Source organism: Microbacterium martis (assembly GCF_047246685.1).
Lineage (GTDB): Bacteria > Actinomycetota > Actinomycetes > Actinomycetales > Microbacteriaceae > Microbacterium.
In genome coordinates this window covers 335296-391425 of record NZ_JBFOKT010000001.1, presented here as the reverse complement: position 1 = coordinate 391425, position 56130 = coordinate 335296, and the positions used below count along the sequence as shown (strand labels likewise).

Here is a 56130-nt window from a genome sequence, read left to right as displayed (position 1 = left end):
GGAAGCTCCTCCTTGCGCGAGTCGCGCGGATCCGAGTGCGAATGGGTGGTCGACGCCGGCCGGTGCGGGTGAACCCGTATAGAGGATTCTAAGCGAGACGAACCCGAGAACATTCCCGACGGCGGCCCCGCATGCCGCGCGGTCCGTGTAGGAGAATCGCGGATCGCACACTACGCTCAAATGCGTCGTCCATCCGCGCGGTTCACACCCGATGCCGCAGCGGAGCACTCACAGTGGAGGTTGCGTGGGACCCACAACACTCGCCGTGCAGAGGAGGCGCCCCTGGGCGGTCACCCTCCTCGGTATCCTCATGGCGCTGACCGCGTTCCTGTTCCTGCCCCCGGCCTCGGCGTCCGCCGAGACGACGGACGACGGGCAGGAGGTCACCGACTTCTACTTCGCGGGCGTCATCACCTTCGACGACGAGCCCGTCGAGGGTGTCGTGATGGAGATCGAGGGCAACGGCTTCAAGGGCGAGACCGAGACCGACGCCGAGGGCAAGTGGCGGCTCTACGTGCCGGAGAAGGAGAAGTACACCCTCACGGTCGATGAGGACACGCTGCCGGACGGCGTCATCGTCGACGCCGGCCAGCTGCCCCCCGGGACGCAGCCGATCTCGGGCACCACCGCCTCGTTCGAGGTCGAGTTCGGTCTCACCGGCACCAAGATCATGAACCTGTTCCTCGGCGAGGGGCAGCGGATGACGGTGTCGTTCATCGACCAACTCCTCTCCCGGCTCGTGGGAGGGCTGAACTTCGGCCTCCTCCTCGCGCTCGCCTCGATGGGCGCGGCCCTGATCTACGGCACGACCCGCCTGTCGAACTTCGCGCACGCCGAGATGGTGACGTGGGGCGGACTGGTCGCCCTGGTGACGACCAGCTTCTGGCACCTGCCCCTGTGGCTCGGGATCATCGCGGCGGTCATCGGCGGCGGTCTGTTCGGCTGGGCGTTGGATGCCGGGCTGTGGCGACCTCTGCGGCGACGCGGTCTCGGAGTGGTGCAGCTGATGATCGTCAGCATCGGACTCTCGCTCGCGCTGCGCTACCTCTTCCAGTACTTCATCGGCGGTGGCACGCGCCAGCTGCCCGGCGCGAGCCCGACCCCGATCCAGTTCGGCCCCGTCTCCCTCTCGTACATCGACATGATCGCGATGGGCGTGAGCATCGTGGTCATCCTCGGCGTCGCCTACTTCCTCACGCGCACGCGCATCGGCAAGGCGACGCGCGCCATCTCCGACAACCCGCAGCTGGCCGCGGCATCCGGAATCGATGTCGACCGGGTCGTGCGCTACGTCTGGATCCTCTCCGGCACGCTGGCCGCGATCTCGGGCATCATGTGGGCCTACTTCCGACCGGGCGTCAAGTGGGACATGGGCATGCAGATGCTGCTGCTCATCTTCGCCGCCATCACCCTCGGCGGTCTGGGCACGGCGTTCGGCGCGCTCGTCGGCTCCCTCATCGTCGGCATCGCGGTCGAGGTCTCCACGCTGTGGATCCCCTCCGACCTCAAGTACGCGAGCGCTCTCGTCGTGCTCATCGTGATCCTCCTCGTGCGACCGCAGGGTCTGCTCGGACGCAGGGAAAGGCTGGGCTGACCATGGACTTCGGAAGCATCTTCTCGAACACCGCCGCGTACCTCTTCAGCCCGGTCACCCTCGCCTACGCGCTGGCCGCGACCGGACTCGCCGTGCACTTCGGCTATGCGGGACTGCTCAACTTCGGCATGGCCGCGTTCATGGCGATCGGCGGCTACGGCTACGCCATCTCGGTCCTGAGCTTCGGCCTGCCCTGGTTCGTCGGCATGCTGATCGGGCTCGTGGGCGGCGCGCTCTTCGCCGTGCTCCTCGGCATCCCGACCCTGCGCCTGCGCGCCGACTACCTCGCCATCGCGACCATCGCTGCCGGCGAGATCGTGCGCCTGCTGTTCACCACGCAGGTGTTCGACGAGTACACCAACTCGGCCGACGGGCTGGCGCAGTTCAACGGCGGGTTCCGCGACGCGAACCCCTTCCCCACCGGCACCTACGGTTTCGGTCCGTGGACCTACAGCGCCAACGATCTGTGGAACCGCGTCTTCGGCCTGATCGTGCTCGCCGTCGCCGTGCTGCTCGTCTGGGCCCTGATGCGCAGTCCGTGGGGGCGGGTGCTGAAGGGCATCCGGGAAGACGAAGACGCCGTCCGCTCACTCGGCAAGAACGTCTTCGCCTACAAGATGCAGGCGCTCGTCGTCGGTGGGGTGATCGGCGCGGCCGGAGGCATCGTTTTCGTCCTCCCCTCAGCCGTCGTGCCCGGCAGCTACTCGACCTCGCTGACCTTCTTCCTGTGGACGATCCTGCTCCTGGGCGGTGCGGCGACCGTGTTCGGTCCGACGCTCGGCGCGGTGCTCTTCTGGGTGGTGTTCGCCTTCATGGCCAACCTGCTGCCGGCGATGGCGCGGACGGGCATCCTGCCGATGTCCGACAGCCAGGCATCGACGCTCGTGTTCATCTTCGTCGGCATCGCTCTGATGCTGCTCGTGATCTTCCGCCCGCAGGGCATCCTCGGAGACAAGAGGGAGATGACCTTTGTCAAGTGAACCCACCCCCACGGGCAGCATCCGCCGTCCCAAGACCACCGGCCTGACACAGGGAGAGGTGAAGCCGGGCGTCGCCAAGGTCGACCCGATCCTCGTCGTGGACGGCGTGCAGCGGCGCTTCGGCGGCCTCACCGCCGTCGACGTCGATCACCTCGAGATCCCGCGCGGCGCGATCACCGCGCTGATCGGTCCGAACGGCGCCGGGAAGACCACGCTCTTCAACCTGCTGTGCGGCTTCGACAAACCCAACAGCGGCACGTGGTCGTTCGACGGCAAGAACCTCTCGGGAGTGCCGTCCTTCAAGGTCGCGCGCATGGGTCAGGTGCGCACGTTCCAGCTGACGAAGTCGCTGTCGCTGCTCACCGTGCTCGAGAACATGAAGCTCGGCGCGACGGGCCAGCGCGGGGAGGGTTTCTGGACGAGCCTGCTGCCGTTCGTCTGGCGCGCACAGGACACCGAGATCGAGGGGAAGGCGCGCGAGCTGCTGGCGCGGTTCAAGCTCGACGCCAAGGAGAAGGACTTCGCCGCCGCGCTCTCGGGCGGTCAGCGCAAGCTCCTCGAGATGGCGCGCGCGCTCATGAGCGATCCCACCCTGGTGATGCTCGACGAGCCGATGGCCGGCGTCAACCCCGCCCTCACGCAGTCGCTGCTCGACCACATCCTCGATCTGAAGGAGGAGGGCATGACCGTGCTCTTCGTCGAGCACGACATGCACATGGTGCGGCACATCGCCGACTGGGTGGTCGTCATGGCCGAAGGCCGCGTCGTCGCGGAAGGGCCGCCCGAGGAGGTCATGGAGGACCCGGCGGTCGTCGACGCGTATCTGGGCGCGCATCAGGACGTCGATCTGGGCGCGGTCACCGGGCGCATCCCGCTGGTCGAGGACGCCGCGGCCAGACGGCTGCGGGATCAGATCGAATCCGAGGCCGAGGCCGAGCTCGAGAGCACGGATCACGCCGACACCGATCGGAAGGACGACGCATGAGCGCGGACACCACAGCGGGAGCGGCCGGCGCAGCTGCCGACGACGTCGTCGTGCAGATGACCGACGTGCATGCCGGGTATCTTCCCGGCGTGAACATCCTCAACGGCGCGAACCTCGTGGCACGCCAGGGCGAGCTCATCGGCATCATCGGCCCGAACGGCGCCGGCAAGTCGACGCTGCTCAAGGCGATCTTCGGCATGGTGAACGTGCGCGGCGGCGACATCACCGTGAACGGCGAGAGCATCGTCGGCCTGAAGGCCGACAAGCTCGTCCAGCGGGGCGTGGCGTTCGTGCCCCAGACGAACAACGTGTTCCCGTCGCTCTCCATCGAGGAGAACCTGCAGATGGGGCTCTATCAGAACCCGAAGATCTATGCCGAGCGCCTCGAGTTCGTGACCGGCATCTTCGCCGAGCTCGGCAAGCGGCTCAAGCAGCGTGCCGGATCGCTCTCCGGCGGCGAGCGGCAGATGGTGGCGATGTCGCGAGCGCTCATGATGGACCCGTCGGTGCTGCTCCTCGACGAGCCGTCCGCCGGGCTCTCGCCCGTCCGTCAGGACGACGCGTTCATCCGCGTCTCCGATATCAACAAAGCCGGCGTGACCACGATCATGGTCGAGCAGAACGCCCGGCGCTGCCTGCAGATCTGCGACCGCGGCTACGTGCTCGATCAGGGGCGCGATGCCTACGAGGGCACCGGCCGCGACCTGCTCAACGACCCCAAGGTGATCGGCCTCTACCTCGGCACGCTCGGCACCGACGCCGCCTGACAGATCACGAGAAGAAGGCCCCGGATGCAGCATCCGGGGCCTTCTTCCTGTGATCCGACGATCAGTTGGTGCGGGAGATCAGGTTGTCGGCGCCGTACTCGTACGTGCCGATCGAGGCGCCCTGCGGGTCGCCGTTCTCGTCGAACGTGACCTCGCCGGAGTAGCCGTCGTAGTCGGCCGTGCCGCCGTCGTTGATGATCTTGGCGCAGTCGGCGAAGCTGGTGCACTTCTCACCGTCTCCGCTGCCGCCCGAGACCTCGGCCATCTTCGCCGCGATGTCGGCGCCCTCGGTGGAGCCGGCCGCGAGCGAGGCCAGTGCCACGAGCACGACGGCGTCGTACGCCTCGGCTGCGTAGGTGAAGTCGTTCACCTCGGGGTTGCCCTCACCGGTCCAGAACTCCTGGAGGCGGTCGGTGAAGTCGTCCTCGAGCGCCGGTCCCGGCTTCGTGCCCTTCGCGCCCTCGAGCGAGAAGGGGAAGTTGGTGTCGGGCGAGGAGCCGTAGTCAGACAGGTTGCCGTCGACCAGGTACCACTTGTCGGGCGAGATCCCGGCGTTCACCAGCAGCGGCGCGATGGTCTTGAACTGGTCGAACGAGACGATCGCGACGGCATCGGGGTTGGCGGCCTTGATGGTCTCGACCTGAGCGTCGAACTGACCGTCGCCGACGTTGTACGACGCATCCGCGACGACCTCGCCGCCGGCGCCCTCGAACGTCGCCTTGATGTTCTCGAAGAGACCGGTGCCGTAGGCGTCGTTCTGGTAGATGACGCCGAGCGTCTTGTGACCGTCCTCGGCGATCAGGTTGCCGAGCACCTCGCCCTGCAGCAGGTCGCTGGGAGCAGTGCGGAAGTACAGGCCGTTGTCGTCCCAGTCGGTGAAGTCGGGACCGGTGTTCGACGCCGAGATCTGCAGGATGCCGGCGCTGACGTTGCCGTCGAGGATCAGGCGGGAGACGCCCGAGGCCGCTGCACCGACGATGGCGGTGACGCCGGCGCCCTGCAGCTTGGTGATCGAGGTCTCGTAGGCCTTGGTGTCGGTGTCGCCCTCGTCCTCCGCGGTGAGGTCGATGGTGATGCCGGCGGCGGCGTCGTTGACCTCCTTGACGGCGAGGCCCACACCCGACTCCATGGGCGGGCCCAGGAACGACAGCGAACCGGTCTGCGGAAGCAGCGAGCCGAGCTTCAGCGTGAGGTCGGCGGCGGGCTTGTCGCCACCACCCGACGGCTCCTCGGAAGGCGTGCTGCTGCAGCCCGCGATGACGATGGCGGATGCGCTGATCAGCGCGATCCCTGCGAAGACCTTCGCTGTGCGCGAGCCCTTCAGTGAGTTCATGATGCTCCCTTGCGTAACTGAACGTGGATTATGACCACGCTCGGGTGCTCTAACACTAGAACGTGACGCGCGCGTGCAGGGGTCGCGAGTGTCTCGGTGCGTTAACGATCCGATACCGGGTTCCGCACTCGACGAGCCGCGAGCAGCAGGTCGGCGATGAACACCACGATCGCGACCCAGACGATGATGAATCCGGCCCAGCGCTCGGCAGGCATCGGCTCGCCGAGGACGGCGACGCCGAGGATGAACTGCATCACCGGCGTGACGAACTGGATCATGCCGATGACGGTCAAGTCCACCCGCCGGGTGCCCGCGGCGAAGAGGAGCAGCGGCACGGCGGTCACGACGCCGGCGAGCGACAGGACGACGGCATGCGCCGGCCCGTTCGTCCCGAACGTGATGCCGGCGGGGGTGAGCGCGACCAGGGCGAGCTGCAGGACCGCGATCGGGATGAGCCAGAAGGACTCCAGCGTCAATCCGCTGACGGCGTCGACCGCCGGGCCGATCTTCTTCTTGATCAGCCCGTAGACCCCGAAGGAGGCGGTCAGAGTCAGGGCGATCCACGGGAAGGCGCCGTAGGCCACGACGATCACGACGACCGCGATCGCCGCCACGCCGATCGCCACCCACTGCAGTCGGCGGATGCGCTCGCGCAGCACGAAGACGCCGAGCAGCACGGTGGTGATCGGGTTGATGAAGTAGCCGAGACTGGTCTCCACGACGTGCCCGGTCAGGGCGCCGATCACGAACACCTGCCAGTTGACGTAGATCAGGAGGCCGGCGAGGGCGGTCAGCACCAGCAGCCGCGGCTGTCGCACGATCGCGCCCAGCGCCCGCCACCCGCGGGTCGCCGCCAGCAGGATCACGCAGAAGACGAGCGACAGGATGACGCGCCAGGCGACGACCTCCCAGGGACTCGTCGGTGCGACCAGGAGGAAGTACAGCGGCAGCACGCCCCAGAGCAGGTAGGCGGCCGCGGCGTACGCGACGCCGGCGGTCCGAGTGGCACGGGTCGGCGTCTCGAGGGGCACCGCTCAACCCTATGCCGCGCAGCGCCGGACGGCGGAAGGGCCCGGATGCCGAAGCATCCGGGCCCTTCTCGATCGACGTCGGTCGCTCTCCCTCGAGGGGGTCAGCGACCTGTCTCGGCTTCTCAGCGGACGACGACCGCCAGGACGTCGCGGGCCGACAGGACGAGGAACTCGTCGGCGCCGAACTTCACCTCGGTGCCGCCGTACTTGCTGTACAGCACGCGGTCGCCGACGGCGACGTCGAGCGGAACACGGTTGCCGTTGTCGTCGATGCGACCGGGGCCGACCGCCACGACCTCGCCCTCCTGGGGCTTCTCCTTGGCGGTGTCGGGGATGACCAGGCCACTCGCGGTGGTCTGCTCGGCCTCGACCTGCTTGATGACGATGCGGTCCTCGAGCGGCTTGATGGAAACCGACACGGTCTACCTCTTCTTTCTTGACGCTGACACGAAAGACTTGTTCGCACTCTCAACCCGAGAGTGCTAATCCAGTCTAGGCGTTCGGCTGGCACTCCCGCAATGCGAGTGCCAATCGAGCATCCGAGAAGGACCGACGCCGGTCGCTAGGCTGGGCGGGTGGAGATGTCCGAGCTGCAGGCCCTGCTGACCCCGGCGGGCCTCGAGCTCCTCGACGAGATCGGGACCGTCGACTCCACGGCCGAGGTCGCTCGCGTCGTCTCCCGGCTTCGCGCGGCCGGACACTCCCCCGCCCTCGTCTCGGCGGTCGTCGGCCAAGCACACCTGCGGTCGCGGGCCGCGGCGAAATTCGGTCCGTTCGCGGCGCGGATGCTGTTCACCCGCGCCGGCCTCGAGCAGGCGACGCGACTCGCTGTCGCGGCCCGCCACGCGCAGCGGATGCGCAGCGCGGGCATGACCCACGTCTCCGACCTCGGCTGCGGGATCGGCGGCGACGCGCTCGCCTTCGCGGGGGCGGGGCTCGACGTCGTCGCCGTCGACGCCGACGAGGTGACGGCGGCCATCGCCGCCTACAACCTCGCCCCGTTCGGGAGCTCGGCCGTCGTGCGCCACAGCACCGCCGAGAGAGCCATCGAGACCGGCGTGCCCGGAGCCGTGTGGCTCGACCCGGCCCGCCGCACGGCCGGGCACTCCGAGACGCGCCGCCTCGGCGCCGACGACTACTCCCCCTCGCTGGACTGGGCATTCGACGTCGCCGCGCGCCTGCCGTCCGGCATCAAGCTCGGTCCGGGACACGACCGCGACGCGCTGCCGACCGACGCCGAGGCCCAGTGGGTGAGCGCCGACGGAAGCGTCGTCGAACTGGTGCTGTGGAGCGGGGCGCTGGCCCGCGAAGGTGTGCGCAGGGCGGCCCTCGTGATCCGCGGTGAGCGGTCTCACGAGCTCACGGCCGAGGCTGATGCCGCCGACGCTGCTGTGCGCCCGCTCGGCGCGTTCCTGCACGAGCCCGACGGAGCGGTGATCCGCGCCCGCCTGATCGGCGACGTCGCGCGCAGCCTCGACGCCGGCATGCTCGATGAGCACATCGCGTATCTGACGTCGGATGCCGCGTTGACCAGCCCGTTCGTGCAGTCGTTCCGCGTCAGGGAGACCATGGCGCCGAACCCCAAGGCGATCAGCGCGGCCCTGAAGGCCAACGGGATCGGTCGCCTGGAGATCAAGAAGCGCGGGGTCGACATCGATCCGGCGGCGCTCCGCCGGAAGCTCGCCCTCGCCGGCGATCAGGAGGCGACGCTGATCCTCGCCCGCATCGGCGACCAGCGGCGGGCGATCCTCGCCGATCGCGTCGCCGCGGCCTGACGCATCCTCTATCCCGCGGGCTCGCTCGGGATCGTGACCTCGATGGGGTCGCCGTGCTCGCCGCCGAGCTCCATCCGCTCGCCGTCTCGCACGCGGACGGTCGAGACGTCGGCGTCGCCCACGATCGTGAGATACGGAGATCGGTCGGCAGTGTAGTCGACCGTGATCACCCAGGAGTCCGGAACCGACCCGAGCGAATCGGCGACCGCGATCGACATCCCGTCCTCGCGCACATCCTCCGCCACGCCGCACTGCTCCCGCCCGGCCGCATCGACGATCAGACACGTCTCGACGACCGCGCCGGTTGCGCGGTCGGCGATCCAGACCGGTGCGTCGCCGAAGTATCCGACGATCGAGAGACCCAGCTCGTATCCCTCGTCGAACAGCTCCTGTGCGCGGGCGCGATCCTCGTCGCGGAAGGCGGAGAGCGAGGCCGACTGGGCCGTCCAGCGCTGGATCGCCACCATGGGCTCCCCGGTCGTCGACAGCATCACGAAGGCATTGACGCTCGTGCCCGAGACGGCCGCCGCCTCGGCGGGTTCGGGAAGCAGCACCGAGGCGGAGAGGACGAAGGGGTCGTCTCCGTCGGAATCGCGACACGACTCCGACGACGCGGAGCCGACGTCGATGACGGCGCACGACACCGCGCCGTCGTCTTTGGTGCCGAACCACACCAGCGCGTCGTCGTCCTGCCCGACGGCGCGCACCGAGCCGGCGTCGTAGTCATCGCTCGCATACAGCTCATCGCGACGCTGCTGCTGGTCGTCGCTCAGCGGGATCGCGTCCGGCCGCGACGCGAAGAACACCCAGCCGGCGCCGAGACCGACGGCGAAGAGAAGGGCGGATGCTGCGGCCACGACGAGTCCGCGGCCGCGACGGGGCGTGGCGCCTTGGGTCCCTGAGCTTGTCGAAGGGCCCGCACTCCCCTGGGTCCCCGAGCTTGTCGAAGGGCCCGCACTCCCCTGGGTCCCTGAGCTTGTCGAAGGGCGCCCACTCCCCTGGGTCCCTGAGCTTGTCGAAGGGCCATCCGACGCTTCGACACGCTCAGCGACCCACCTCGGGGACACGTCGCCATCCGACGCTTCGACAGGCTCAGCGACCCACCTCGGGGACACGTCGCCATCCGACGCTTCGACACGCTCAGCGACCCACCTCGGGGACGCATCCCGACCAGGCGCGGCGGCGGGACGGCTCTGCAGCTCGCGCAGCCGCGCCGCCTCGGCATCGGTCAGTCCGCCGTCGCGTCCGTACGCCCGTCGCTGCAGCATCCGCCGTTCGTCGGTCTCAGTCCCCTCCGGCACCGAGCTCACCTCGATCCCGCGTGATCACGAGGTACGGCGGCCCGTAGCTCGATGACATCTCGAACGTCGTCCGGCCTCCCCCTTCGACGTCGACCGTGAGCACGAGCCCGGATTGCTGCTCGGTCATGGTCTGCGGGTCGGCGCAGACCGTCGGCGACGAGGGCGACGACCCGTCGTAGATGAGGCACTGCGCCGCGGTCTCCTGCTGCACGGCGTTCCAGATCGGCACCTCGCCGTCGTATCCGACCACCCACAGCGAGTCCGGCGCGTAGCCGTCTTGCGTGAGACGCTTCGCCGTCGCGGTCTCAGCATCGTCGGCGTAGGTGAGAGACGACCGACCGCTCTGCTCGATGGTCTCCGTCCGGACCACGGGCTCGCCCGAGGGGGCGAAGATGACGAAGGCGGTGACCTCTGTACGGGTCTGCTCGCCGATCTCGACGAGCAGCGATCCCCAGAGGCCCTCGTCTTCGACCGACTCGGTCGCCTGGCAGCTCGGCCGTGACATGTCGCCGACCCCGAGGATGAGACACGTGCGATCACCGTCATCCCGCGTCGCCGTCCACACGACCACGTCGTCTTCGACCGCGAGCGCCCGCACCGAGCCCGGGTCGTAGACCCCCTGGGCGAGCAGCGCGTTCTGCCACTCCTGCTGATCGGCGGTGAGGGCGACAGCGGGGATGCGCGACGGACCCCAGAGCAGCCAGCCGACACCGATACCGAGGAGGAGCGCCGCCGCGGCGGCGAGCGCGAGCAGCCGGAGGCGAGGCCGGCGGGGAGGGCCGGGCCCTTCGACAGGCTCAGGGACCCCATCGACAGGCTCAGGGACCCAGGCGACAGGCTCAGGGACCCCATCGACAGGCTCAGGGACCCCATCGACAGGCTCAGGGACCCAGGCGCGAGGTGCGGGCCCTTCGACAGGCTCAGGGACCCAGGGGCGCGAGACGGGCCCTTCGACAGGCTCAGGGACCCAGGGGCGCGAGACGGGCCCTTCGACAGGCTCAGGGACCCAGGGGCGAGGGGCCGGCCCTTCGACAGGCTCAGGGACCCCATCGACGGGCTCGGGGACCGACGGGGCGCGGTCCTGGAGCTGTCGCAGACGGTCCGCCTCGGCGGCCGTCAGTCCGCCGCCGCGCCCGTACGCGCGCGCCTGGAGCGTGCGCATCTCGTCGAGCTGGTCGGCGTCGGGCATGCGGCTAGCCGAGCTGCTCGAACTGCATGCCGGCCCAGACGAGCCAGCCGAGGCTGTAGACCGTCGCGCAGAGACCGAGCACGAGCGCCCAGCGGGCGATCGCGCGGCTCTCGACCGGCCGACGCAGCGACATGATCGCGGCGATGACCGCGACGACCGCCACCGGGATCCCCCAACCGACGAAGAACGAGGCGCCGAGCGCGACGATCGCCGCGAGCAGCGCCCACGGGGCGAGCCGGGTGTCGTCGATCGTCGAGGTGCCGGTGGTCGGCTCCCAGTCGGTGTCGTCGACCGCGTCGATGTCGGGTCCGCTCACCAGAACGGGCTCGACGCTCACCGGCCCGGTGGGAAGCTTCGTGTACCCGTCGCGGCGAGCGCCGGGGATGCGGATGGCACCGGTCGGCTGCTCGACCTGGCCGCTCGGGCCCTCGATCCGTGCCCGCGGCTCGGGAAGGGAGCGGTCGGATGCGCGCGGGACGTCGCTCATGCCGGCACCGCCTCGGCGACCTGGATCTCGGTGACGGGAAGCGTGGAATCCGCCCCGAACGCCAGCGTCGAGGGGCGGCGCCCCGACGCGATCAGCTCGGCCGCGAGAGCCGCGATCATCGCACCGTTGTCGGTGCACAGCGACAGCGGAGGGATGCGCACGGTCACCCCCGCCGCGGCCGCGCGCTCCAGCGCGACCTCGCGCAGGCGCCGGTTCGCGATGACGCCGCCGCCGAGCAGCAGACGCGGCACACCCCGATCGACGCATGCCGCGATGGCCTTGGTGACCAGCACGTCGACGACGGCCTCGCGGAAGCCGGCCGCCACATCCGAGACAGGAAGGACGCCAGGGGCCGCGCCGGACTCGGCCTCGGCCTCGAAGCGTTCGACCCATCGGGCGACGGCGGTCTTCAGGCCCGAGAACGAGAAGTCGTATCGATGCTCGGCGAGGTCGGACGCGCGGGAGAGGCCGCGGGGGAAGCGGATGGCGGCAGGATCGCCGTCGGCCGCGGCCCGGTCGATCTGCGGTCCGCCCGGGTACGGCAGCGAGAGCAGCCGGGCGACCTTGTCGAACGCCTCGCCGGCCGCGTCGTCCATGGTCTCGCCGAGGAGCTCGACGTCGGTGGTGAGATCGCGCACGTGCAGCAGCGAGGTGTGTCCGCCCGACACGAGAAGAGCGATCGTCGGGTACTCCAGCGGCGCGGAATCCGGGGTGAGGATGTCGGCGGCGATGTGCCCGACCAGGTGGTTCACGGCGTACAGGGGCTTTCCGAGCGACACCGCGAGCCCCTTCGCCGCACCGATCCCGACCATGAGCGCCCCGGCGAGTCCCGGCCCGCTCGTCACCGCGACGGCGTCGAGATCGTCCAGCCGCACGCCGGCTTCGGCGAGGGCCGCGTCGATCGCGGGCTGGAGCGCCTCGAGGTGCGCCCGCGCGGCGACCTCGGGCACGACGCCGCCGAAGCGGGCGTGCTCCTCCATGCTCGACGCGATCGTGTTCGACAGCAGGGTGCGACCGCGGACGATGCCGATGCCGGTCTCGTCGCAGCTCGTCTCGATGCCGAGCACCAGCGGCTCGCTCACGCGGTCGCCTCCTCGACGTGCTCGACGGGGAGCGGATGCCGGCGCAGGTCGCGCCGCATCACGATCGCATCCACGTCGTCCGGCTGATAGTAGCGAGGCCGTCTGCCGATCTCCTCGAAGCGCTCGGCGAGATACAGCCCCTCGGCCGTCGGGTTGTCAGCCCGGACCTCGAGGAACACCTCGTGCGCGCCGCGTTCCGCCGCGGCACGCAGCAGCGCCCGCAGCAATCGGCGCCCGCGACCCTCGCCCCGCCGCTCCGCGACGAAGGCGATGGTCTGGATGTCGGCATCCGGAGCCCCCGGCAGTGCGCGCACCCCGCCGTAGCCGATGACGACCCCGTCGTCGTCGTCGACCAGGTACCGCCCGTGCGGACCGGCGAGCTCGGCCGCCATGGACTCACGGCTCCAGGCATCGGTCGGGAAGGAGCGGTTCTCGATCGCCATGATCGCGTCGAGGTCGGCCGGCGTCGCGGCGCGCAGCGTCATGACCGCGCCCCGGCGGAGGCTGAGCGCGGAGACGGGTCGACGGCGAGGATCACTCCTCCAGGGTAGTCGTCCGCCCTCAGCCGAGGGGCGCTCGCAGCGGGTAGTCCTGGTCTTCCAGGATGACCTGCGCCGCCGCGCCGCTGCGGCGGTTGACGACGACCGGTGCGAGCAGGTTCACGCTCACGCCCTCGGACGAGGGGTGGGCGACGACGAGCACCATGGCGTCATCAGGGGAGGTGAGCGCGAGCTCGGCGACCTGCTCGTCGGAAAGGGTCGGGGCGTAGGCGCTCACCACGGACTGCGGGTCGACGAGGTAGAGCCGGAGCCCCTCGTCGTGGACGGCGCGGAGGGCGAAGAGCCCCTCGGCGCCGTCGACCGGAGCCAGCGAGAAGTCGACGTGGGGTGCGAGGCCGGGCGGGGGCGTGACGAACGCCAGCGATGCCGTCATCGCAGGAAGTCCATCAGAGACGGCTGCAGTACGCGCGCGTTGACCGCGAGCGCCGACCGGTACACGAGCTCCTGCGCCTGCAGGCGCACGAGGACCTCCACCGAGTCGACGTCCTCGACCGCCGCCCGGCGGGATTCGAGGGACACTGAGTTCTGCACGGCCGCCTCCTTGGCGCGTTCGATCTGGGATTGACGGGTTCCCACCGAACCCTGGACGCCGAGCATGGCCGTGCGTCGTGCGTCGATCTCCGCCAGTCGGGGACCGACGTTGGTGCCGGAGCGCAGGTCGGCGACGATCCGGTCGACGAGCGCGAACACCGACCCGTCTCCCGTGCCGAAGACGGCGGCGCCGTCGGTGTCGACCCGGACGGTCGCCGCGTCGGACACCCGTCGGGTGACTTCGGCGCCCGGGACGCCGCTGTGAAGGTAGTCCGCCGCGAACGCCGCGGTGTCGGACGTCCCGGCGAACACCGAGCGTCCGAGCAGACGGGTGTTCGCCTGCGCCAGCAGCTCGTCGCGGATACCCTCGAGCTCCACCGCCAGCGCCTCCTTGGCAGCGGCGTCCAGGGCGCCGTCGTTCGCGCCCTGCGACGTGAGGTCGCGCACCCGGCCGAGGAGGGTGGTGCTGGCGGTGATCGCGCTGTCGGCCGCCGTCACCCAGGCGAGGCCGTCGTCGATGTTGCGCGCGTATTGCTCGGTGCGGCGCTGCTCGGCGTGGAGCGCGAGGGCCGCCGCCGCGGCGGCCGGATCCTGCGAGGGGACGGCGAAGGCGCGCTGCGACGTCGCCTGCTCCTGCAGACGCGCGAGCTCGGTCAGGTGGGACTGCAGATTGCGCATCGCCGTCTGCGTCATGGACGACGTGGTCACGCGAGAGATCACGGGGCTCCTTCGATCAGCGTCCGACGACGCCGGTGCGGTTGATGAGAACGTCGAGCGCCTCGTCGACGGCGGTCATCACACGGGCGGCGGCCTGGTAGGCGGTCTGATACGTGAGCAGGCTGACGGTCTCCTCGTCGCCGTCGACGGCAGCCACCGACTGCTGCGCGCCCGCTGCAGCGATCGCCGTCGACTCGGCGACCTTCGCGCGCTGCACGTCGGCGGCGGTGGCCACCCCGAGCCGGGCGACCTGGTCGGCCCAGACGGCGTCGGGCGACCCGGCATCCAGACCGATCCGCGAGATGAGATCGGCGTTCGTCGCATCCTTCGCCCCGGCGCCCGGCGCGGCGAGTGCCAGGTCGGACGCGCCGCCGATCGCGATCTGCAGTCCGAGGGCCGGGGGCCCCGAGGCGGCGAGCGAGAAGAAGTCGCCGCCCGGCTGCCCCGCCGACGTCACGCCGGCCCGATGCTGCGTGTTCAGCGCCTCGGCCAGAGACGTCGCGACCCGGTCGTAGGTGGCGGCGATCCGAGCGAGCACGCCGTCGTCGGCGGCCGGCGCCAGCACGGAGAGCGAACCGCCGAGCTCGCCGCCGTCGACCGACACGGGAAGGTCGGGAGCCGACTCCCATACGAGAGCGAAACGCTGCCCCGCCTCGAGGGTGGTCGGGCCGGAGAGCACGAGGTGCCGGGCATCGTCTCCGGCGACGAGCGCGTTGCCGCCGATGCGGACGGTCATCGTGCCGTCCTTCTCGACGCCGGCCGTTCCGCCTGCCAGACGCGCGACGGTCTGCGCCAGCACGCCGCGCTGGTCGATCAGTTCGTTCGCCGACCGTCCGGAGGCGAGGGCGTCGCGGATGTCACGGTTCAGGACGGCGATCTGATCGGCGGCCGCGTTCACCTGGGCGACCGTCCGCTCGGCGCCCGCGCGCGCATCGTTCCACCGGGCGGCGACCGAGCGGTATCCGCCGGCGATGTGCGCGGCGAGCTCCTTCGCCGATTCCAGGACGCTGGCTGCCGAGGCCCCCGAGTCGGGGGTGTTCGCGAGATCCTGCCAGCCCGCCCAGAACGCCGACAGCCGCGCGGCGAGACCGTTCTCGGTGGGTTCCGCGAGCGAGGCCTCGACGGCGGTCGCTGCGACGGCGCGCGTCGACCAGAACCCGGAGGCGGCGAGCGTGTCGCGCACGCGCGCGTCGAGGAGGGCGTCGCCGAGGCGGGCGACGCCGTCGATCGACACGCCGTGCCCTGGCACCGCTCCGGTGTTGAAGCGACCCGTCTGTGCGATCGCGGCGACCGACGACGTGGTCACCCGCTGCCTCGTGTAGCCCTCGGTCGTCTGGTTGGCGATGTTCTGGCCGACGACGTCCATTCCGCGTCGCGCGGCCGCCAGGCCGCTCGCGGCCGCGGTCAAGCCACTGAATGTCGACATGATCCCCTCCCGGTCACATCTCGGTGTCGACGATGCGCGCCGCGTCTTCGCGGGCGCGGTCGCCGCGAGTCGTGTACTCGCCCGTCTCCAGCCCCAGGGCGGCGATGGTCTCCTGCGTGGCCCGGAGGACGCCGCTGAGCTGCTCGGCGTTCGCATCGCGCATCTGCGCGACCTCGGCGGTGAGGCGGGTGAGGGCGCGCAGATGGTCGGAGAACACGTCGCTCCAGGCGCCTTCCGGAGCGTGCTCGATCAGCTGACGGATGGTGGCGTTCTCGGGAGCCCCCCACTCCTCGGCGACGCCGGCCACCTCCACCGTGCGCGACAGCCCTTCGCTGCGCAGGCGTTCGAGCACCTGATCGATCTCGCGTGCCGCAAACTGTATCCAGTGCGATCGTCCGGCGGCGAGGAGCAGTTGCTGTTCGTCGAGCTTGAACAGCAGCATCTCCAGGAGCTCGCGCTCGCGCCAGAGCTGCATCGATAATTCGTTGGCTCCCATGATCCCCTTTTCCCCAGTGATCCCCCCGTCAGATAACGGTTCACGAATATCTATCGGCCGTCACGTTCCTAACGTTACTATGTGGATCAGCGGTGGGTAGATATCCCCATGTACATATCGCACCATTTGTGATATGTGCATCTACCCCTCGTTCGGCTTCGGAGTGCATCCAGAGAGGTGGATCATCCCCCATGACGTCGCGCGCTGAGCGCAATCGCCTGATAGAGGACAATCTCCCCCTTGTCGGATATCTCGCCGCCGAAACCCACGCCCGTGCCACCCACATCCCCCGTGACGAGCTCGCCGCCGTCGGAGCGCTCGCGCTCGTGACCGCGGCCGACGCCTTCGACCCTGACCTGGGCGTGCCCTTCGGGGCCTACGCCCGCCGCCGCATCCTCGGCGCGTTCGCCGATGAGATGCGGTCGATGGACTGGGCGTCGCGCGGCATCCGCAAACGCATCAAGGAGACCGTCGTCGTGCGCGACACGCTCACCGCCGCTCTGGGTCGCACCGCGACCGTGACCGAGATCGCCACCGCGATGGGCGCGGCGAAGGAGAGCGTCTCCGAGGCGCTGGCCGATGCGGCGCGCACCCTCACCACCCTCGACGATCCCGTGGCCCGCGAGGTCGCGACCGACATCCCCCTGCCGGAGGAATCGGCGGTCGTGAGCGAGCGCCGCGACGTGCTCACCCACGCCGTGGCGTCGCTGCCCGAGCGTATGCGCCGCATCGTCGTGGCGGTGTACTTCGAGGAGCGTCCCGTCAAGGAGATCGCCGAGGAGCTGGGGGTGACTCACTCGGCGGTGTCGCAGCAGCGCTCGGAGGCGGTGCGGCTCCTGCGCGACGCGCTCGACCGGTACTACGCGGAAGGGGCGGCACCGGCCGCGACCTCCCGCGTCTCGCCCGGTGCACGCGACGCCTTCTTCGCCCGCATCGCCGCGGTCGCCGACGCCCGAGTGGCCGACGTCTTCCGCGAGGCCGCTCCGGCGTGACGCGACGCCGGCTAACGGCTGCGACTCCCCCGCCGATAGGTGTGAGAGGGAGACCACGGATGGTCTCTCGTTCAACGATTCACGGAGGAGAAACCCTCATGGGTATGCAGATCAACACCAACGTGTCGGCGCTCAACGCCTACCGCAACCTGTCCAACACCCAGAACGACGTCTCGAAGTCGCTCGAGAAGCTCTCGAGCGGTCTGCGGATCAACCGGGCGGCCGACGACGCCGCGGGCCTGGCGATCTCCGAGGGCCTGCGCTCGCAGGTCAACGGCCTGAACGTCGCGGCCCGCAACGCGCAGGACGGCATCTCGGTCATCCAGACCGCGGAAGGCGCCCTGACCGAGGTCCACTCCATCCTGCAGCGCGTGCGCGACCTCACGGCCCAGGGTGCGAACGACTCGAACAACGCGAAGTCGCGCGAAGCGATCCAGACCGAGATCAACGCGCTCGGCGATGAGCTGACCCGCATCGCCGACAGCACGAACTTCAACGGGATCAAGCTGATGTCCGGCGGAACGACGCTGACCTTCCAGGTCGGCGCCGGAGCGGTCGCGGCCGAGGACCAGATCTCGGTCGCCCTGACCGACTTCGACACCCTCGGCGCCGACATCAAGGCGCTCGGTGCCACCATGACCGACGCGGCGACCTACGGCGCCGCTCTCGCGGGCATCGACACGCAGATCCAGGCGGTCTCGACCGCACGCGCCGGCTACGGTGCGCTGCAGAACCGCTTCGAGTCGACCATCAACAGCCTCAACGTGTCGGCCGAGAACCTGGCCGCCGCCGAGAGCCGCATCCGCGACACCGACATGGCGTCGGAGATGGTCAAGTTCACCTCGGCGAACATCCTGTCGCAGGCGGGAACGGCCATGCTGGCCCAGGCCAACCAGGCCAACCAGGGCGTGCTCCAGCTCCTGCGCTGAACCCTGCCCTAGGTGGTCCGGATGCCGGGTCGCACGGCATCCGGACCACCTCCGCATCCGAACGGAAAGGCGAGCATGTCCCTCTCGCTCGACGGTCTCGTCTCAGGCCTCAAGACCACCGAGGTCATCAAGGCGCTGATGGACGTGCAGTCGATCCCCCGTTCCCTGCTGAAGGCGAAGATGGACGACAAGAACGTCGTCGTCTCGCAGCTCCAGACCCTCAACAGCGCGGTGCAGAACCTCATGGCGCAGGCCGAGAAGGCGGGATCCCGCGACGGCCTGGCCCGATTCACCACGACCTCCTCGTCGACCGCCGTGACCGTCGTCGCCCGTTCGGGTGCCGCACCCGTGTCGACCGACATCGTCGTCGATCAGGTGGCGAAGAACCACACCATCGTCTCCGCCGCCTCGCGCGGTTGGCCCGTCGACCCGCCCGTCCTCACGCTCGAGAACGGCCAGGGCGAGCGCGTGCGGATCCAGGCCGAGGGCGCGTCGATCCAGGACGTGGCCGATGCGATCAACGAGGCCGGCCGGGGCATCGTGGCCTCCGCCGTGCCGGCCGGACGCGACGTCGACGGCACACCGCTCCACCGCCTGCAGCTGCGTGCCGCCGACGCCGGCGACGCCGGGCGCTTCCGGGTCTACCGCGGCGACATCGCCGCCGTCGAGGCCGGCACCGCGGTCGACCTCTCCGCCGAGGCCGGCGCGGCGGTCATCGCCGTCGGCACCGACGCGCGCCTGCGGCTCTGGGCCGGGACGAGCGCCGAGCAGGTGCTCACCTCGCCGGGCAACACCTTCACCGGACTCTTCGACGGCGTCGACGTGACGGTCTCCGCCGCCTCGGCCGACCCGGTCACGATCGGCGTGGCCGTCGACACCGAGGCCCGCACGAAGGCGTCCGCCGAGTTCGTCGCGCTCCTCACCGGCATCCTGGGCACGATCGACAAGGGCACCAAGGCCACGGTCGCCGCCGGGCAGGGCGAGTCGACCGCCCTCGGCGTGTTCACGGGCGACAGCACCGTGCGGGCGCTGCGCACCGCGCTCGCCGACGCCGTGCAGCACCCGGTCGACGGCGTCTCGCCCTCGTCGATCGGCATCTCGACAGACATGTACGGCGTGCTGAGCTTCGACGAGGAGAAGTTCGCCGAGGCGCTGACGAAGGATCCGGATGCCGTCGCCGGCCTCTTCTCGGCCGTCGCCCTGCGCGTGCAGGACACGGCGAAGATCTACTCGGACAAGTACGAGGGCCTGCTCACGTCGCGGATCACCGGCCAGCAGAGCGAGGTCGAGGGTCTGGGCGAGCAGCTGGAGCGCTGGGACGTGCGGCTCGCCCAGCGGAAGGCCACGCTGGAGCGCACCTACGCGCGGCTCGAGGTCATGCTGTCTCAGATGCAATCGCAGTCGTCGTATCTCGCGTCGCAGCTCGACGCCCTGCCGACCTCGCGGACGGGATCCGGCTCGTGAGCGCGAGCGCCGCCCTGCGCGCCCAGCAGCGCTACCGGGAAGACGCCATCCTGTCGGCGCCCCCGGAGCGGCTGGTGACGATGCTCTACGACCGCCTCCTGCTCGACATCGAGCGGGGCGAGAGCGCCCAGCGCGCCGGACAGTGGGCCGAGGCCAACGCGCAGCTGCAGCACGCGCAGGCCATCGTGTCGGAGCTGTCGTCGTCGCTCACCGACGACTGGAACGGCAGCGCCGGACTGCGATCGCTCTACGTGTTCCTGACGCAGACGCTGATCGGCGCCAACATCGGTCGCGACCCCGAGCGCACGCGCGCGTGCCGCGACATCGTCGCCCCGCTGCGCGACGCCTGGTACGGCGCCGCGCACGCGGTCGCGGAGGCGAGAGGATGAGCGCGGACGACTGGGCCCGGCTGCTCGACCGGCTCGAAGACGATGCCGACCGGATCCTCGACGCGGAGTCCGGCACCGTCGATGCGATGGCGCTCCCGCCCTGGACGACGCCCGCCGCTCCCCTGCCGCCCGAGCTCGCCGATCGTGCGCAACGGGTGATCGCGCGTCAGCGCGCGGCCATGGATCGCGTGCGCGCCGAACAAGACCGACTGCGTCCGCATCTCGAGGCCGTCAGCCGGGTGCCGCCCGCCCGGCAGCCGGATACCCCGGTGTACCTCGACCGGAACGGATGACGACTCGGCTAACGCGTCGGGCCGGACGGCCGATAGACCACGGAGAGTGAGGATCACTCGCGAGAGACGGCCAGGGATCGGCCATACACCCGCCCTTCACGGAAAGCCGGTTCGTGTTCGATTCTGTGACCCTCAACGCGCTGACGAGTGCGCTCGACGGCCTCTCGCAGCGCCAGCGCGCGATCGCCGACAACATCGCCAACATCAACACCCCGAACTATCACGCCAAGCGGGTGCGCTTCGAGGAGGCGCTCGCCGATTCGGTGGCGGCCGGAGACGGCCGGGTGGCGGCGACGGTGGGCACCTCGCTCGAGCCCACCAGACTGAACGGCAACAACGTCAACCTCGACACCGAGACGCTGTCGAGCATCGACACCATGCTGCGCTACCAGTTCGCCACGCAGGCCGTGAACGGGTCGTTCACGTCGATGCGCGCCGCGATGAGGACGTCATGACCTTCGACGCCATCGGCATCGCCGGCACCGGCCTGACCGTGCACCGCAAATGGCTCGACGCCGTGAGCGACAACATCGCGAACATCAACACCGCGTCCCGCTCCGACGGCGCGGCGTTCCGCGCGCGCTACATCGCCGCCGAGACGAGCGACCGATCCCCCGGTGTCTACGTGGCGGGAACGGTTCAGGGCAGCGCGGCGGGGCGGCTCGTGCACCAGCCCGATCATCCCCTCGCCGACGCCGACGGCTACGTGCGCTACCCCGACATCGACCTCGGCGACCAGATGAGCCAGCTCATCCTCGCCCAGCGCGGCTACCAGGCCAGCGCGGCCGTCGTCGATCGCGCCCGCAACACCTACGAAGCCGCTCTCCAGATCGGACGCAGCTGATGGACGCGCTCAGCGGTATCGGCGGCGTGGCGGCGTCGGCCGGGCTCACCCCGCCCGTCTCCGCGACCCCCCGGACGGCGGACGACTCGGGATTCGCGAACAGCATCACCGGCGCCATCGACGAGCTGCGATCGCTGCAGTCCGAATCGGACGCGCTCAAGGTCGCCGCGGTCACGGGCGATCTCGATGACATCCACTCAGCGATGATCGCGTCCTCGCGCGCCGCGGTCACGCTCGAGCTCGTCGCCGCCGTCCGGAACAAGGGCGTCGACGCGTTCAACGAGATCATGAGGATGCAGGCCTGATGCCCGCCGCGGTGACGACCGTGTTCCAGCGGATCGGGCGCCTGATCGCGGGCTTCACCGTCGCGCAGCGCACGATCGCGATCATCGGTGTGGCCGTCCTCGCACTCGGGACCATCGCGTTGACGAGCTGGCTCAGTCGCCCGACCTACACGCCGCTGTTCTCGGGCATGAGCGCCTCCGACGCCAACGCCGTCGTCGAGCAGCTCCGCGCGTCGTCGGTGCCGTACGAGCTGGCCGACGGCGGCACCACCGTGCTCGTGCCGGAGGAGCAGGTGTACGACCAGCGCCTCGTCGCCGCGGCAGCGGGCCTTCCCAGCGCCGACTCGGCCGGCTACTCCCTCCTCGACGACATGGGCGTGACCACCTCGGAGTTCCAGCAGTCGGTGACCTACAAGCGCGCCATCGAGGGCGAACTGGCCGCGACGATCTCGTCGTTCGAGGGCGTGACGACGGCGTCGGTGCAGTTGGCCATCCCCGAGGAGAGCGTGTTCGTCTCGGAGACGATCGACCCCACCGCCTCCGTGTTCGTGGAGACCTCCGGGACCTCGTCGCTGACGCCGAAGCAGGTCGAGGCGATCGTGCACCTGACCTCCGCCGCCGTCACCGGGATGAAGCCGGAGAACGTGGCCGTGGTCGATCAGACCGGCCGCACGCTGTCGGCGGCGGGGCTCGGACCGGCCGGCGGCGTCGACCAGCAGGCCGGCGATTACGAGATGCGGGTGACGGCGAGCGTGCAGCAGATGCTCGACACCGTGGTCGGCCCCGGGAACGCGACGGTCACGGTCGTGGCCGACGTCGACCATTCCGTGAACGAGCGCGTCGAAGAGGTCTACACCCCGGCCGAGGGGGCACCCCCGCTGTCCGAGCAGTCGCGCAGCGAGACGCAGAACGGATCGAGCAGCGAAGCCGGCGTTCTCGGACCCGACAACATCGCCGTGCCGTCGCAGAACGGCGACGGCACGTTCGAGTCGAGCGAGGAGTCGCGCACCAACGCGGTCAACAAGAGCACCCAGAGCACGTCGACGCCCGCAGGGACGATCCTCCGGCAATCGGTGTCGGTCGCCGTCGACGCGGGTGCCGGAGGCGACCTGAGCACCGCGCAGCTCACCGAGCTGGTGGGCACCGCCGCCGGCATCGACACCGAGCGCGGCGACGAGCTCACGGTGAAGCTCGTCTCGTTCAGCCGGACCGACGCCGAGGCCGCGCAGGCCGCGCTGCAGGCGGCGAAGGACGCCGAGAACGCCGAGCGTCAGGCCGTGCTGATCAACACGCTGATCATCGCCGCCGCCATCGCCCTGCCGCTCCTCCTGGCCGTCGTCGCCCTGATCGTCCGCACGCGGCGCCGCGCGAGCGCCTCGACGGAGTTCGACGAGCTCTTCGGCGAGCGCCCGGCCGCACTGTCGGCCATCGCCGGTCCTCCGACCGCCCAGCTCGATCCGGCGCCGACGGTGCCGCTGGCCTTCCTCGAGCCGGCGCCCGACCCCGAACCCGAGCCCGAGCCCGAGCCCGCGCAGATCAGCCTGGAGCGCCGGCGCGCCGAGGTCGACGCGATGACCAGGCAGGATCCGAAGCGGACCGCCGAGCTGCTGCGCACGCTGATCGACGAGAGGCCGCGCGTATGAGCGGGCTGACCGATCGGCAGACGGCCGCCGTCGTCATCATGAACCTCGATCGTGCTCAGGCGATCGAGGTGATGAAGCATCTCAGCGAGGCCGAGGCCGAGGCCGTCGCCGCCGAGATCATCGGGCTGCACGACCTGGATGCCGCCACCACCGCGCAGGCCCTCGGACAGTTCCACCGCATCGCGACGGGGCATCTGCCGCCGGCGCGCGGGGGTCGCGACATCGCCGCGGGCCTGCTGGAGGCGTCGTTCGGCGCCGAACGGGCGGCGGCGGTGCTCGGCAGGGTCGGCTCGACGTCGGCGAACTCGTCGTTCGAGTTCCTGAGCGCTGTCGACCCGGCGCACCTGGCGTCGCTGCTCGACGGCGAACTGCCCCAGACGGTCGCTCTCGTGCTCGCCCATCTGCCGACGGATCAGGCCGCCGCGGTGCTCGCCGTGCTGCCCGACCCGGCTCGCACCGACGTGGCCCACGCGATCGCGACCATGGGCACGGCGTCTCCCGAGGCGATCGCCATCGTCGCCGATGCGCTGCGCACCCGCACCGGCAGCCTCGCCGGCCGTGACACGCCCGAGACGCTCGGCGGCGTCGAGCCGCTGGTCGAGATCATCAACCGCTCGGGCGCGACGGTCGAGAAGGCGATCCTGGCGAGCATCGAGGACCGCGACAGCGCTCTGGCCGAAGACATCCGCTCCCGCATGTTCACGTTCGCCGACATCGTGAAGCTCGACGACCGCGACGCCCAGCGGGTGCTGCGCGGCATGGACATCCGCTCGCTGGCGCTCGCGCTGAAGGGCGCCCACCAGCCGATCGCCGACCTCATCCGCCGCAACGTCTCGGAGCGGAACAGGGAGATGCTCGACGAGGAGTCGCGCCTGCTCGGGCCGGTGCGCATGTCGCAGGTCGAAGAGGCGAGGGCCGAGATCGTCCGCACCATCCGGATGCTGGAAGCGGCCGGCGATATCAGCGTGCAGCGCGTCGACGAGGACGAGTATGTCTACTGAGGCCTTCTCGCCGGTGGAGTTCCCGCGTCTCGGTGCCCTCGGCCCCGCGCTGGACGACGAGTACGCCCGCGCGCGCATCCGCGGCTACGCCGACGGCCATGCGGAGGGGTATCGGGTGGCGGCCGCCGAGGCGTCGGCGGCCGCCCGCCTCGCCGACGAGGCGCGTCGCGCCCGTGAGGCCGCATCCGAGCGAGCGGTTCAGGATGCCGTCGACGCCCTGCAGGCCGCCGCTCGAGGGTTCGCGGCACGGGAGGGAGAACTGGTGGCGGCCGCGGAGGAGGAGGTGCTGCGCCGCGCGGTCGACCTCGCCGAGGTCGTCCTCGCCGGTGAGCTCTCCGACCCGGGTGCGTCGGCTGCCGCGGCCGCACGGCGGGCGCTCGCAGCGGCCCACGCTCCCCAGGCACGGAACGTGCGACTCCACCCCGGCGATCTCCGCACTCTCGAGCAGCGTGCCGAGCCCCTCGACGGGCTCGCGCTCGTCGCCGACGATTCCCTCCGCCCCGGCGATGCGATCGTCGTGCTCGACCACGGTCACATCGACGCCCGTGTCGCGCACGCGATCGCTCGCGCCCGTGCCGCGCTCGACGGGGCGACGTCGTGACCGCGTGGGGCGCCCTGCTCGAGGCGGTCCGTCCGGAGCGGGTCGGCGAGGTCTCGCAGGTGCGGGGGCTCAGCGCGCAGGTGCGCGGACTGGAGGGTGCCGTGGGCGATCTGGTCAGCCTCGACGGCATCGACGCCGAGGTGGTGGCGATCGGCGACGACGGACTGCGCTGCATGCCGCTCTCGCCGATCACCGGACTGACGGTCGGAGCGCCGGCACGCGGGCGCGGAGGGGCGCTGCGCGTGCCCACCGGCCGCGCCCTCCTGGGACGGGTGCTCGACGGCCTGGGCCGCCCGATCGACGGCCGCGGCCCGCTTCAGGGAGCAGTGCCCGTGGGTCTCGATCACGCCGCCCCCTCGATCATGGGCCGCGACCGGATCGACGCACCCCTCCCCCTCGGGGTGCGCGCACTCGACACGCTGGTCACGGTCGGTCGCGGTCAGAGGGTGGGCCTGTTCGCCGGATCCGGGGTCGGCAAGTCATCGCTGCTGTCGATGATCGCGCGCGGCACGGAGGCCGAGGTGAGCGTCATCGCCCTGGTCGGCGAGCGCGGTCGCGAGGTGCGCGAGTTCATCGAAGACGACCTGGGCCCGAAAGGACTCGCGCGCTCGGTGGTCGTCGTCTCGACATCCGATCAGCCGGCGATGGCCCGCATCCGCGCCGCATACACGGCCACGAGGATCGCCGAGGCCTTCCGCGACGACGGCGCTCACGCGATCCTCATGATGGACTCCCTCACCCGGGTCGCGATGGCCCAGCGCGAGATCGGCCTGTCGGCGGGTGAGCCGCCGGCGACACGAGGGTACCCGCCCTCGACGTTCTCGCTCCTCGCAGGTCTGCTCGAGCGCGCCGGAACGGACCGGGGCGGCTCGATCACGGGCATCTACACGGTGCTCGTCGACGGCGACGATCACAACGAGCCGATCGCCGACGCTGTGCGGTCGATCCTCGACGGGCACGTGGTGCTCGATCGCGCGCTCGCGCTGGCGGGGCACCATCCGGCGATCGACGTGCTCGGCTCGGTCTCCCGCGTCGCGGGAAAGATCACCGGCCGCGATCACCGCGCCCGTGCGGCGACACTGCGCGCCGTGCTCGCGGCACGGCGGCGGGCGAACGACCTCATCGACATCGGCGCATACCAGCACGGTGCGGATGCGCGCATCGACGCGGCGATCGCGAACGAGCGCGCCATCGCCGCCTTCCTCACCCAGTCCCTCGACGAGTCGAGCGACGTCGCGGAATCGTGGCGCCGTCTCGACGAGCTCGTCGCCTCGTTCGGAGGAGTCTCATGAGCCGATCGTTCTCGCTGGCCGGCCTGCTGCGCGTGCGCGGGATCCAGGAGCGCCAGGCGGCGCAGCGGCTCTCGCGTGCGACCATCGACGCGCAGCACACCGAGGCGCGCGACCGCGCCCTCCGCGCCCATCTGGCCGGAGAGGGAACGGATGCCGTCGACGTGCGGTCGCTGGCCGCGCTCGCGGCGGCCCGAGTCGCCGGGCGAACCCTGCTCGCCGATCTCTCGGCCCTCTCCGATCTGCAGGCGCAGACGCTCGAGCAGGCGCGGACCGAGCACGGCGAGGCCCGCCGGGCGATGCGAGGACTCGACCGCTTGGCGCTCGCGCATGCCGCCGAGGTGCGCGCCGCCGACCTGCGCGCCGAGCAGGCCGAGCTCGACGAGATCGGCGCACGCATCTCCTCGGAGGCTCGGTCGTGACCTCGCTGGGAACGGTCGGCATCCTCGACGTCCGCACGACGCGTCCCGCCGGTGGCAGCTCGGCGGGCGGAGCGGTCGGCGACTCGGGCGCGTTCGCCCGGGTGCTGGATGAGGCGCTGCGCGCGGACGATCCGCTCGCCGTCGCGGCGCCGGTGCCGCTTCCCGCCGCGGTGCTCTCGCCCGAGGCCGCACCCGTCGGCGACATCGCAGCCGCCTCCGCAGGGGTCGTCGACGACGCGGCATCCCTGTCCGGCGACACGGCATCCGGTTCTGTCGAGGCGGACGCCGCGCCCGCAGCCGACCCGTCGAGCCCTGCGATCCCCGCCTCGAACGCCGAGGTCGACACGTCGTCGGTCGGCTCCGCTCCGGTGCCGACGCCGCCGCAGCAGGTCGCACCGTCGGAGCCGACGGAGCCGGTGGGCGCTCCGCTCCGGTCGGCGCCGGCGGATGCCGCCGCACCCACGACCGCGCCTCCCGCCGGCGCCGAAGCGACACCGCAGGCGCGCGAGACGGCGCAGGCCCACGAGACGGCGCAATCGCCCGAGACGGCGCAGACGGCCGGGACAGCGCAGTCGCCCGGGACGGCGCAGGCCCGCGAGACGGCGCAATCGCCCGAGACGGCGGTGTCGGCAGATTCGCGCGTGCGCCCGGATCCGCCCACCGTCGTCGCACGCCCCGTCCCCGCGCCGGGCGCGGTCGTCGCAGAGCCGTCGGCGTCGACCTCATCCGCGGCATCCACCACCCCCGACGGCTCGATCGTCTCCGCCGCCGTCTCCCCGACCCCGCCCACCGGGCCCGCTCCGGCCGCTCCGCCCGCCGCCGTCGCGCCGCCCGCGCGCCCGACGCTGCTGCCGCAGGTCGCGACGCCCGTGCTTGCGCTCGCGCACGCGCCCGACGGCGACCACAGCCTCACCCTGACGATCTCGCCGGAGAGCCTCGGACCGGTGACGGTGCGCGCGCACATCGCCGGCGGCAGCATCCGCATCGAGCTGCAGGCCCCCACCGAGCTCGGACGCGACGCCCTGCGCGCGATCCTGGCCGACCTGCGTCGCGACCTCGCCGTCGCCGCCCCGCAGGCGTCGCTGATCCTCTCCGGCACCGACGGCCCGACGGGCTCGTCACCGCAGGGCTCCTCCGGAGGATCGGCCGCGGGCGGCTCGTCGACAGGCGCTCAGCTCACCGGCGGAGGGTCGGGGGCCGGACGGCATCCCGACGACCCGACCCCCCGCGCGCGGCCCGGCACCGCTCCCCCGCCGACCGACCCTGCTCCGCTGCCCGTCGCGACCATCGCGGCATCCGGCGGCATCGACGTCTACGCCTGACCCCGAGAGGAAACCCCCGCATGACCACGGTCGACTCGATCACCGGCACCGTCCCTCCCAGCGGCCTGCAGGGCGGGAGCACCACCCCTGCGGCGGAGCGCAAGAAGACGCTCGACTCCGAGGTCTTCCTGAAGCTGCTCGTGACCCAGCTCACCAACCAGGACCCGAGCTCGCCCATGAACACCAACGAGATGATCGCCCAGACCACGCAGCTCGCCTCCATGGAACAGCTGACCGCGCTCGCCGCGACCAGCACCGAGAGCTTCGCGCTCAGCATGCGCCAGACCGCCGCGGCGCTCATCGGCCACGAGGCGCAGTACGTCGACGCCGACGGCGTCGCGCAGAAGGGGGTCGTCACCGCCGTGTCGTTCGCCGGCGCGGTGCCCTTGGTGACCATCGGCGACGCCTCGATCCCGCTCGACGAGGTCTCGGGCCTCACCCTCATCCCCCGTTCGCAGTCCTGATCCGTCTCTTCAGAAAGGCATCACCATGCTCCGCTCCCTGTTCGCCGGAATCTCGGGTCTGCGATCGCACCAGACCATGCTCGATGTCACCGGCAACAACATCGCCAACGTCAACACGACCGGCTTCAAGGCCTCGTCCGTGCAGTTCCAGGACTCGCTGTCGCAGCTGCTGCGCAACTCGATGCTCCCGCAGCAGGGCGTCGGCGGGCAGAACCCGGCCCAGGTCGGCCTCGGCGTGCAGGTCGCCGGCGTCAGCACGAACTTCGCCGCGGGGGCGCCCCAGCCCACCGGCGTTCCGACCGACCTGATGATCGCCGGCGACGGCTTCTTCATCGTGCGCTCCGGAGGCGAAACGCTGTACACGCGCAACGGCGGCTTCTCCTTCGACGCCAGCGGCCGGCTCGTGTCGGCCGACGGCGCACTGGTGCAGGGCTGGACCGCCCAGGACGGCGCCATCGTGCCGGGACAGGGCCTGGGCGACATCACCCTCCCGGTCGGGGCTCTGAGCCCGGCGACGGCGACCACGACGGCTCGCGTCACCGGCAACCTTCCTTCCGGCGCCGCCGTCGGCGACACGCTCGTGCGGGACATCAAGACGTACGACGCCGAGGGCGCGGCCACGACTCTGCGGCTCACCTTCACCCGCACCGCCACGGGCTGGGGCGTCTCTGACGGCGCGGGGGCGACGACGGCGCTCACCTTCGTCGACGGCGTGCAGACCGGCGGGGGCACCCTCGTCTCGGGCGGCATCACGGTCGACCTCAGCGCGGTCACCGGCTACGCCGACGTCAGCGACGTGGCGATCAAGGAGCAGAACGGCAAGCCCGCCGGCACGCTCAGCTCGTATGCCCTCACCAACGACGGCAGCCTCATGGGCACGTTCAGCAACGGCGACACCGAGGTTCTGGCCCGCGTGGCCCTGGCCGGCTTCGTCAACCCCGGAGGCCTCGAGAAGGTCGGTTCGTCGCAGTTCCGGCCGAGCGGCAACTCGGGTCAGGCGACGATCGGCTCGGCCGGTGTCGACGGCATGGGCGGCATCATCAGCGGTGCGCTCGAGATGTCGAACGTCGACCTCTCGCAGGAGTTCACCAACCTCATCGTCGCTCAGCGCGGATTCCAGGCGAATGCCCGCATCATCACCACCAGCGACGAGGTGCTCCAGGAGCTGACGAACCTGAAGCGCTGAGACGGCTCCGGGGGCGCCGCGCACGACGCGTTCGCCCCCGGGGGTCACGATCTCATCGCGGCCTGGATGCGGCGGTCGAGGTCGTCGAGCTCGGCGAGCAGCTCCGACGCGACCCAGACTCTGTCGCGCTTTCTTCCGGTGATCTCCTCGATGAAGCCGTGCTCGGCCAGCTGATCGATGGCACGGTACGCCTGCTGGGCGGATGTTCCCGAATAAGCCTCGATCTCGCGCGACGACATGACCGGATGGTCGTAGAAGGCGGGAATCAGAGCAGCGAGGGCCGATCCCCGTCGGGGCCGCAGCTCGCCGGCCCACTCCTGGGGCAGAGCCGTGATGCGGGCGATGGACTCGCGCGAACCGATCGCTGCCGCAGACGCCGACCGGGCGAAGAGATCGATCATCGGCACGGGGTCGCCTCGGCGGTAGTCGCCGAGCGCCGCGAAGTATCCCTCGCGCTCCGCCAGGAGGCCGCTCGCCAGCGGGATCACGGCATGGCGTGCGACGCCTCTTCTCCGGAGGACGGCCGACACGAGAGCACGCCCGATCCGTCCGTTGCCATCGGTGAAGGGGTGGATCGACTCGAATTGCGCGTGCCCGATCGCCGCCTGGACCATGACCGGGACGTCGTCTCGGTTGAGATAGCGGATGAGATCATCCATCAGGGCGGGAACCCGGGACGGGGCGGGAGGCACGTGCAAGGCCTCTCGCGGCGCGTGATCACTGCCTCCGATCCAGTTCTGCATATCGCGCAGCCGACCCGCGTGACGCGCCTCGAAAGGATCGTCCTCCATGAGAGCGCGATGCGCGGTGAGCAGGACGTCCGTCGTGAACGTCTCACGCGCTCCGACCTCGGTGACGAGGGCGTGCAGCGCCGTGCTCGCCGCCACCATGCTCATCGCGGACGGATTGGAGCGATTGCCGGCGAGTGCTCTGGCGTAGTCCGCAGCTGACGCGCTGATGCGTTCGATCTTCGACGAGGCGACCGACTCCGTGCGCAGCAGGAAGCGGCTGAGCGCCGCCGAACGCCCCCCGGCATCCGTGTCCGCCTGGGCGGCGGCGACAACGGCGCTCTCGCACATGACGAGGGTCGCGGCCGGAGCATCGAACTCGAGTTCGGCGATGAACGGCGGCACCGATGCGTCCACCGATGTCATCGTGCGATCGGCTCGGGTGCCGCCCCGTATCTGCTGGCGCCACGGGAGACTTTCGCTTCCGTGCGCAGGCCAACCGCGATCGGGGACACAAGTCGAATCGATGGCCATAACCCCGATTATGCCCCTCGTTATTCAGGTTTAGACACGTAAACCTGAATAACGGCCACGAAACCCGGGTTTCGCGCATCGGTCGGGCGGCCGCCCGCGCGTCTAACGCGGGCGGCCGCACGTCCGACAGTCCCCATCGACGGCCCAGGACGGGCCGTCGGCTCCCGGTCCCGTCAGGGCGGGGAGCGACGCTTCCAGGATGGAACCCCATGATCGTGCTCACGCGCCTGAACCGTTCGCGGTTCGCGGTGAACCCCGACCTGATCGAGCGTGTCCAGGCCACTCCGGACACGACGATCATCATGGTCGACGGCGCCACCTTCGTCGTCACGGAGACGATGGATGACGTGATCGCGCAGATCGTGCGGTTCCGCGCCGGGGTGCTGGCCACCGCGGCCCGCCTGGTCAAACGGACGGACGACGAGACGTCCGAGCCGCTCCCCGACGAGACCTCCGACCCGGTCCCCGAGGCGGAGCGCTGATGGACCCCTCGCTCATCCTCGGCCTGATCCTGGCCTTCGGCGCACTCGTCGCGATGATCAACATCGAGGGGGCGACCGTGGGGTCGCTGCTGCTGCCCGCGCCGATGGTGCTCGTCTTCGGCGCGACCATCGCCGTGGGCCTGGCCAGCGGCACCCTGCGCGATGCGCTGCACGCCGTGAAGGCGCTGCCCCGCGCCTTCCGCGGCGAGCGCCGCACGGCTCGCAGCACGATAGACACGGTCGTCGGCTACGCCGAGAAGGCGCGTTCGGAGGGCCTGCTCGCGCTCGAACAGGGCCTGGTCGACGAGAAGGACCCCTTCCTGCGTCAGGCGCTGCAGAGCATCGCCGACGGCACGGATGCCGAGGAGCTGCGCACCCTGCTCGAAGACGAGCTGACCTCGACCGCCGCGCGCAACCGCACGGCCTCCCGCTTCTACATGACGCTCGGCGGCTTCGCGCCGACGGTCGGCATCATCGGCACCGTCGTCTCGCTCACCCACGTGCTCGAGAAGCTCGACAAGCCCGACACCCTGGGGCCGATGATCGCCGCCGCCTTCGTGGCGACGCTGTGGGGCCTCCTCTCGGCGAACTTCATCTGGCTGCCGATCGGCGGGCGGCTCCAGCGCCTCGGCGAGCTCGAGCTGGAGCGCATGACGGTTCTCATGGAGGGGATGCTGGCCGTGCAGGCCGGCGCTCCTCCCCAGTTCGTCCGTGAGCGGCTCCAGGCCCTGGTGGCCGATCGTCCGTCGGCCCGATCCGAACGCCGGGGCACGCGCGCCCCGGCCGACGACGAGGAGCCGCTGCTGTGAGCGTGCGGGCACGCCGGAGGGTGCCGCACGACGAGCACAGCGGGCCGGACGAGAGGTGGATGGCGTCGTACCTCGACATGGTCACCGTCCTGATGTGCATGTTCATCGTGCTGTTCGCCATGTCGACCGTCGACCAGGAGAAGTTCCAGGCGCTGAGCGCGTCGCTCGCGACGGGATTCGGTCAGAAGCCGTCCGAAGAGGTCGACGTCTCGTCGGGAGTCGTGGTTCCCCCCGAGCTCGTCGACGACGAGGGCGAGGACTTCGCCGACATCGAGCACGCCGCCGCGCAGACCGAGTTCGATGAGCTGTCGGCCCTCCGCGAGCGACTGCGTCAGGTGCTCGCCGAACGCGGTCTCGAGGCCGACGTGACGTTCACCATCGACGAGCGCGGCCTCACCATCGGTCTCGTCAGCGCCGAGACGTTCTTCCAGACGAACAGCACCGAGCTGAGTCCCGTCGCCGTCCTCGTGCTCGATGCGCTCGGATCGGTGCTGGTCACCGCTCCGAACGAGATCTCCGTCGAGGGCCACGCCGACGTCCGCGGGTCCGCGGCCCCGTTCCCGACCAACTGGGAGCTCTCCGCCGGGCGTTCGACGCAGGTTCTGCGTCATCTGGTCGAGAAATCGGGCCTGCCCCCGGTGCGCCTCAAGTCGGTGGGGTTCGGCGACACACGACCGTTCGCCGAAGGCGACAGCCCCGAGGCGCTCGCCCAGAACCGACGGGTCGACATCGTCGTCCTGTCCGACGCCGAGGAGGAGGTGCGCGCACTCATCCCCGGAACCGCTGCGGCGCAGCAGCCGTCCTCCTGACCCCGAGCACCGCGCTCCGTGTGCGGCCCGCCTAACGGGTGCCGATCACCGCCCGATAGTCGAGTTCGTGATCATCGAGGCCAGTGCCCGCTCCGCGGTGACTGCGGCGACGCCGGCGAACGCCGGCGTCGAGGTGTACGACTTCGGACGTTCGGCGACCCTGTCGCGCGAGCACGCGCGCGCCCTCGAGCTGGCGTTCGAGACGTTCTCCCGGCAGTGGTCGGCGCAGCTCTCGGGCAAGATCCACGTGCGCGCGACGATCGCCGTGGAGCACGTCGGGATGCTGACCTACGGCGAGTACGCCCAGTCCCTGCCCTCGACGACCGCGATGATCGTCTGCGCGCTGCCGGAGTCCGACGAGCGCCTCATCGTGCAGGTGCCCTCCTCGACCGCGGCATCCTGGATCGTGCAGATGGTCGGCGGCCGCTCGGCCACCGCCCTCGAGGAGCGGACGTTCACCCCCATCGAGCAGGCCCTCATCCACTCGCTCGTGCTCGACGCGATCGAGCACCTCACGGCTGCGCTCGACGGGATCCTCCCGACGGGCATCACCGTGGCGGGAATCCAGTACAGCCCCCAGTTCGCGCAGGTCGCCGCCTCGGCCGAGCCCGTCGTCGTCGCGCGGCTGTCGATGCGTCTCGCCGGGCGCACCGTGCCGGCGAGCGTCATGCTGCCGGCATCCGTCCTCTCCGGCTTCGCGGTGCGCACCTCGCCGGCCGATCGGGCCGCCACCCCGGGCCTGGTGCGCCGTCAGGTCGAAGCCGCCCCCGTCGACCTCTCGCTGCGCCTCGCATCCCGGTCGATCCTGCCGCAGGACGTGCTCGAGCTCGCCATCGGCGACGTGGTCGCCTTCCCGCATTCGGCCGATCGCCCGCTCATCCTCGCCCTCGACGATCAGACCGTCGCCACGGCCGCCGTCGGAAGCGCCGGCGCCCGACTGGCCTGCGTCATCACCACCGTCGTCCCCGATCCCGCCCCCGCCGAGGAGTCCGCGTGACAAGCACCACGACCTACGAATCCGCCGTCGCCGCCGCCTTTGCGGCGCGGCTTCCCACCGCCGCCCCCGTGCACGCCCGCGCGTCGCAGGTGTCGGGCGACACCGGCGAGGCCGTCGTCGTGCAGTTCGTGGGCGAGGCCGGCGCTCAGCTGGCGGTGCAGCTGCTCGACCCCGACGCCCTCATCGACGGCCTCGCAGACGCCCCTCTCGCCGACCGCCTGCGCGATGCGCTCGAGGCATCGGTGAGCCCGCTCGGCTCCGGCGTCCTCGGCGAGGCGACGACCGGCGACGCCTCAGCGCTCTTCGCCGATCCGCTCACGCAGCTCTTCGACCTGCAGGACCACGACGACCGCACCATCGGCCGGCTCGCGGTGCGCATCGTCCGCGGTCCGGCCGCCGCGTCGACGTCGTCACGACGGCTGCACCGCATCGCCGGCGTCGAGATGGAGCTGACGGTGGAGATCGGACGCACGCGGATGGCCGTGCGCGACGTGCTCGACCTGGAGCCCGGACGCATCGTCGAGCTCGACCGGTCGGCCGGAGCGCCGGCCGACGTGAAGCTCAACGGACGCGTCATCGCGCACGGCGAGGTCGTCGTCGTCGATCAGGACTACGCGGTGCGGATCACCCGCATCCTCGAGAACGTCGAGGTCTGATCCTGGACGATCTCCTGCTCGCCCTGCGCGTCGCGCTCTCGTTGGCGGCGGTGCTCGGTCTGCTGTGGTTCCTCCAGCGCCGCGTGGCGGGAAAGGCCGCCCGACGCCGCGAGAACGACGCGATCACGGTCCTCGGCCGCCAGAGCCTCGGCATGAAGGCACAACTGGTCGTGGTGCAGACCGACGACCACCGCTACGTGCTCGGCGTCACCGAGCACGGCGTGGCCGTCGTCGATCGACTTCCCCTCCCTCGCACAGCCGCGCCCGACGACCCGCTGCCGAGCCTCCCGGCGATCGGCGACCGCGGCGCCACGGAGTTCGACCGCATCGTCGCGGCATCCGTCCTCGCCGAGTCCGACGCAGCGCCGCTCCGACGCACACGGAGCGCCGAGGCGCCGCGACTGCGCGAGCGGCACCGCAACGACCCCCTGCGCGGCTCGATCCTCTCCCCCGACACCTGGCGGCAGACCGCCGAGGTCATCCGGCGCGCCCGATGACGCGAGCCCGCACCGTCGGCGACGGACCACGGCGACGACGCGTCGTGCTGATCGTCGTCGGCACCCTGGCGCTGGCGGCGGTGTGGATGCTGCTCGCGAGCACGCCGGCGCACGCCGAGGTCGCCCCCGACGACTCCGGCGGAGGAGTGACGATCGACATCGACGGTGCCGGCGGCCCTTCGGGCTCGATCCTCACCCTGCTGGGCATCACCCTGCTGTCGGTGGCCCCCGCGCTGCTGCTGATGATGTCGTCGTTCACGAAGATCTTCGTGGTGCTGGCGATGACACGGAACGCCCTGTCGCTGCCGACGATCCCCCCGAACCAGGTCCTGGCAGGGCTCTCGCTGTTCCTGTCGCTGTTCATCATGTGGCCGGTGCTCGCCGAGATCAACACGATCGCCGTGCAGCCGTACATCGACGGGACCCTGACCTTCGCGCAGGCGGTCGAGGTCGGCCAGGCGCCGCTGCACGAGTGGATGCTCCGGTTCACCCGCGAGGAGGACCTCGCGCTCATGACGCGGATGGCCGGCCAGGACAACCCCGCCGATGCGGCGAGCGTGCCGCTGTACACCCTCATCCCGGCGTTCATGATCTCCGAGCTGCGGGCGGCGTTCATCATCGGCTTCGTCATCTTCGTGCCGTTCCTGGTGATCGACCTGGTCGTGGCCGCGGCGCTGATGTCGATGGGCATGATGATGCTCCCGCCGGTGATGATCTCGCTGCCGTTCAAGATCCTGCTGTTCATCCTCGTCGACGGCTGGGGACTGATCATCCGCGCCCTCGTGGAGAGCTACGGAGGCGTCGGATGAATCCCGAGGCGGTCCTCGACATCGGCGCCCAGGGTCTGCTCATCGCGGCCAAGCTGGCCGCTCCGCTCCTGGTGACGGCGCTGGTCGTCGGCTTCGCGATCTCGCTGCTGCAGTCGATCACGCAGGTGCAGGAGGTGACGCTGTCGTTCGTGCCGAAGATCGTCGCCGTCGGGATCGCCCTGCTCATCGCGGGCAACTGGATGATCGCCGAGATCATCGCCTTCACGAACGAGATGTTCGCCCGCATCCCGGACCTTCTGAGCGGGTGACCCGGTGTACATCCCGATCGATTTCGCCTGGCTCGAGGCGACCCTGCTCGCCGCGGTGCGGATCACGGCGTTCATCGTGATCGCGCCGCCGTTCTCCTACGGCGCGATCCCGGTGCGCGTGAAGGCCATGCTCGCCATCGGCCTCTCCCTCGCCGTCGGCACCGCCGTCGCGCCCGGCTATCAGAACCTCGACACGGGGCCCTTCCTCGGCACGCTGGTGCTCCAGCTCGTGACCGGCGCGCTGCTCGGCTTCCTCGTGCTCGTGTGCTTCTCGGCGCTGCAGGCCGCGGGCAGTCTCATCGATGTCTTCGGCGGCTTCCAGCTCGCCCAGGCGTTCGATCCGCACTCCCTGGTCAACGGCGCCCAGTTCACGCGGCTGTTCCACATCACCGCCCTCACGCTGCTCGTGGCCTCGGGCGGCTACCAGCTGATCCTCGCGGGGCTCGCCCGAAGCTTCGACGCGGTGCCGGTCGACGGTGTCTTCGCCACCGCCGCCCCGGCCGAGCTCCTCGTCGACGGCGTCTCGCAGATGGTGCTCGCCGCCGTGCAGATCGCCGGACCCCTCGTGCTCGTGCTGTTCCTCGCCGATGCCGGTCTCGGTCTCATCACGCGGGTCGCTCCCGCATTGAACGCGTTCGCGATGGGCTTCCCGGTGAAGATCCTGCTGACGCTCCTGCTGGCCGGGGCCGTCTTCGTCGCCCTCCCCGGCATCGTCGACGCCCTCGCCTCTCAGGCCCTCCGGCTCATGCAGGGGGTGACGCCGTGAGCGGTACCGACACCGGCGAGCGCAGCGAGAAGGCGACCGACAAGCACCTCCGCGAGGCGCGTCGGAAGGGTCGCCTCTCGCGCAGCCAGGACCTCACGGCGTGGCTCGGCATCGGAGCGGCCGCGGTCGCGGCTCCCGCCGCCATCTCGCTCGGCACGGCCGCGGGCACGGAGCAGCTCATCTCGATCCCCTCGATCGTGCAGGCCCCGTCCCCCGAGGCGGCGCTCGGCCTGCTGGCGCGTGGACTCGCCTCGATCCTCCCCACCCTGGCGATGATGCTCGCGGCGGTCGCCGTCATCACGCTCGTGGGCGCGACGGTGCAGGGCGGTGTGCATCTGCGCGGCCTCACCGGTCGATTCGAGCAGTTCAACCTCGTCACCGGCATCCGGCGCGTGTTCGGCATGCAGGCGCTGTGGGAGGGCGCCAAGGCCCTGCTGAAGACCGCGGCGATCGGGATCGCCCTCTGGATCGTCATCGCCGGCATCATGCCGACGCTGCTGGCGAGCGGTGCGCATTCCGTCGCGCGTCTGCTCGGCACGGCCGCCGAAGGCACCGCCGCGCTCCTGCAGACGGCGATCGCGGTCGGCCTGATCCTCGCGGCGATAGACCTGTTCGTGGTGATGCGCCGCAACCGAAAGCACACCCGGATGACCAAGCGCGAAGTGCGTGACGAGAGCAAGAACTCCGAGGGCGACCCGCTCATCCGGCAGCAGCGCCGGTCGCGACAGCTCGCCATGGGCCGCAACCGCATGATCGCCGCGGTGGCCGGGTCGGACGTGGTGCTGGTCAACCCGACGCACATCGCCGTCGCCCTCCGGTACGAGGTGGGCCGTTCGGCTCCGAAGGTCGTCGCGAAGGGCAGCGGCGTGATCGCCGAGCGCATCCGCGAGCGCGCGACCGAGGCGGGCGTGCCGATGGTGCGCGACATCGGCCTTGCGCGCGCCCTGCATGCCGCGTGCGAGCTCGGCCAGGAGATCCCCGAAGACCTCTACGACGCCGTGGCCCGCGTGCTCGTGTTCGTCGACGCCCTGCGCCGGCGCGGAGCCGCGCGCGGCATCCATTCGCTTCCCTACCGGAGGACCGCATGAGACAGCTGCTCACCAGGCTGATGGTGCCGATCGGAGTCGTCGGCATCATCATGCTGCTCGTCGTGCCCGTGCCGCCGTTCCTGCTCGACCTGCTCATCATCCTGAACATCATGTTCGCGCTGGTGATCCTGCTCACCTCGATGTTCGTGAAGAAGCCCCTCGACTTCTCGGTGTTCCCGTCACTGCTGCTGGTGGCGACGCTGTTCCGACTGGGGCTGAACGTCGCGTCCACACGCCTCGTGCTCGGCGAGGCCTACGCGGGCCAGGTGATCGAGGCGTTCGGCGCGATCGCCGTCGGGGGCTCCCTCGTCATCGGAGCCGTCGTCTTCCTCATCCTCGTCGTCATCCAGTTCGTCGTCGTCACCAAGGGCGCCGAACGCGTCGCCGAGGTCGGCGCGCGCTTCACCCTCGACGCCATGCCGGGCAAGCAGATGGCCATCGACGCCGATCTCAACGCGGGTCTCATCAGCGATGCCGAGGCGCGCGAACGGCGCGCCGAGGTGGCTGCCGAGGCCGACTTCTACGGGGCCATGGACGGCGCGTCGAAGTTCGTCAAGGGCGACGCGATCGCCGGTCTCGTCATCATCATCATCAACCTCATCGGCGGGATCGCGATCGGTCTCCTGCAGCACGGCATGGACATCGACGAGGCGGTGGGCACGTACAGCCTCCTCACCATCGGCGACGGCCTGGTCACCCAGATCCCCGCCCTGCTGATGGCCGTCTCGACCGGCATGATCGTGACCCGCTCCACGGCGGAGGCGGAGATGGGCACGGCCGCCTCGGCACAGCTGGGCCAGTCGCGCAACGCCCTGCTCATCGCGGGGTGCGCGGCGATCGTCATGTCGCTCATCCCGCACATGCCGATGCTGCCGTTCGTCGCCATCGGCGCTCTCCTTCTCTTCATCGCCCAGCGCATCGGGTCGCGACAGGCGCGGGAGCAGGCCCTCGCGGCACGCACGCCCGCACCCGCCCCGGTCGACGAGCCGGAGGAACTGATCGAGCGCATGCGAGTGCACCCGCTCGAGATCCTCCTCGCGCCCGACGTCGTCGACCTGGTCACCGGCGGCCCCGACGACCTGCTGTCGCGCGTGAAGGCGCTCCGCCGGCGCATCGCCCTCGACCTGGGCCTGGTGACGCCGCCCGTGCGCACGCGCGACAGCATCGAGCTGCCCCAGGCCACCTACGTGATCCGCATCGGCGGTGTCGAGGCCGGTCGTGGCACCGCCCCCGCCGGCTCGGTGCTGGCCCTCGGACAGGGCCTGGAGAGCCTTCCCGGAACCACCGCCGTCGATCCCGTCTTCGGACTCGAGGGCAAGTGGATCCCGATGGAGATGCGCCACACCGCCGAGTTCGCGGGCGCGACGGTGATCGATCGGGCGAGCGTGATCATCACGCACCTGTCGAGCGTGATCCAGTCGCACGCCGCGCGCCTGCTCAGCCGGGAGGACGTCCGTCAGCTCACCGACGCGCTCAAGCAGGTGTCGCCGTCGGCGGTCGAGGAGCTCACGCCGGCCCTGCTGTCGCTCGCCGAGGTGCAGCGCGTGCTTCAGGGTCTGCTCTCGGAGCGGGTGCCGATCAACGACCTCAGCCGTATCTACGAGGCGCTCGCCCTGCGCGCGCGGGTGTCGACCGACCCCGAGGGGCTCATCGAGGCGGCCCGCGCGGCGCTCGGTCCCGCCATCGCCGCACGCTTCGCCGAGGCCGGCACGCTGCGGGTCGTCATGATCAACCCGCTGTTGGAGCAGGCGATGCTCGAGAACCTGCGCCCGAGCGACGAGGGATCCCAGATCGTGTTCGACCCGCAGCGCATGGAAGGCGTCGTCGAGTCGGTGAAGCAGACGGTGGCGGCGGTCGGCGACGGCGGCGAGCCGGTGCTGGTGTGCGCGCCGTCGCTGCGCCCCGCCGTCCGGCGGATGGTCTCGGCCCAGACCGACGGGCTGCCCGTGCTCTCGTACTCCGAGGCGACCGCGGCGTCGCTGGCGATCGAGACGATCGGCGTGGTCCGCGACGCTCCGCCGGTGCAGGCCGCGGTGGGTCCGGCTCCGGCCGCACCAGTAGGCTGATCGCATGCTGGTGTTGACGAGGCGGATCGGCGAGAGCGTGCGCATCGACGGCGAGATCGAGGTCACGCTGCTCGACATCAAGGGAGACAGCGTCCGCATCGGCGTGAAGGCCCCGCGCGAGACGCGCATCCAGCGCACCGAGATCATCGACGCGGTCGTCGCCGAGAACGTGTCGGCGGTCGCCGAGACGGATGCCGCCGCCGAGGGCGCGATCGCGGCCGCACTCGCCCGTGGCCGCGAGTCGCGCGAGACCTGATCGAGCGGGTCGTCAGGCCCCGACCTTCTTGGGCGCTCCCGGCAGCGAGACGTCGGGGTGACGCAGATAGAGCGGCTCCTCGCCTGCGAGCGTGCGGCCGGCGGCGACCGCGCGTGCGCCGACCCGCGCCAGGTCGGCACCCGACAGCGTGGTGACGTCGAGACGACGGATGCCGGCGAGGTGCGCATCGGCGTCGGCCGCGCGCACGAGGACCGTCTCGTCGCGCACGACGGGGATGCCGGCGGCATCCGCACCGTCGAACACGGTGATCGCGACCTCACGCCGTCGGGCGTCGGTCACGATGGCGAACGGGGCGTCCGAGCGGCCGATTGCTCCCAGCGCGGCCCCGAGGTGGCTCGGCACGGCGACGACGGGCACACCGCGGCCGCGCGCGAACGCCCGTGCCGCCGCGATGCCGATCCGCAGCCCGGTGAACGGGCCGGGGCCCATGCCGGCGACCACGTGGGTGATGCGGTCGTCGCCCGCGGCGGCCGAGACCTCGGCGAGCGCGTCGCCGATCACCTCGGCGTGGCCGAGCGGATCGGTCGTCGTGACCTCGGCCCTGGTCGAGCCGTCGGCATCGATGAGTGCGACGGTGGTTCCCAGGGAGGTGTCGACGGCGAGGATCACCTCTCCAGGGTAGTCGTGCGCGCCGACGACGATCCGTCGGCCGGCATCGCGTCGACGCCGGGGCCGTCGGCCGCCGTGGCGCGCTTCCACCGGTCGCCGCCGTCGGCGCGGGCGCGGACGGCGGCCTCTCCTGCGGCGGCGACGAGCACGTCGTAGTCGTAGCCGACGGTCGACACCGTCGCCCAGCCGATGCTGGCGGAGGCGCGGATGCCGTCGAACGAGCTGTCGCGTTCCAGGGACGAGATGCGGTTCAGGATGTCGCGGATGTGATGCTGAACCGCCTCGTCGCCGCCTCGGACGATCGCGATCGCGCGCGCATCGCCGACGCGGTGCGCGTCGGCCGCGGCGGGAAGGGCCTCCTCGATGTCCTGATGGAAGCGCTTGACGATGAGCGCGTACGCCGACCCGGTCGAGGCCTCGCGGAGGTCGGCGGGATCGTCGAGCCGGATGTCAAGGATCGACCAGCTCAGCTCGTTCTGCGCCTCGGCCTTGCGGAGCCGCTGCGCTGCGCGCTGGGCGGCGTCGTCGGCGCGCCCGGCGGACGGATGCGGAGCACGCACCATGAGCACGAGGGTGAAGGCCGCGCAGGTGCTCACCACCACGGTCCCCACGGCGTTCATGCCGCGCAGCGCGGCCAGCTGCGCCTCCGACCCCGCACCGCCGCTGATGATCGCGAGCACGCCGGTCACGACCGCGACGACGACGAAGCCGCACGAGGCGAGCGCGAGCGGCAGGACGACGTCGAGCGAGACGGGCTGCCGGCGCAGCAGCTCGTATGCGATGAGGGCCGCGAAGACACCGGCGCCGAGGAACACGACGTGGAAGGCCGGCAGGTACCACACGGTTCCCGAGGCCAGCACCAGCAGGCACGGCACGAGCACGGCGAACGCGACCGCGAGCCAGACCGGAGCCCTCCGGCCGAGGTGGAAGCGCAGGCCGAGCCAGACCAGCGGCTCGAAGCCCAGCAGGATGCCGGATGCCGCGGCGCGGAGGACAGCCCTGTCCATCTGATGCCCGGCGAGCCACAGGTAGGCGCCGAGCACGCCGAGGCTGAAGGCCGTCCCCCAGACGATGGTGGCCCGGCTCGGGCGCGCGAGGGTGGCGAGGCCGAGGACCAGCGCCGCCAGGACGGTGACGACGGCGACCATGCTCGTCACGATGTCGACGTTGACGGGCGCCAGGGCTGCGGTGATCACGCGGGGATGTCCTTCACTCGATGCGGGGGGAATCGCAGCACGACGGTGGTTCCGATGCCGACGTCGCTGCTGACCTCGATGCTGCCCTCATGGGCCTCGACGATGTCGCGCGCGATGCCCATGCCGAGGCCCGTGCCGGCGACTCCGGCGAGCACGGCGCGGTTCGTGCGGAAATAGGGCTCGAACAGGCGCGGCAGCTCGTCCGCCGAGATGCCCGTGCCGGTGTCGCTCACGCTGAGCACGGCCTGTCGGTCCTCGGCCCAGCCGAGGTTCGCGGTGATGCGACCGCCGGCCGGGGTGTACTTGACGGCGTTGCTGAGCAGGTTGTCGATCACCTGGCGAAGGCGGAACGCGTCACCGTAGATGACCAGGCTCGGCGAGCCGCCGACCTCGAGCTCCTGTCGGCTGCCGGAGACGAGCGGGGCGTAGGATGCCGCGGACGCCTCGAGCACCTGACGAAGGTCCACAGGCTCGAACGGCTCCTCCGGGGCCCGGCGTGTGGCATCCAGGGTGCTGGCGACGAGGTCCTCCATCCGCTCGCCCGCGTTGGCGATGACCTCGAGCTGCGCTGAGACGCGGGCCGGCAGGTCGTCGCGCTCGAGGAGCAGGTCGACGTGACCGATGATGGTGGTCAGCGGGTTGCGCAGCTCGTGCGAGACCACCGCGGCGAGGGCCCGGCGCTCCTCGGCCGCCTCGCGGAGTTCGGTGACGTCGTCGATGATGACGAGCACGACGCGCTGACCCTCGGCTGCGCTGGCCATGGCCTGGGTGCTCACCTGCAGGGCCCTCCACCGCCCCCGGCTGTCGAACAGCCAGACGCCTTCGTCGTCGAGCTGCTCGCCGCGGGCGGCACGGGCGATCGTCGTCCGGTCGTGCGGCACCGCGGTGCCGCGCCGGCGGTCGTACTCGACGGCCGATGAGGGCAGCGCTTCGCCGAAGCGGTCGCGTCCGTACAGCGCGCGATAGGCGTCGTTCATCTGCAGGATGCGGCCGTCCTCGGCCACCACGACGAGGGCGGTGCCGAGGGCGTCGATGATCTGCGTGACCCGGCGCTGGTTGGTCTCGGCGCGGGACGCCGCCCGGTTCACCTGCTCGGAGCGGCGCTCGAGAAGGCGTCGGGCGGCACGCGAGCGCCGGGATCCGACGCGCACGGTCACGCCGAGGAAGCTGAGGGTGATGGTGACCGTGAGCACGCGCAGCAGCACATCGGCCGGCGCACCGGTCTGCTCGGCGAACCCGACGAGACAGGCGCTGCTGAGAGCGACGCCGGCGAGCACCCACGGCATGCTGAAGTACGTGGCGAGCCACGTGACGGGGAACACCCACAGCAGACCGAGCCTGATGTCGGGCGCGTTGGTGGTCAGACCGACGGCGAGCACGTCGAGGAGCGGCAGGGCGACGACGGCGTGGCGGGACAGCCGGTGCCACGGCACGAGAAGGGCGATCAGGGTGGCGATCACCGCGAGACCGAGCCCGGCGACGAAGAGCGGCAGCGCCAGGGTCTGCGGCTTGAAGGCGGCGACCATCACCACGATCGCGACGAGGCTGCCGGTGAAGACGAGTTGCCAGCGCCAGATCGAGACCGTGCGGATCATGAGCCCCGCCCTCCGGTCGATCCTCAGCTTTGACGCAAGATTACTCAAAGATCGCGCATCTGTGCTCTTCAGGCGACCGCTCCGCCCTACCATCATGTGTGGGGGCCGAATCTGCGACTGGGGTTTCGCAGACGCTGGGGCCACGCGAGTGGGGATTCGCAGGCGCTGAGGCCGCGGCTGGGGAGCCGCGGCCTCGACTCCAGTGTTCTCACGACGGATCGTCGTCGGGTGTGAGCCGGTAGCCCACGCCCCGGACCGTCTCGACGTAGCGCGGCTTCGACGAACTGTCGCCGAGCTTCCTCCGCAGATTCGCGATGTGCGTCTCGATCGCCCGTTTGTCCGGCTCGCTGACGTGCCCGCCGCCGCCCGGCCCGCCGCCGCGCAGGCCGAGCGCCAGGTCGGTCTTGCTGCAGACCTTCCGCTTCGACTCGAGCAGCATGGCCAGCAGCTCGAACTCGGTCGGCGTCAGATCGATCCGGCGCTTCCCCGCGAGCACGACCCGCGTGTCGAGGTCGAGACTGAGATCGCGGTGGACGCGTCCTCGCCAGGTGAGGACGGTCGGCCCGGCGGTCGAGCCGTTCGCCGTGTCGAGCGGCATCCGCGGCGCCGCAGGCCGGGGGTCGGCGGCCCGGGGTCGGCGCAGCAGCGCCTCGATGCGCGCGCGGAGCTCGCGCGGCCGGAAGGGCTTGACGAGGTACTCGTCGGCACCCGACGTCAGCCCCAGCACCACGTCCGACTCGTCGGCGAGCGCCGACAGCATGATGATGAACGTCGAACTGATGCGGCGGATGCGACGGGCCACCTCGAAGCCGTCGATGCCCGGCAGATTGATGTCGAGGGTGGTGATCACCGGGCGGCGGGCCTCGACCGCGGCCAAGCCCTCCGGTCCGGACTCGGCGAGGAACGTCTCGAAGCCGGCGGCGCTGAAGACCTCGTCCAGCAGGGCGCGCACGCCGGAGTCGTCTTCGATGATCACCGCGACGAGTCCGTCCGTCGATGTGTCGGTCATGACTCCCCCTTCCGCGCGATCGTGACGACCCGGGGGGCGTCGGAGTCGAGGTTCTCCGGGTCGGCTTCGTCGATCGTCCCCACGGGACGCTGCAGCTCGATGTCCCACCAGGCACCGGCCAGCTCCTCGGCCATCCCGCGCCCCCACTCGACGACGACCACCGATCGATCGAGGTCGAGGTCGAGGTCGTCGAGCTCGTCGGCCGATCCGAGCCGGTACGCGTCGACGTGCACGAGCGGCGCCCGGCCGACGAGGGAGGGGTGCGTGCGGGCGATGACGAACGTGGGGCTCTGCACGGGGCCGCGCACGCCCAGTCCCTCGCCGAGACCGCGCGTGAACGTGGTCTTGCCCGCCCCGAGCGGCCCCGTGAGGATCAGCAGATCTCCGGCCTCGAGCTGCTCGCCGACGCGGAATCCGAGCTGCTCCATCGACGCCGCCGTCGCGATCTCGTGCCGGCCGAGGAACGCCGGATCGACGCTCACGACGCCCGCCTCGGCACGCGGTTCCCGATGCGGGTGACGATCTCGTAGTTGATGGTGCCCGCGGCATCCGCCCAGTCATCCGCCGAGGGCAGGCCCAGCGTCGGATCGCCGAACAGCACCACCTCGTCGCCGGTCGAGACCGGGGCATCGCCGACGTCGACGACGAACTGGTCCATGGCGACCCGGCCGACGTTGCGGAACCGTCGTCCCGCGATCGAGACCGGCAGCCTGCCGGAGCCGCTGCGCGGCACCCCGTCGGCGTACCCCAGCGGGATGAGCGCCAGGGTCGTGTCGGTCTCAGCGCGGTGGTCGTACCCGTACGACACGCCCGCCCCCGCCGGCACCCGGCGCACGGCGGCGACCGATCCCCGCAGGGTCATGGCCGGTCGCAGCCCGAGCGCGGCCGAACGGCGGTCGTCGAAGGGCGAGAGCCCGTAGAGCCCGATGCCGATGCGCACGGCGTCGAGTCGCGTCTCGGGCAGGTCGATCGCGGCGGCCGTGGCGGCGATGTGACGGATCTCCGGACGGATGCCGAACGATGCCGCAGCCGCGACCCCCTCGTCGAACAGCGCCAGCGCCGCGCGGTCGTCGTCCGGGGAGGTGTTGGAGAGGTGGCTGAACAGCCCGGTGATGCGGAGGCGACCGATCCGTTCGAGCCGCGCGGCCTCGGCCAGCACCCGGCCCCAATCCGCGGGAGCCACGCCGTTGCGCGACAGCCCGGTCTCGAGCTTCAGGTGCACGCTCACCGGACGATCGAGCATCGCGGCGGCCGCTGCAGCTTGGAGCTGGTCGAACGACGAGATACCGAGCTCGACGTTCTGCGCCGCCGCCTCGGCGAAGCGCTCCCCCGGTGCGTGCAGCCACGCCACGATCGGCGCGTGCACGCCCTGCCGGCGCAGATCGATCGCCTCGGCGATCTCGGCCACTCCGAGGCGGGTGGCTCCGCCCGACAGTGCGGCGACGGCAGCCGCGGCCGCACCGTGCCCGTAGGCGTTCGCCTTGACGACGGCGATGATCTCGGTGCCGGTGAGCCGACGGAGGTGCCGCACGTTGTCGGCGATCGCGTCGAGATCGATGGTGGCCTCGCGGAACGGGACGGTCACAGCGGAGCCCCCTCGGCGACGACGAACGCCGCGGCGAGACCGGCGTCGTGGGTGAGGCTCAGGTGGAGCGAGACGATGTCGCGCTCCTCGATGACCGCCGCCGTCGAGCCGGCCAGCACGAAGTGAGGACGCCCCGATGACTCGGAGGCGATCTCGATCTCGGTCCAGTGCACGCCGTCGGAGCCTCCGAGCGCCTTGATCAGCGCTTCCTTGGCCGCGTAGCGGGCGGCCAAGGAGGGAAGGCGCAGGTCGCGCTCCGACGGGGCGAAGAGTCGCTCGCGCAGCCGCGGCGTCCGCTGCATGGTCCGCTCGAACCGCGCGATGTCGACGACGTCGATGCCGGTCCCGATGATCACCGTCTCAGCCTACCGAGCATGGGTGCGGAGCCGGCAGTCCCGCGTCTTCGTCGGTCGGGATCACAGGTGCAGGTCGAGATGGCCGGAACCGGCCTGCACGTGTGATCTCGACCTGCAGACGGCCGAACTTCGTCTCTGCACATCGCCCTCTTCGCTGAGATCCATCCACATTCTGCCCCGAGATGCCCGCGTTGGGCCTCGAGGTCGGATGCTCGACGCATGATGGATCCTGCCTACCTCCTCGAACGACTCGGAGGCGTCGCCCGCGGACGAACGCTCCAGGAATACGGATGCTCGCGAACCGATCTCGCGGAGTCGGCGAGAGCAGGCGGGATCAGGCGCCTCCGGCAAGGGGTGTTCGCGCTGCCTTCTGCGGATGCCGGCGTCGTCAGGGCCGCGCAGCACGGCGGCGCTCTCACCTGCGCGGCAGCGCTTCGCGCCCACGGGGTCTGGGTCCTGCCCGAGACCGACGGCCGCGTGCACGTGTGGCTGGGGCGGAGCGGACGGAGCCACGAGCACCCCGAGTGCTCGTGCACGACCCACTACTCGCCCGGATCGGCCGGCCTCGGACTCGCTCCCGTCGCCGTCTGCCTGATCCACGCGTACCGCTGCCTCGGCGAGGAGGCATTCTTCGCCGCGTACGAGTCCGCATGGAACCGACGGCTCATCGGAGCTCACGACCGCGCGCGGATCCGACGCGAGCTTCCCCGAGCGGCCGGTTGGCTGCTCGATCTCGCGCGGCCCGATGCGCAGAGCGGGCTCGAATCCCTGCTCCGTCTGCGGCTGCATCTTCTCGGCATCCGGCTCGAGTGCCAGGTGGCCCTGCCCGGGGTGGGCCGGGTCGACTTCGTCGTGGGCGGGCGGGTCATCCTCGAGGCCGACGGCGAGGAGAACCATGGTCGCGGAAGGCGGCATGCCGACCTGAGACGGGATGCCGCGGCATCCGCCCTCGGCTACGAGACCCTGCGCTTCGACTACTCCATGATCGTCCACGACTGGGCGACCGTGGTCGCGGCGATCCTCCCCGCCCTCGGCAGGTCGCGCTCGTGAACGGGCGTCGGCCGCAGAGCGCAGGTCGAGATCACAACTGCAGGTCCAACACACGCCGTTCGACCTGCAGGTGTGAAATCGACCTGCAGACGGATGCCGGGGCGGCCGATGGCCGGCCCGGCCGTGGCGGCCTACTCGACCGTGACCGACTTCGCGAGATTGCGCGGCTGGTCGACGTCGAGCCCCTTGGCCGTGGCCAGCGCCATGGCGAAGATCTGCAGCGGCACCACGGCGAGCAGCGGTTCGAACATCGGACCGGCGAGCGGGATGCGGATCACCTCGTCGGCGAACGGCAGCACGGCGGCATCGCCCTCTTCGGCCACGACGATCACCCGAGCACCGCGCGCGCGGATCTCCTGGATGTTCGACACGACCTTCGAATGCACGAGCGCGGAATGACGCGGCGACGGCACCAGGACGAACACCGGCTGACCGGGCTCGATCAGGGCGATGGGTCCGTGCTTGAGCTCGCCTGCCGCGAAGCCCTCGGCGTGGATGTACGAGATCTCCTTGAGCTTCAGCGCACCCTCGAGCGCGATGGGGTACCCCACGTGCCGACCGAGGAAGAGCACCGAGCGCGTGTCGGCCATCCAGCCGGCGAGCTGGGTGACGTGCTCCTGCTCGCTCTCGAGCACCTCGGCGACCTTGGCCGGGAGGGCGGCGAGCTCATCGACGTCGGCCGACGCGTCGGCGACCGTGCCGCGCACGCGCCCCATGTGCAGACCGAGCAGCAGCAGGGCCGTGATCTGCGCCGAGAACGCCTTGGTCGAGGCGACGGCGACCTCGGGTCCGGCGTGGGTGTAGACGACGGCATCCGACTCGCGCGGGATGGTGGCGCCCTGCGTGTTGCAGACCGAGAGGGTGCGCGCCCCGCGCTCGCGCGCGTACTTCACGGCCATGAGCGTGTCCATCGTCTCGCCCGACTGGCTGATCGAGACGACCAGCGTGTCCGAGCCGATGACCGGGTCGCGATAGCGGAACTCGTGCGCGAGCTCCACGTCGACCGCGACGCGTGCCCACTGCTCGATGGCGTACTTGCCGACGAGCGCTGCATAGGATGCCGTGCCACAGGCCGTGATGATGACGCGGTTGATGCCGGTGAAGAGCTCGTCGAGGCCGTCGAGCTCGGGGATGACGACCTGGCCGTCACGGATGCGGCCTCGGATGGTGTTCGCGACGGCCTCGGGCTGCTCGGCGACCTCCTTGGCCATGAAGCTCGACCATCCGCCCTTCTCCGACGCGGCGGCGTCCCACGACACGTCGAAGGGCTCCGCTTCGACAGGGGTGCCGGCGAAGTCGGTGACGGCGACGGCATCCGGCGTGATCGCGACGATCTGGTCCTGTCCGATGGCGAGGGCCTTGCGGGTGTGCTCGATGAAGGCGGCGACGTCGGAGCCGAGGAAGTTCTCCCCCTCGCCGAGACCGATCACCAGCGGCGAGTTGCGGCGAGCGCCGACGACGAGCCCCGGGTGATCCTCGTGCATCGCGAGGAGTGTGAAGGCGCCCTCGAGGCGGTTGACGACGCTGCGGAAAGCGAGCTGCAGGTCGCCGCCGTTGCCGGCGTACTCGCGACCGAGAAGCGCCGCGGCGACCTCGGTGTCGGTCTCGCTGCGGAACGTCACGCCGTCGGCGATGAGCTCTTCGCGCAGAGCCGAGAAGTTCTCGATGATGCCGTTGTGGATGACGGCGAGCTTGTCATCGTCGGCGAGGTGCGGGTGCGCGTTGACGTCGGTCGGACCGCCGTGCGTCGCCCAGCGCGTGTGGCCGATCCCGGTCGAGCCGTCGGCGAGGGGCGCATCGGCGAGCGAGTCGCGCAGCACGGCGAGCTTGCCGGCCTTCTTGCGCATGCCCAGCGCTCCGTCGCCGTCGATGACGGCGACCCCGGCCGAGTCGTACCCGCGGTACTCGAGGCGGGCGAGACCCGCGAGAAGGATGTCCTGGCTGGGGCGCGGGCCCACGTATCCGACGATTCCACACATGGGTCCCACGATAATCGGGAACTTTTGCGAGTCGTCCGAACAATCAAAGCCACGGTGAGCGTTTCGTCTCGTCGCTCCGCTCATCGCTCAACGACCGGTCGGGCGCATCGATCCGGGCCGCGTCAGAGCTTGCGCAGGAGCACGCTCTCCACCTCGTGGTCGGCGCCCTTGCGCAGCACCAGGCGCGCGCGGTGCTTGGTGGGCATGACGTTCTCGACGAGGTTCGGCATGTTGATCTCGTTCCAGTAGCCGAGCGCCGTGGTGATCGCCTCCTCGTCGGTGAGGTGCGCGAACACGTTGAAGTACGACGACGGATTGCTGAACGCGCCCTGCCGCAGAGCGAGGAAGCGGTCGACGTACCACTTCTCGATGTGCGAGGTCTCGGCGTCGACGAAGATCGAGAAGTCGAAGAGGTCGCTGACGGCGATGTCATTCGGCGCGGGCGGCGGCTGCAGCACGTTCAGCCCCTCGACGATCACCACGTCGGGCCGCCGCACGACCACGTGCGCGTCGGGCACGATGTCGTAGCGCATGTGCGAGTAGAACGGCGCGCGCACCTCGGCGGCCCCGCTCTTCACCTCGGTGAGGAACTCGATCAGCGCGCGGCGGTCGTACGACTCGGGGAAGCCCTTGCGCTCCATCAGACCGCGGCGCTCGAGTTCGGCGTTCGAATAGAGGAAGCCGTCGGTCGTGACGAGCTCGACCCGGGGCGTCCCGGGCCAGCGGCTCATCAGCTCGCGGAGCAGGCGCGCGATCGTCGACTTCCCGACGGCGACCGATCCGGCGACGCCGACCACGAACGGGGTGGTGGTGTCGTCCTCCTGAAGGAACGACGACGTCGCCGCCCCCAGCCGCTTCGTCGAGGTCGCATACAGGCTCAGCAGGCGACTGAGAGGCAGGTACACCTCGCGCACCTCGGTCAGGCTGAGGCGGTCGCCGATGCCCCGGATCTCGACGACCTCGGTCTCGCTCAGCGGCTGGTCGAGATCGGCTGCGAGCCGCGCCCATTCCGATCGCCCGATCTCGCGGTACGGAGACAGCGGCAGCGCGGGGTCGACGGTCGGCACGCGTCCATCGTATCGGGGCGCGGGTAGTCTCTTCCCGTGCGCCTGGGAGTCCTCGACATCGGTTCCAACACCGTCCACATGCTGGCCGCCGACGTCCGCCCCGGCGGCCGCCCGCTCGCCACGACGAGCGACCGGACGGTCCTGCGTCTGATGCGGTACCTCACCCCCGATGGAGCGATCTCGGAAGAGGGCGTGCTCGCGCTCGAGGCCGCGGTCGCCCAGGCCCGCCGGGTGGCGGAGAGTGAGCGGGTCGACGCCCTGCTCGCGACCGCGACGAGTGCGGTGCGCGATGCCGGCAACGGCGCCGACGTCATCGCCCGCATCGAGGCCGTGCTCGGCCAGCCGCTGCAGGTGCTCGACGGCGAGACCGAGGCCGAGCTGACGTTCCTCGCGGTCCGCCGCTGGTTCGGCTGGTCGGCGGGGCAGCTGCTCCTCCTCGACATCGGCGGCGGCTCTCTCGAGATCGCCGCCGGGGCGGAGGAGGTGCCCGACGCGGCGGCATCCGTCCCGCTCGGCGCCGGACGCATGACCGTGCAGTTCCTGCCGAACGATCCGCCCGGCGCCGACGACGTCGAGCGTCTGCGGGCGCACGCCCGGAAGACGCTCGCCGACGTGCTGCCGCCGTTCATCGGCCTGCCGCGACCCGATCACGTCGTGGGATCGTCGAAGGCGATCCGCTCCCTCGCCCGCCTGACCGGCTATCCGGTGCCGGGATGGTCGGGAACCGACCGGATGCTGCTCCCGCGAGCGGCGCTCGGCTCGTGGATCCCTCGGCTCGCGCGCCTCCCCGCATCCGCCCGGCAGGAGCTGCCCGGCATCACGGCCGATCGCACCTTCCAGATCGTCGCCGCCGCGGTCTCGCTGCATGAGGCGATGACGGCTCTCGACCTCGACGAGCTCGAGGTGTCGCCGTGGGCGCTGCGCGAGGGCGTGCTGCTGCGCTACATCGAGCAGCTCGACCGGAGCGGCGGCCGAAGCTGAGAGCCGCGGTCGGCCGGGCTGGCTAGCATGACGGGATGTCCTCTCCCGTCGTCACGCGCACGCACCACGGCGCCGCCGTCGCGAAGCTGATGCTCGTCGGCTACCTGCTCTTCGTCGGTTTCACCGTGTGGCTGCCGGCGACGGTGTCGGCGAAGGTCACGGGTCTCGTCGGAATCATCGCCCACTGGGTGGCCGACGCGGGCATCGCCTCCTTCCAGCGGAGCGCGTTCGTGCTGGAGATCCTGGCGAACGTGGCGCTCTTCGTGCCCGTCGGACTGCTGCTGCTCCTCGCCTTCCCTCGCCTGCGGGTGTGGCAGGCGGTCGTGGTGGGCGGCCTGATGAGCCTGCTGATCGAAGGCGTGCAGGCGCTGATGCCGACGCGCATCCCCGCCGTCTCCGATCTCATCGCGAACACCTCGGGAACGCTCATCGGAGCTCTGATCGTGGCCGTCATCCTGGCCCTGGCCGGGGTGCGCCGCGCATCGACGCGATAGCCTGGCCGACACGCGGGATGCGCGGGGCCGACGTCGATTCGGGGGGATCGACGGATGCTGCGCCTTCGGCGTGCGTGCATCGCCGAGACGAAGGAGCGAGGGTGGCGGTCGAGATCGCGAGGCGGATCGACGAACGACAGCGGATGCTGGGCGGCGTCGAGCTGCTGACGATGCGCGGCACGTCGGCCGAGGTCGCGATCGACACCGCGGCGACGCATCCCGACCATGCGGTGATCGCCTTCATCGAGGCCGACGCGCTCTGGACGCGGAACGGCGACGCGCCGTGGCGCCGGGCGGAGAGCGGCCTCGTCATCGCGGCTCCGGGCATCAGCCGCGACCTGCGCGGTGAAGGCGACTGGCTGGTGACGGCGGCGCTCCTCCCGCGGAGCGCCGTGGCGACGTTCGCCTCGCCCTTTCCCGACGAGCCGCAGCTGTTCACCGACCGGCGGCTCCTCGACCTGGCCATGGAGCGGTTCATCGACGGCGTGCTCGGCGTCGAGATCCCGGCCACCGAGATCGAGCAGCGCGCCCTCGAGCACATGGTCATCGACCTGGGCGGCGCGATCGTGCGGGATCGCGTCGGCGAGATCGCGAGCAGGGTGTCGTCGCGGGCGGCCCTGCGCGATCGGGCTGTCGGGTTCATCGCCCAGCAGTGCAGCGATCCCGACCTCGCCCCCGTCGACGTCGCGAACGCGGTGGAGTCGTCGCTGCGGCTGCTGCAGGTCGTGTTCGCCGAGGCCGGGAACACCGTCGCGGGCGAGATCCGTCGCCAGCGCGCGAGACTGGCGCGCTCGCTGCTCGTCGACAGCCGCTTCGACGAGCTGGGGCTCGAGCTCATCGCGCAGCTCTCGGGCTTCCGCTCGTCGATGAGCCTGCGGCGCGCGCTGGAGGACGTCTACCAGACGACGCCCCGCGCCCTCCGCGCCGAACGACCCGCATAGCGCGGGGCGCTTCGCGGAGAGCGCGGGGCGCGGAAACGCTCCGCGCTACTCGCAGCCGGGGGCGTCGATCGTGACGGGGGTCTCGCGGACCATCGGGGTGTGGCGCACGCTCGGGGGCGCGAAGTCCGCCGAGGTGCTGCCGTCGGCGCCGACCATCGTGACCTGGAACGTCGCGGTCTCCTGCGGCTTGAGGATGACGTTGATCCGCACCGCGTCGCGTCCCAGGTGGGTGGTGTGCGCGATGGCGTCGTAGGTGTTCCCGTTCAGCGTCCAGCTCTCGATCTTCGCCCCGACGGGGGTGTAGACGATGAAGTCGGTGCCGATCTCTCCGGGCGTGAAGTACGGGCCGGTGATGTAGCGCGGGAGTCCCCGAGCGCGCTCGGCCGAGACCCGGTTCTGCAGCGTGACGGTCGTCGTCCAGTTCGGAGCCGCCTCGGCCGTGCACTGGTCGGTGGTCACCCCCACGGTCGCGTCGACGTAGTAGTCCATCTTCGAGCCGGTCGTGTCGTTGAAGAACACCCCGACGGCGCTCTCGTCGTCGTTGGTCGTCGGCAGACGGCCGCTGAGGCGCGACTCGCCGAGCAGCGCCGTCTCCTGCTCGTTCGCGCTCCACAGCTTCAGGCGGCCCTCGTCGGTCGCCTTGGTGAGAGCGGCCACCATGGGGAGCGGCTGCACGTTTCCACCGGTCAGGGCGGCGAAGACCGAGAGCGACACGGCGGAGAAGAACCGGTTGGAGTCGACGCCGTCGGGGTACTTGAAGTACGCCTCGTTCAACAGCAGCGGTGCGGCGTTCTCGCTCGTGAGGACGTCGCCGGTCGGCAGGCTGATCGGGCCCGTCGCGTTGAGCATGTAGGAGAGGCCGATCGGATCGATGGAGATGACGCCGTCGACCTGGTCGGCGAAGAGCGTCGACCACCAGCCGCGGGCGAGCGCGGCGCTCGTGGGGAAGTCCGGCGTTCCGGTGAGGTTGGCGACCCACCGGGCGACGATGTCGGAGTACAGCGCCTCGGTTTCCGCATCGATGGGCACCACGGGTTGCGGGATGTCGAAGGCGAACTCCGTCGCCGCCGCCTCGCGCACGATCGACAGCGCGCCGTCCTCCACCTTCAGCAGCACGAACGAGCCCGGCCCGCCGCCGCTCGCACGCATCTCGGCGTTGCCCTGGAACATGACGAGGTACTGGCGAGGCCCTGAGGCGCCGAGCGCATCAGGCAGCACGGCGAGCACGTCGCGCGCGGGCACGGCGATCGCACGGATCTCGTCGAGCGCGGCGTCGACCTGCCGCACACCGGCGCGGACCTGCTCGATCAGCGCCCCGTCGTCGAGTGCCCCCAGCCTGTCGTCGGCCGCTTCGGTGCCGTCGACGATCCCGCTCACGAGGTCGGCCAGCGACTGCAGGGCCGCGACGTCCATGCGCCCGCCACTGGGCGCGAGGGCGGTGATGCTCACTTCGCTCGCGGGCATGAGCACGTCGTCGGCGAGGTCCACGGCGACGTCGGAGACGGTGCTGACCGCCCGGAGGTTCTCCATCGGCGGCAGCGGGATGCCCTCGACGAGGTCCCACAGCTTGCCCGATGAGGTCTTCTGCGCGGCGAGCGCCTCTTCGCGGAACGCGGCGGCTGCGGCCGCGGCGCCGGCGGGGTCCGATGCGAGCATCGCCGCCTTGGCCTCGGCGACGTGCGGCATCGCGGCGAGCAGATGCGAGCGCGTGTCCTGCGCCTGCGTGTAGAGCCGGTTGGCCGCCCATGCCCCGACACCCAGGCCGATCAGGACCACGAGCGCGATCGAGACCCACAGCCAGACGCGTCGCCGCTTGCGACGATCGACGTCGAACTCGTCGGCGAGCAGGTCGGAATCGGCCGTGGCCGAGGGGTCGGCGGCCGTGGTGCGCGCCGCGCGTCGCTCCCGCCGTGAGGGCGGCGGAGGGGTGGGTTCAGTCACCTAGCGATTCAATCATGTATACCGGTATGCCGAAGAACGCGGGCGCTGCGCGCCGGAGGGGATGCCGCGACGCGCGCAGTAGGCTCGAACGCATGAGAAGAGCGATGGACCGCGCCCGCATGCGCGGCATCCTTCCGCCGCTCACGATCGTGGTCCTCGTCGGGATCTACGCCGTCGTCCTCCACGGGGTCTACGCGGGTCAGGTCTCGCCGGCGTTCGACTACCTCGGCTACCGGTACCGGGATCCGGGCGCGGGTCCCCTCATCCTCTCCACAGCGATCGCCGCCGGCACCGCGCTGACCCTGCCGCGCCGACTGGCGACGGCCTCGTCCGTCGTGCTGTGGGTCCTCTTCACGGTCACCGTCGCCCCGACGGTGCTCATGTCGACCTACACCTCCTACCTCGACCCCGCCCGGGGCCTCGCCCTCGCCGCCCTCGTCGGCATGGTGTTCTCGATCGTGGCGCTCGGGCAGAATCCCGCGCCTCGACCGCTCGGATTCCGCCTGCGGTCGCCCGTCGTCTGGACACTGGTCGGGCTGTTCGCCGCTGCGACCTTCGTGCTGCTCGGGGTGGTCCAGGGACTCAGCTTCGAACTGGTCGGGATCCTCGACGTGTACGACGTCCGTGCGGACTTCGCCGAGAAGCTCGAGTCGGTCGGCATCCTCAGCTACCTCGTCGCGACCCAGGCCAACGTGGTCAACCCCTGGATCGCCGCACGCGGAGTCCTCGAGCGCCGGTGGTGGCTCGTCGGGGTCGCGATCATCGCCCAGCTCGTCCTCTACTCGACCACCGGCTACAAGCACGTCCTGTTCGCGATCGCGGCCTGGCTCGTGATGCTGATCGTGCTGCAGCCGCGCAAGGAGCGGACCCCGGGTTCGATCCTGCTCGCGGGGGCGACGGCGATGGTGGTCGTCGCCGCGGTCGTCGACCAGCTGCTGTCGACCAACCTCGCCACCTCTCTCTTCTCCCGCCGTTTCATCCTGACGCCGGGAATGCTCAGCACGGCGTACGTGCGGTTCTTCTCCGACAACCCGCAGGCCCACCTCGGGTACTCCGTCCTGCGTCCGTTCGTCGACTACCCGTACGACGAGACCCCGCCGTACCTCGTGGGAGCGATGATCACCAACGGCAAGGTGATCGCCTCGAACGCGAACCTCTTCGCC

Annotated in this window: 61 protein-coding genes (1 of these 61 only partly in view); 38 read left to right on the top strand and 23 right to left on the bottom strand. The window is 70.8% G+C overall.

The genetic code is table 11. The annotated features are described in order from the left end of the window. The first annotated feature begins 244 nt into the window (after positions 1-244). Genes AB3M90_RS01935 through AB3M90_RS01920 form a run of 4 tightly spaced genes read left to right on the top strand, consistent with a single transcriptional unit; the run spans position 245 to position 4326 of the window. Positions 245-1594, top strand: coding sequence for a branched-chain amino acid ABC transporter permease (locus tag AB3M90_RS01935; protein ID WP_412949609.1), 1350 nt, complete (start codon positions 245-247; stop codon positions 1592-1594). A 2-nt stretch (positions 1595-1596) separates the two neighbouring features. Further along, on the top strand, positions 1597-2574 hold the full coding sequence (locus AB3M90_RS01930) for a branched-chain amino acid ABC transporter permease (protein ID WP_412949608.1): 978 nt from the start codon (positions 1597-1599) through the stop codon (positions 2572-2574). Then, the gene (locus AB3M90_RS01925; protein WP_412949607.1) at positions 2564-3559 is read left to right on the top strand and encodes an ABC transporter ATP-binding protein; all 996 of its coding nucleotides are present in this window, start codon (positions 2564-2566) and stop codon (positions 3557-3559) included. The genes AB3M90_RS01930 and AB3M90_RS01925 overlap by 11 nt, the downstream gene beginning before the upstream one ends. Beyond that, complete coding sequence (locus AB3M90_RS01920; RefSeq protein WP_412949606.1) at positions 3556-4326, top strand: ABC transporter ATP-binding protein; 771 nt, start codon at positions 3556-3558, stop codon at positions 4324-4326. Before AB3M90_RS01925 ends, AB3M90_RS01920 begins: the two co-directional genes overlap by 4 nt. 61 nt (positions 4327-4387) lie before the next feature. On the opposite strand, the gene AB3M90_RS01915 is transcribed toward AB3M90_RS01920, so the two are convergent. From AB3M90_RS01915 to groES, 3 genes are all read right to left on the bottom strand, one after another. Beyond that, a complete protein-coding gene (locus tag AB3M90_RS01915; RefSeq protein WP_412949604.1) occupies positions 4388-5659 on the bottom strand; it encodes an ABC transporter substrate-binding protein in 1272 nt (423 codons plus the stop codon). 101 nt (positions 5660-5760) lie between these two features. After that, positions 5761-6690: an EamA family transporter RarD gene (rarD, locus tag AB3M90_RS01910; RefSeq protein WP_412949603.1), complete on the bottom strand. Its 930-nt coding sequence runs from the start codon at positions 6688-6690 to the stop codon at positions 5761-5763. Between the two features lie 122 nt (positions 6691-6812). After that, positions 6813-7109, bottom strand: a complete 297-nt coding sequence (groES, locus tag AB3M90_RS01905; RefSeq protein ID WP_017203655.1) for a co-chaperone GroES — start codon at positions 7107-7109, stop codon at positions 6813-6815. A 156-nt stretch (positions 7110-7265) separates the two neighbouring features. Here groES and AB3M90_RS01900 point away from each other — a divergent pair, with 156 nt between their 5' ends. Further along, the gene (locus AB3M90_RS01900) at positions 7266-8465 is read left to right on the top strand and encodes a class I SAM-dependent methyltransferase (RefSeq protein ID WP_412949602.1); all 1200 of its coding nucleotides are present in this window, start codon (positions 7266-7268) and stop codon (positions 8463-8465) included. A gap of 8 nt (positions 8466-8473) precedes the next feature. On the opposite strand, the gene AB3M90_RS01895 is transcribed toward AB3M90_RS01900, so the two are convergent. The 9 genes from AB3M90_RS01895 to flgN form a co-directional block, all read right to left on the bottom strand. After that, the gene (locus AB3M90_RS01895) at positions 8474-9532 is read right to left on the bottom strand and encodes a flagellar basal body-associated FliL family protein (protein WP_412949601.1); all 1059 of its coding nucleotides are present in this window, start codon (positions 9530-9532) and stop codon (positions 8474-8476) included. Between the two features lie 217 nt (positions 9533-9749). Continuing rightward, positions 9750-10955: a hypothetical protein gene (locus tag AB3M90_RS01890; protein WP_412949600.1), complete on the bottom strand. Its 1206-nt coding sequence runs from the start codon at positions 10953-10955 to the stop codon at positions 9750-9752. Between the two features lie 4 nt (positions 10956-10959). Continuing rightward, complete coding sequence (locus AB3M90_RS01885) at positions 10960-11442, bottom strand: KH domain-containing protein (RefSeq protein WP_412949599.1); 483 nt, start codon at positions 11440-11442, stop codon at positions 10960-10962. After that, positions 11439-12524, bottom strand: coding sequence for a tRNA (adenosine(37)-N6)-threonylcarbamoyltransferase complex transferase subunit TsaD (gene tsaD / locus AB3M90_RS01880; RefSeq protein ID WP_412949598.1), 1086 nt, complete (start codon positions 12522-12524; stop codon positions 11439-11441). Before tsaD ends, AB3M90_RS01885 begins: the two co-directional genes overlap by 4 nt. Next, positions 12521-13009, bottom strand: a complete 489-nt coding sequence (gene rimI, locus AB3M90_RS01875) for a ribosomal protein S18-alanine N-acetyltransferase (RefSeq protein WP_412949597.1) — start codon at positions 13007-13009, stop codon at positions 12521-12523. Before rimI ends, tsaD begins: the two co-directional genes overlap by 4 nt. A gap of 76 nt (positions 13010-13085) precedes the next feature. Then, positions 13086-13457, bottom strand: a complete 372-nt coding sequence (locus tag AB3M90_RS01870; protein ID WP_412949596.1) for a flagellar assembly protein FliW — start codon at positions 13455-13457, stop codon at positions 13086-13088. After that, positions 13454-14335, bottom strand: a complete 882-nt coding sequence (locus AB3M90_RS01865; protein WP_412949595.1) for a flagellin N-terminal helical domain-containing protein — start codon at positions 14333-14335, stop codon at positions 13454-13456. The genes AB3M90_RS01870 and AB3M90_RS01865 overlap by 4 nt, the downstream gene beginning before the upstream one ends. Positions 14336-14348: 13 nt before the next feature. Then, positions 14349-15758: a flagellar hook-associated protein FlgK gene (gene flgK / locus AB3M90_RS01860; protein WP_412949594.1), complete on the bottom strand. Its 1410-nt coding sequence runs from the start codon at positions 15756-15758 to the stop codon at positions 14349-14351. A gap of 13 nt (positions 15759-15771) precedes the next feature. Further along, the gene (flgN, locus tag AB3M90_RS01855) at positions 15772-16254 is read right to left on the bottom strand and encodes a flagellar export chaperone FlgN (protein WP_412949593.1); all 483 of its coding nucleotides are present in this window, start codon (positions 16252-16254) and stop codon (positions 15772-15774) included. A 191-nt stretch (positions 16255-16445) separates the two neighbouring features. Between flgN and AB3M90_RS01850 the strand changes: the two genes are divergently transcribed. The 16 genes from AB3M90_RS01850 to AB3M90_RS01775 all read left to right on the top strand — a co-directional run bounded on the left by AB3M90_RS01850 (position 16446) and on the right by AB3M90_RS01775 (position 29377). Further along, positions 16446-17246, top strand: a complete 801-nt coding sequence (locus tag AB3M90_RS01850) for a sigma-70 family RNA polymerase sigma factor (RefSeq protein ID WP_412949592.1) — start codon at positions 16446-16448, stop codon at positions 17244-17246. A gap of 98 nt (positions 17247-17344) precedes the next feature. Continuing rightward, positions 17345-18175, top strand: a complete 831-nt coding sequence (locus AB3M90_RS01845) for a flagellin N-terminal helical domain-containing protein (protein ID WP_412949591.1) — start codon at positions 17345-17347, stop codon at positions 18173-18175. A 75-nt stretch (positions 18176-18250) separates the two neighbouring features. Next, entirely contained in the window at positions 18251-19639 is a 1389-nt protein-coding gene (fliD, locus tag AB3M90_RS01840; protein WP_412949590.1) for a flagellar filament capping protein FliD, read from the top strand. Further along, a complete protein-coding gene (locus AB3M90_RS01835) occupies positions 19636-20028 on the top strand; it encodes a flagellar export chaperone FliS (RefSeq protein WP_412949589.1) in 393 nt (130 codons plus the stop codon). Before fliD ends, AB3M90_RS01835 begins: the two co-directional genes overlap by 4 nt. Further along, positions 20025-20321 carry a hypothetical protein gene (locus tag AB3M90_RS01830; protein ID WP_412949588.1) on the top strand — a complete coding sequence of 99 codons (297 nt, stop codon included), beginning with the start codon at positions 20025-20027 and terminating at the stop codon, positions 20319-20321. The genes AB3M90_RS01835 and AB3M90_RS01830 overlap by 4 nt, the downstream gene beginning before the upstream one ends. Before the next feature lie 113 nt (positions 20322-20434). Further along, positions 20435-20776: a flagellar basal body rod protein FlgB gene (locus AB3M90_RS01825; protein ID WP_412949587.1), complete on the top strand. Its 342-nt coding sequence runs from the start codon at positions 20435-20437 to the stop codon at positions 20774-20776. Further along, a complete protein-coding gene (locus AB3M90_RS01820; protein WP_412949586.1) occupies positions 20773-21165 on the top strand; it encodes a flagellar basal body rod protein FlgC in 393 nt (130 codons plus the stop codon). Before AB3M90_RS01825 ends, AB3M90_RS01820 begins: the two co-directional genes overlap by 4 nt. Beyond that, the gene (gene fliE, locus AB3M90_RS01815; RefSeq protein WP_412949585.1) at positions 21165-21470 is read left to right on the top strand and encodes a flagellar hook-basal body complex protein FliE; all 306 of its coding nucleotides are present in this window, start codon (positions 21165-21167) and stop codon (positions 21468-21470) included. Before AB3M90_RS01820 ends, fliE begins: the two co-directional genes overlap by 1 nt. Next, entirely contained in the window at positions 21470-23092 is a 1623-nt protein-coding gene (gene fliF / locus AB3M90_RS01810) for a flagellar basal-body MS-ring/collar protein FliF (RefSeq protein WP_412949584.1), read from the top strand. Before fliE ends, fliF begins: the two co-directional genes overlap by 1 nt. Further along, the gene (gene fliG, locus AB3M90_RS01805; RefSeq protein ID WP_412949583.1) at positions 23089-24093 is read left to right on the top strand and encodes a flagellar motor switch protein FliG; all 1005 of its coding nucleotides are present in this window, start codon (positions 23089-23091) and stop codon (positions 24091-24093) included. Before fliF ends, fliG begins: the two co-directional genes overlap by 4 nt. Beyond that, a complete protein-coding gene (locus AB3M90_RS01800; protein ID WP_412949582.1) occupies positions 24083-24694 on the top strand; it encodes a FliH/SctL family protein in 612 nt (203 codons plus the stop codon). Before fliG ends, AB3M90_RS01800 begins: the two co-directional genes overlap by 11 nt. Then, positions 24691-25986 (top strand): FliI/YscN family ATPase, encoded by a 1296-nt coding sequence (locus AB3M90_RS01795; protein ID WP_412949581.1) that lies wholly within the window; start codon positions 24691-24693, stop codon positions 25984-25986. Before AB3M90_RS01800 ends, AB3M90_RS01795 begins: the two co-directional genes overlap by 4 nt. After that, complete coding sequence (locus AB3M90_RS01790; RefSeq protein WP_412949580.1) at positions 25983-26405, top strand: hypothetical protein; 423 nt, start codon at positions 25983-25985, stop codon at positions 26403-26405. Before AB3M90_RS01795 ends, AB3M90_RS01790 begins: the two co-directional genes overlap by 4 nt. Continuing rightward, the gene (locus AB3M90_RS01785) at positions 26402-27727 is read left to right on the top strand and encodes a flagellar hook-length control protein FliK (protein WP_412949579.1); all 1326 of its coding nucleotides are present in this window, start codon (positions 26402-26404) and stop codon (positions 27725-27727) included. Before AB3M90_RS01790 ends, AB3M90_RS01785 begins: the two co-directional genes overlap by 4 nt. Before the next feature lie 20 nt (positions 27728-27747). Next, on the top strand, positions 27748-28191 hold the full coding sequence (locus AB3M90_RS01780) for a flagellar hook assembly protein FlgD (protein ID WP_412949578.1): 444 nt from the start codon (positions 27748-27750) through the stop codon (positions 28189-28191). 25 nt (positions 28192-28216) lie between these two features. Then, positions 28217-29377 (top strand): flagellar hook protein FlgE, encoded by a 1161-nt coding sequence (locus tag AB3M90_RS01775; protein WP_412949577.1) that lies wholly within the window; start codon positions 28217-28219, stop codon positions 29375-29377. 44 nt (positions 29378-29421) lie between these two features. On the opposite strand, the gene AB3M90_RS01770 is transcribed toward AB3M90_RS01775, so the two are convergent. Next, positions 29422-30531: a Fic family protein gene (locus AB3M90_RS01770; protein WP_412949575.1), complete on the bottom strand. Its 1110-nt coding sequence runs from the start codon at positions 30529-30531 to the stop codon at positions 29422-29424. A gap of 317 nt (positions 30532-30848) precedes the next feature. Between AB3M90_RS01770 and AB3M90_RS01765 the strand changes: the two genes are divergently transcribed. The 12 genes from AB3M90_RS01765 (at position 30849) to csrA (ending at position 40143) form a co-directional block, all read left to right on the top strand. Next, positions 30849-31121 (top strand): flagellar FlbD family protein, encoded by a 273-nt coding sequence (locus tag AB3M90_RS01765; protein WP_412949574.1) that lies wholly within the window; start codon positions 30849-30851, stop codon positions 31119-31121. Further along, the gene (locus AB3M90_RS01760; RefSeq protein WP_412949573.1) at positions 31121-31930 is read left to right on the top strand and encodes a motility protein A; all 810 of its coding nucleotides are present in this window, start codon (positions 31121-31123) and stop codon (positions 31928-31930) included. The genes AB3M90_RS01765 and AB3M90_RS01760 overlap by 1 nt, the downstream gene beginning before the upstream one ends. Next, a complete protein-coding gene (locus tag AB3M90_RS01755; protein ID WP_412949572.1) occupies positions 31927-32739 on the top strand; it encodes an OmpA/MotB family protein in 813 nt (270 codons plus the stop codon). The genes AB3M90_RS01760 and AB3M90_RS01755 overlap by 4 nt, the downstream gene beginning before the upstream one ends. Positions 32740-32806: 67 nt before the next feature. Further along, positions 32807-33736 (top strand): flagellar motor switch protein FliM, encoded by a 930-nt coding sequence (locus AB3M90_RS01750; RefSeq protein ID WP_412949571.1) that lies wholly within the window; start codon positions 32807-32809, stop codon positions 33734-33736. After that, entirely contained in the window at positions 33733-34392 is a 660-nt protein-coding gene (fliN, locus tag AB3M90_RS01745; protein WP_412949570.1) for a flagellar motor switch protein FliN, read from the top strand. The genes AB3M90_RS01750 and fliN overlap by 4 nt, the downstream gene beginning before the upstream one ends. Positions 34393-34442: 50 nt before the next feature. Further along, positions 34443-34889, top strand: coding sequence for a FliO/MopB family protein (locus AB3M90_RS01740; protein WP_412949569.1), 447 nt, complete (start codon positions 34443-34445; stop codon positions 34887-34889). Further along, entirely contained in the window at positions 34886-35698 is an 813-nt protein-coding gene (fliP, locus tag AB3M90_RS01735) for a flagellar type III secretion system pore protein FliP (protein ID WP_412949568.1), read from the top strand. Before AB3M90_RS01740 ends, fliP begins: the two co-directional genes overlap by 4 nt. Then, positions 35695-35967 (top strand): flagellar biosynthesis protein FliQ, encoded by a 273-nt coding sequence (fliQ, locus tag AB3M90_RS01730; protein WP_412949567.1) that lies wholly within the window; start codon positions 35695-35697, stop codon positions 35965-35967. Before fliP ends, fliQ begins: the two co-directional genes overlap by 4 nt. 4 nt (positions 35968-35971) lie before the next feature. Then, on the top strand, positions 35972-36733 hold the full coding sequence (locus AB3M90_RS01725) for a flagellar biosynthetic protein FliR (RefSeq protein ID WP_412949566.1): 762 nt from the start codon (positions 35972-35974) through the stop codon (positions 36731-36733). Next, complete coding sequence (locus AB3M90_RS01720) at positions 36730-37821, top strand: EscU/YscU/HrcU family type III secretion system export apparatus switch protein (protein WP_412949565.1); 1092 nt, start codon at positions 36730-36732, stop codon at positions 37819-37821. The genes AB3M90_RS01725 and AB3M90_RS01720 overlap by 4 nt, the downstream gene beginning before the upstream one ends. After that, entirely contained in the window at positions 37818-39887 is a 2070-nt protein-coding gene (locus tag AB3M90_RS01715; RefSeq protein ID WP_412949564.1) for a flagellar biosynthesis protein FlhA, read from the top strand. The genes AB3M90_RS01720 and AB3M90_RS01715 overlap by 4 nt, the downstream gene beginning before the upstream one ends. A gap of 4 nt (positions 39888-39891) precedes the next feature. Continuing rightward, complete coding sequence (gene csrA, locus AB3M90_RS01710; RefSeq protein ID WP_412949563.1) at positions 39892-40143, top strand: carbon storage regulator CsrA; 252 nt, start codon at positions 39892-39894, stop codon at positions 40141-40143. A 12-nt stretch (positions 40144-40155) separates the two neighbouring features. Here the strand turns inward: csrA and tsaB are convergent, their stop codons facing one another. From tsaB to AB3M90_RS01675, 7 genes are all read right to left on the bottom strand, one after another. After that, positions 40156-40773 carry a tRNA (adenosine(37)-N6)-threonylcarbamoyltransferase complex dimerization subunit type 1 TsaB gene (gene tsaB, locus AB3M90_RS01705; protein ID WP_412949562.1) on the bottom strand — a complete coding sequence of 206 codons (618 nt, stop codon included), beginning with the start codon at positions 40771-40773 and terminating at the stop codon, positions 40156-40158. Continuing rightward, positions 40770-41969, bottom strand: coding sequence for a hypothetical protein (locus tag AB3M90_RS01700; RefSeq protein WP_412949561.1), 1200 nt, complete (start codon positions 41967-41969; stop codon positions 40770-40772). The genes tsaB and AB3M90_RS01700 overlap by 4 nt, the downstream gene beginning before the upstream one ends. Further along, a complete protein-coding gene (locus tag AB3M90_RS01695; protein WP_412949560.1) occupies positions 41966-43564 on the bottom strand; it encodes a sensor histidine kinase in 1599 nt (532 codons plus the stop codon). Before AB3M90_RS01695 ends, AB3M90_RS01700 begins: the two co-directional genes overlap by 4 nt. Positions 43565-43772: 208 nt before the next feature. Further along, positions 43773-44573: a response regulator transcription factor gene (locus AB3M90_RS01690; protein WP_412949559.1), complete on the bottom strand. Its 801-nt coding sequence runs from the start codon at positions 44571-44573 to the stop codon at positions 43773-43775. Then, the gene (tsaE, locus tag AB3M90_RS01685; protein ID WP_412949558.1) at positions 44570-45055 is read right to left on the bottom strand and encodes a tRNA (adenosine(37)-N6)-threonylcarbamoyltransferase complex ATPase subunit type 1 TsaE; all 486 of its coding nucleotides are present in this window, start codon (positions 45053-45055) and stop codon (positions 44570-44572) included. Before tsaE ends, AB3M90_RS01690 begins: the two co-directional genes overlap by 4 nt. Next, entirely contained in the window at positions 45052-46158 is a 1107-nt protein-coding gene (gene alr / locus AB3M90_RS01680; protein WP_412949557.1) for an alanine racemase, read from the bottom strand. Before alr ends, tsaE begins: the two co-directional genes overlap by 4 nt. Then, positions 46155-46514: a holo-ACP synthase gene (locus tag AB3M90_RS01675; RefSeq protein WP_412949556.1), complete on the bottom strand. Its 360-nt coding sequence runs from the start codon at positions 46512-46514 to the stop codon at positions 46155-46157. Before AB3M90_RS01675 ends, alr begins: the two co-directional genes overlap by 4 nt. Before the next feature lie 219 nt (positions 46515-46733). Here AB3M90_RS01675 and AB3M90_RS01670 point away from each other — a divergent pair, with 219 nt between their 5' ends. Continuing rightward, positions 46734-47564, top strand: a complete 831-nt coding sequence (locus tag AB3M90_RS01670; protein WP_412949555.1) for a DUF559 domain-containing protein — start codon at positions 46734-46736, stop codon at positions 47562-47564. 131 nt (positions 47565-47695) lie between these two features. Here the strand turns inward: AB3M90_RS01670 and glmS are convergent, their stop codons facing one another. Beyond that, positions 47696-49543 carry a glutamine--fructose-6-phosphate transaminase (isomerizing) gene (glmS, locus tag AB3M90_RS01665; protein ID WP_412949554.1) on the bottom strand — a complete coding sequence of 616 codons (1848 nt, stop codon included), beginning with the start codon at positions 49541-49543 and terminating at the stop codon, positions 47696-47698. 122 nt (positions 49544-49665) lie between these two features. Continuing rightward, entirely contained in the window at positions 49666-50610 is a 945-nt protein-coding gene (gene coaA / locus AB3M90_RS01660; protein WP_412949553.1) for a type I pantothenate kinase, read from the bottom strand. A 36-nt stretch (positions 50611-50646) separates the two neighbouring features. On the opposite strand from coaA, the gene AB3M90_RS01655 reads away from it, so the two are divergent. The 3 genes from AB3M90_RS01655 (at position 50647) to AB3M90_RS01645 (ending at position 53026) form a co-directional block, all read left to right on the top strand. Then, on the top strand, positions 50647-51591 hold the full coding sequence (locus AB3M90_RS01655; RefSeq protein WP_412949552.1) for a Ppx/GppA phosphatase family protein: 945 nt from the start codon (positions 50647-50649) through the stop codon (positions 51589-51591). Between the two features lie 35 nt (positions 51592-51626). After that, complete coding sequence (locus tag AB3M90_RS01650) at positions 51627-52085, top strand: VanZ family protein (RefSeq protein ID WP_412949551.1); 459 nt, start codon at positions 51627-51629, stop codon at positions 52083-52085. Positions 52086-52186: 101 nt separating this feature from the next. Then, positions 52187-53026 (top strand): helix-turn-helix domain-containing protein, encoded by an 840-nt coding sequence (locus tag AB3M90_RS01645; protein WP_412949550.1) that lies wholly within the window; start codon positions 52187-52189, stop codon positions 53024-53026. Between the two features lie 45 nt (positions 53027-53071). Here the strand turns inward: AB3M90_RS01645 and AB3M90_RS01640 are convergent, their stop codons facing one another. Further along, positions 53072-54967, bottom strand: coding sequence for a DUF4012 domain-containing protein (locus AB3M90_RS01640; protein WP_412949549.1), 1896 nt, complete (start codon positions 54965-54967; stop codon positions 53072-53074). A 92-nt stretch (positions 54968-55059) separates the two neighbouring features. Here AB3M90_RS01640 and AB3M90_RS01635 point away from each other — a divergent pair, with 92 nt between their 5' ends. Continuing rightward, positions 55060-56130: the 5' portion of a hypothetical protein gene (locus AB3M90_RS01635; RefSeq protein WP_412949548.1), read on the top strand. The gene runs 309 nt beyond the window's last position; only the first 1071 of its 1380 coding nucleotides appear in the window; it begins with the start codon at positions 55060-55062; its stop codon lies beyond the right edge, outside the window.

Bases quoted from the DNA above. Each gene is read 5' to 3' on its own strand.
- AB3M90_RS01930 (WP_412949608.1), top strand. From the start codon at position 1,597: ATGGACTTCGGAAGCATCTTCTCGAACACCGCCGCGTACCTCTTCAGC.
- AB3M90_RS01920 (WP_412949606.1), top strand. From the start codon at position 3,556: ATGAGCGCGGACACCACAGCGGGAGCGGCCGGCGCAGCTGCCGACGAC.
- AB3M90_RS01915 (WP_412949604.1), bottom strand. From the start codon at position 5,659: ATGAACTCACTGAAGGGCTCGCGCACAGCGAAGGTCTTCGCAGGGATC.
- AB3M90_RS01890 (WP_412949600.1), bottom strand. From the start codon at position 10,955: ATGCCCGACGCCGACCAGCTCGACGAGATGCGCACGCTCCAGGCGCGC.
- AB3M90_RS01885 (WP_412949599.1), bottom strand. From the start codon at position 11,442: ATGAGCGACGTCCCGCGCGCATCCGACCGCTCCCTTCCCGAGCCGCGG.
- rimI (WP_412949597.1), bottom strand. From the start codon at position 13,009: ATGACGCTGCGCGCCGCGACGCCGGCCGACCTCGACGCGATCATGGCG.
- AB3M90_RS01870 (WP_412949596.1), bottom strand. From the start codon at position 13,457: ATGACGGCATCGCTGGCGTTCGTCACGCCCCCGCCCGGCCTCGCACCC.
- flgK (WP_412949594.1), bottom strand. From the start codon at position 15,758: ATGTCGACATTCAGTGGCTTGACCGCGGCCGCGAGCGGCCTGGCGGCC.
- flgN (WP_412949593.1), bottom strand. From the start codon at position 16,254: ATGGGAGCCAACGAATTATCGATGCAGCTCTGGCGCGAGCGCGAGCTC.
- AB3M90_RS01850 (WP_412949592.1), top strand. From the start codon at position 16,446: ATGACGTCGCGCGCTGAGCGCAATCGCCTGATAGAGGACAATCTCCCC.
- AB3M90_RS01845 (WP_412949591.1), top strand. From the start codon at position 17,345: ATGGGTATGCAGATCAACACCAACGTGTCGGCGCTCAACGCCTACCGC.
- fliD (WP_412949590.1), top strand. From the start codon at position 18,251: ATGTCCCTCTCGCTCGACGGTCTCGTCTCAGGCCTCAAGACCACCGAG.
- AB3M90_RS01830 (WP_412949588.1), top strand. From the start codon at position 20,025: ATGAGCGCGGACGACTGGGCCCGGCTGCTCGACCGGCTCGAAGACGAT.
- AB3M90_RS01820 (WP_412949586.1), top strand. From the start codon at position 20,773: ATGACCTTCGACGCCATCGGCATCGCCGGCACCGGCCTGACCGTGCAC.
- fliE (WP_412949585.1), top strand. From the start codon at position 21,165: ATGGACGCGCTCAGCGGTATCGGCGGCGTGGCGGCGTCGGCCGGGCTC.
- fliF (WP_412949584.1), top strand. From the start codon at position 21,470: ATGCCCGCCGCGGTGACGACCGTGTTCCAGCGGATCGGGCGCCTGATC.
- fliG (WP_412949583.1), top strand. From the start codon at position 23,089: ATGAGCGGGCTGACCGATCGGCAGACGGCCGCCGTCGTCATCATGAAC.
- AB3M90_RS01800 (WP_412949582.1), top strand. From the start codon at position 24,083: ATGTCTACTGAGGCCTTCTCGCCGGTGGAGTTCCCGCGTCTCGGTGCC.
- AB3M90_RS01790 (WP_412949580.1), top strand. From the start codon at position 25,983: ATGAGCCGATCGTTCTCGCTGGCCGGCCTGCTGCGCGTGCGCGGGATC.
- AB3M90_RS01780 (WP_412949578.1), top strand. From the start codon at position 27,748: ATGACCACGGTCGACTCGATCACCGGCACCGTCCCTCCCAGCGGCCTG.
- AB3M90_RS01775 (WP_412949577.1), top strand. From the start codon at position 28,217: ATGCTCCGCTCCCTGTTCGCCGGAATCTCGGGTCTGCGATCGCACCAG.
- AB3M90_RS01770 (WP_412949575.1), bottom strand. From the start codon at position 30,531: ATGACATCGGTGGACGCATCGGTGCCGCCGTTCATCGCCGAACTCGAG.
- AB3M90_RS01765 (WP_412949574.1), top strand. From the start codon at position 30,849: ATGATCGTGCTCACGCGCCTGAACCGTTCGCGGTTCGCGGTGAACCCC.
- AB3M90_RS01760 (WP_412949573.1), top strand. From the start codon at position 31,121: ATGGACCCCTCGCTCATCCTCGGCCTGATCCTGGCCTTCGGCGCACTC.
- fliP (WP_412949568.1), top strand. From the start codon at position 34,886: ATGACGCGAGCCCGCACCGTCGGCGACGGACCACGGCGACGACGCGTC.
- fliQ (WP_412949567.1), top strand. From the start codon at position 35,695: ATGAATCCCGAGGCGGTCCTCGACATCGGCGCCCAGGGTCTGCTCATC.
- AB3M90_RS01715 (WP_412949564.1), top strand. From the start codon at position 37,818: ATGAGACAGCTGCTCACCAGGCTGATGGTGCCGATCGGAGTCGTCGGC.
- csrA (WP_412949563.1), top strand. From the start codon at position 39,892: ATGCTGGTGTTGACGAGGCGGATCGGCGAGAGCGTGCGCATCGACGGC.
- AB3M90_RS01695 (WP_412949560.1), bottom strand. From the start codon at position 43,564: ATGATCCGCACGGTCTCGATCTGGCGCTGGCAACTCGTCTTCACCGGC.
- AB3M90_RS01690 (WP_412949559.1), bottom strand. From the start codon at position 44,573: ATGACCGACACATCGACGGACGGACTCGTCGCGGTGATCATCGAAGAC.
- AB3M90_RS01670 (WP_412949555.1), top strand. From the start codon at position 46,734: ATGATGGATCCTGCCTACCTCCTCGAACGACTCGGAGGCGTCGCCCGC.
- glmS (WP_412949554.1), bottom strand. From the start codon at position 49,543: ATGTGTGGAATCGTCGGATACGTGGGCCCGCGCCCCAGCCAGGACATC.
- AB3M90_RS01650 (WP_412949551.1), top strand. From the start codon at position 51,627: ATGTCCTCTCCCGTCGTCACGCGCACGCACCACGGCGCCGCCGTCGCG.